The 56,408-nt window shown below is 59.8% G+C and carries 56 protein-coding genes and 1 pseudogene (1 of these 57 running past the window's edge); 22 read left to right on the forward strand and 35 right to left on the reverse strand.

What is annotated here, in order from left to right:
• Positions 1–148: 148 nt before the first annotated feature.
• The gene (locus GH784_RS19120) at positions 149–1,219 is read left to right on the forward strand and encodes a hypothetical protein (RefSeq protein WP_065702638.1); all 1,071 of its coding nucleotides are present in this window, start codon (positions 149–151) and stop codon (positions 1,217–1,219) included.
• A 37-nt stretch (positions 1,220–1,256) separates the two neighbouring features.
• On the opposite strand, the gene uppG is transcribed toward GH784_RS19120, so the two are convergent.
• Both uppG and uppI read right to left on the reverse strand, forming a co-directional pair.
• Positions 1,257–2,336 (reverse strand): polysaccharide biosynthesis glycosyltransferase UppG, encoded by a 1,080-nt coding sequence (gene uppG, locus GH784_RS19125; RefSeq protein WP_065702628.1) that lies wholly within the window; start codon positions 2,334–2,336, stop codon positions 1,257–1,259.
• Between the two features lie 2 nt (positions 2,337–2,338).
• On the reverse strand, positions 2,339–3,409 hold the full coding sequence (uppI, locus tag GH784_RS19130; protein WP_065702627.1) for a polysaccharide biosynthesis UDP-hexose transferase UppI: 1,071 nt from the start codon (positions 3,407–3,409) through the stop codon (positions 2,339–2,341).
• A gap of 280 nt (positions 3,410–3,689) precedes the next feature.
• Between uppI and uppH the strand changes: the two genes are divergently transcribed.
• Positions 3,690–4,601, forward strand: coding sequence for a polysaccharide biosynthesis endo-1,4-beta-xylanase UppH (uppH, locus tag GH784_RS19135; protein WP_013636689.1), 912 nt, complete (start codon positions 3,690–3,692; stop codon positions 4,599–4,601).
• Between the two features lie 8 nt (positions 4,602–4,609).
• Positions 4,610–5,554: a polysaccharide biosynthesis UDP-hexose transferase UppJ gene (gene uppJ / locus GH784_RS19140; RefSeq protein WP_065702626.1), complete on the forward strand. Its 945-nt coding sequence runs from the start codon at positions 4,610–4,612 to the stop codon at positions 5,552–5,554.
• 34 nt (positions 5,555–5,588) lie between these two features.
• Here the strand turns inward: uppJ and GH784_RS27490 are convergent, their stop codons facing one another.
• Together GH784_RS27490 and uppL are read right to left on the reverse strand one after the other, a co-directional pair.
• On the reverse strand, positions 5,589–6,014 hold the full coding sequence (locus GH784_RS27490; protein ID WP_323131483.1) for a hypothetical protein: 426 nt from the start codon (positions 6,012–6,014) through the stop codon (positions 5,589–5,591).
• Positions 6,015–6,085: 71 nt separating this feature from the next.
• On the reverse strand, positions 6,086–6,901 hold the full coding sequence (uppL, locus tag GH784_RS19150; protein ID WP_034502051.1) for a polysaccharide biosynthesis UDP-hexose transferase UppL: 816 nt from the start codon (positions 6,899–6,901) through the stop codon (positions 6,086–6,088).
• A 240-nt stretch (positions 6,902–7,141) separates the two neighbouring features.
• Between uppL and GH784_RS27200 the strand changes: the two genes are divergently transcribed.
• The gene (locus tag GH784_RS27200; protein ID WP_003513853.1) at positions 7,142–7,351 is read left to right on the forward strand and encodes a hypothetical protein; all 210 of its coding nucleotides are present in this window, start codon (positions 7,142–7,144) and stop codon (positions 7,349–7,351) included.
• Between the two features lie 16 nt (positions 7,352–7,367).
• Here GH784_RS27200 and uppM read toward each other — a convergent pair whose 3' ends face one another.
• A complete protein-coding gene (gene uppM / locus GH784_RS19160; RefSeq protein ID WP_025594305.1) occupies positions 7,368–8,987 on the reverse strand; it encodes a polysaccharide biosynthesis protein UppM in 1,620 nt (539 codons plus the stop codon).
• A 258-nt stretch (positions 8,988–9,245) separates the two neighbouring features.
• Here uppM and uppO point away from each other — a divergent pair, with 258 nt between their 5' ends.
• The 3 genes from uppO to GH784_RS19180 all read left to right on the forward strand — a co-directional run bounded on the left by uppO (position 9,246) and on the right by GH784_RS19180 (position 11,560).
• Entirely contained in the window at positions 9,246–10,661 is a 1,416-nt protein-coding gene (gene uppO / locus GH784_RS19170) for a polysaccharide biosynthesis phosphomannomutase UppO (protein ID WP_065702637.1), read from the forward strand.
• A 135-nt stretch (positions 10,662–10,796) separates the two neighbouring features.
• Positions 10,797–11,198, forward strand: coding sequence for a globin domain-containing protein (locus GH784_RS19175; protein WP_025594308.1), 402 nt, complete (start codon positions 10,797–10,799; stop codon positions 11,196–11,198).
• Positions 11,195–11,560 (forward strand): DUF423 domain-containing protein, encoded by a 366-nt coding sequence (locus tag GH784_RS19180; RefSeq protein WP_019565130.1) that lies wholly within the window; start codon positions 11,195–11,197, stop codon positions 11,558–11,560. Before GH784_RS19175 ends, GH784_RS19180 begins: the two co-directional genes overlap by 4 nt.
• 7 nt (positions 11,561–11,567) lie before the next feature.
• Here GH784_RS19180 and GH784_RS19185 read toward each other — a convergent pair whose 3' ends face one another.
• The 3 genes and pseudogenes from GH784_RS19185 to GH784_RS19195 all read right to left on the reverse strand — a co-directional run bounded on the left by GH784_RS19185 (position 11,568) and on the right by GH784_RS19195 (position 13,055).
• Positions 11,568–11,855 (reverse strand): hypothetical protein, encoded by a 288-nt coding sequence (locus GH784_RS19185; RefSeq protein WP_065702625.1) that lies wholly within the window; start codon positions 11,853–11,855, stop codon positions 11,568–11,570.
• Positions 11,836–12,159: pseudogene (locus tag GH784_RS19190) on the reverse strand (DUF2325 domain-containing protein); the annotation flags it as partial. The gene GH784_RS19185 and the pseudogene GH784_RS19190, both read right to left, overlap by 20 nt.
• Before the next feature lie 254 nt (positions 12,160–12,413).
• Entirely contained in the window at positions 12,414–13,055 is a 642-nt protein-coding gene (locus GH784_RS19195; RefSeq protein ID WP_003513869.1) for a TetR family transcriptional regulator C-terminal domain-containing protein, read from the reverse strand.
• A gap of 262 nt (positions 13,056–13,317) precedes the next feature.
• Here GH784_RS19195 and GH784_RS19200 point away from each other — a divergent pair, with 262 nt between their 5' ends.
• The 10 genes from GH784_RS19200 (at position 13,318) to GH784_RS19245 (ending at position 26,124) form a co-directional block, all read left to right on the forward strand.
• Positions 13,318–14,565 (forward strand): Zn-dependent hydrolase, encoded by a 1,248-nt coding sequence (locus GH784_RS19200; protein ID WP_025594310.1) that lies wholly within the window; start codon positions 13,318–13,320, stop codon positions 14,563–14,565.
• Positions 14,562–16,019 carry a dihydropyrimidinase gene (gene hydA / locus GH784_RS19205; protein ID WP_065702624.1) on the forward strand — a complete coding sequence of 486 codons (1,458 nt, stop codon included), beginning with the start codon at positions 14,562–14,564 and terminating at the stop codon, positions 16,017–16,019. Before GH784_RS19200 ends, hydA begins: the two co-directional genes overlap by 4 nt.
• Entirely contained in the window at positions 16,016–16,459 is a 444-nt protein-coding gene (locus GH784_RS19210) for an NUDIX hydrolase (protein ID WP_019565127.1), read from the forward strand. The genes hydA and GH784_RS19210 overlap by 4 nt, the downstream gene beginning before the upstream one ends.
• The gene (locus tag GH784_RS19215; RefSeq protein ID WP_003513873.1) at positions 16,456–17,250 is read left to right on the forward strand and encodes an ABC transporter ATP-binding protein; all 795 of its coding nucleotides are present in this window, start codon (positions 16,456–16,458) and stop codon (positions 17,248–17,250) included. Before GH784_RS19210 ends, GH784_RS19215 begins: the two co-directional genes overlap by 4 nt.
• A gap of 198 nt (positions 17,251–17,448) precedes the next feature.
• Positions 17,449–18,324: an ABC transporter permease gene (locus GH784_RS19220; RefSeq protein ID WP_003513875.1), complete on the forward strand. Its 876-nt coding sequence runs from the start codon at positions 17,449–17,451 to the stop codon at positions 18,322–18,324.
• Positions 18,321–19,193 (forward strand): ABC transporter permease, encoded by an 873-nt coding sequence (locus GH784_RS19225; protein ID WP_065702623.1) that lies wholly within the window; start codon positions 18,321–18,323, stop codon positions 19,191–19,193. Before GH784_RS19220 ends, GH784_RS19225 begins: the two co-directional genes overlap by 4 nt.
• A 21-nt stretch (positions 19,194–19,214) precedes the next feature.
• Complete coding sequence (locus GH784_RS19230) at positions 19,215–20,207, forward strand: ABC transporter substrate-binding protein (RefSeq protein ID WP_003513879.1); 993 nt, start codon at positions 19,215–19,217, stop codon at positions 20,205–20,207.
• Between the two features lie 365 nt (positions 20,208–20,572).
• Positions 20,573–21,766 (forward strand): efflux RND transporter periplasmic adaptor subunit, encoded by a 1,194-nt coding sequence (locus tag GH784_RS19235; protein ID WP_065702622.1) that lies wholly within the window; start codon positions 20,573–20,575, stop codon positions 21,764–21,766.
• A 13-nt stretch (positions 21,767–21,779) separates the two neighbouring features.
• A complete protein-coding gene (locus GH784_RS19240) occupies positions 21,780–25,100 on the forward strand; it encodes an efflux RND transporter permease subunit (RefSeq protein WP_025594318.1) in 3,321 nt (1,106 codons plus the stop codon).
• A gap of 334 nt (positions 25,101–25,434) precedes the next feature.
• A complete protein-coding gene (locus GH784_RS19245) occupies positions 25,435–26,124 on the forward strand; it encodes a Crp/Fnr family transcriptional regulator (protein WP_019565122.1) in 690 nt (229 codons plus the stop codon).
• Positions 26,125–26,198: 74 nt separating this feature from the next.
• On the opposite strand, the gene aidB is transcribed toward GH784_RS19245, so the two are convergent.
• The 21 genes from aidB to GH784_RS19350 form a co-directional block, all read right to left on the reverse strand.
• Positions 26,199–27,023, reverse strand: coding sequence for an AidB family quorum-quenching N-acyl homoserine lactonase (gene aidB, locus GH784_RS19250; RefSeq protein ID WP_065702621.1), 825 nt, complete (start codon positions 27,021–27,023; stop codon positions 26,199–26,201).
• Positions 27,024–27,026: 3 nt separating this feature from the next.
• Complete coding sequence (ureG, locus tag GH784_RS19255; protein ID WP_003513889.1) at positions 27,027–27,638, reverse strand: urease accessory protein UreG; 612 nt, start codon at positions 27,636–27,638, stop codon at positions 27,027–27,029.
• Between the two features lie 106 nt (positions 27,639–27,744).
• Positions 27,745–28,416: an urease accessory protein UreF gene (locus tag GH784_RS19260; protein WP_065702620.1), complete on the reverse strand. Its 672-nt coding sequence runs from the start codon at positions 28,414–28,416 to the stop codon at positions 27,745–27,747.
• Positions 28,417–28,419: 3 nt separating this feature from the next.
• Positions 28,420–28,914, reverse strand: a complete 495-nt coding sequence (ureE, locus tag GH784_RS19265; RefSeq protein WP_038492924.1) for an urease accessory protein UreE — start codon at positions 28,912–28,914, stop codon at positions 28,420–28,422.
• A gap of 150 nt (positions 28,915–29,064) precedes the next feature.
• Entirely contained in the window at positions 29,065–29,601 is a 537-nt protein-coding gene (locus GH784_RS19270) for a peroxiredoxin (protein ID WP_013636710.1), read from the reverse strand.
• Between the two features lie 168 nt (positions 29,602–29,769).
• Positions 29,770–30,438: a TIGR02117 family protein gene (locus GH784_RS19275; protein WP_065702619.1), complete on the reverse strand. Its 669-nt coding sequence runs from the start codon at positions 30,436–30,438 to the stop codon at positions 29,770–29,772.
• 9 nt (positions 30,439–30,447) lie between these two features.
• Positions 30,448–32,157, reverse strand: a complete 1,710-nt coding sequence (ureC, locus tag GH784_RS19280; RefSeq protein ID WP_013636712.1) for an urease subunit alpha — start codon at positions 32,155–32,157, stop codon at positions 30,448–30,450.
• A 4-nt stretch (positions 32,158–32,161) separates the two neighbouring features.
• Positions 32,162–32,806 (reverse strand): Urease operon accessory protein, encoded by a 645-nt coding sequence (locus GH784_RS19285; RefSeq protein WP_065702618.1) that lies wholly within the window; start codon positions 32,804–32,806, stop codon positions 32,162–32,164.
• A gap of 5 nt (positions 32,807–32,811) precedes the next feature.
• Positions 32,812–33,222 carry a lysozyme inhibitor LprI family protein gene (locus tag GH784_RS19290; RefSeq protein WP_003513903.1) on the reverse strand — a complete coding sequence of 137 codons (411 nt, stop codon included), beginning with the start codon at positions 33,220–33,222 and terminating at the stop codon, positions 32,812–32,814.
• Positions 33,223–33,231: 9 nt separating this feature from the next.
• On the reverse strand, positions 33,232–33,588 hold the full coding sequence (locus GH784_RS19295) for a GFA family protein (RefSeq protein ID WP_038492016.1): 357 nt from the start codon (positions 33,586–33,588) through the stop codon (positions 33,232–33,234).
• Position 33,589: 1 nt separating this feature from the next.
• Positions 33,590–33,895: an urease subunit beta gene (locus tag GH784_RS19300; protein WP_003491734.1), complete on the reverse strand. Its 306-nt coding sequence runs from the start codon at positions 33,893–33,895 to the stop codon at positions 33,590–33,592.
• A 20-nt stretch (positions 33,896–33,915) separates the two neighbouring features.
• Complete coding sequence (locus GH784_RS19305) at positions 33,916–34,173, reverse strand: DUF1272 domain-containing protein (protein ID WP_003513907.1); 258 nt, start codon at positions 34,171–34,173, stop codon at positions 33,916–33,918.
• 10 nt (positions 34,174–34,183) lie between these two features.
• On the reverse strand, positions 34,184–34,486 hold the full coding sequence (locus tag GH784_RS19310; RefSeq protein ID WP_003513909.1) for an urease subunit gamma: 303 nt from the start codon (positions 34,484–34,486) through the stop codon (positions 34,184–34,186).
• 109 nt (positions 34,487–34,595) lie between these two features.
• Complete coding sequence (locus GH784_RS19315; protein WP_003513912.1) at positions 34,596–35,447, reverse strand: urease accessory protein UreD; 852 nt, start codon at positions 35,445–35,447, stop codon at positions 34,596–34,598.
• The gene (locus GH784_RS19320) at positions 35,354–36,607 is read right to left on the reverse strand and encodes a CE1 family esterase (protein ID WP_065702617.1); all 1,254 of its coding nucleotides are present in this window, start codon (positions 36,605–36,607) and stop codon (positions 35,354–35,356) included. Before GH784_RS19320 ends, GH784_RS19315 begins: the two co-directional genes overlap by 94 nt.
• A gap of 255 nt (positions 36,608–36,862) precedes the next feature.
• Positions 36,863–37,558: an urea ABC transporter ATP-binding subunit UrtE gene (gene urtE / locus GH784_RS19325; protein WP_003513916.1), complete on the reverse strand. Its 696-nt coding sequence runs from the start codon at positions 37,556–37,558 to the stop codon at positions 36,863–36,865.
• A gap of 207 nt (positions 37,559–37,765) precedes the next feature.
• Positions 37,766–38,527 (reverse strand): urea ABC transporter ATP-binding protein UrtD, encoded by a 762-nt coding sequence (urtD, locus tag GH784_RS19330; protein ID WP_003513917.1) that lies wholly within the window; start codon positions 38,525–38,527, stop codon positions 37,766–37,768.
• A gap of 7 nt (positions 38,528–38,534) precedes the next feature.
• The gene (gene urtC, locus GH784_RS19335) at positions 38,535–39,713 is read right to left on the reverse strand and encodes an urea ABC transporter permease subunit UrtC (protein ID WP_003513919.1); all 1,179 of its coding nucleotides are present in this window, start codon (positions 39,711–39,713) and stop codon (positions 38,535–38,537) included.
• Positions 39,710–41,323, reverse strand: a complete 1,614-nt coding sequence (gene urtB / locus GH784_RS19340; RefSeq protein ID WP_025594332.1) for an urea ABC transporter permease subunit UrtB — start codon at positions 41,321–41,323, stop codon at positions 39,710–39,712. The genes urtC and urtB overlap by 4 nt, the downstream gene beginning before the upstream one ends.
• 284 nt (positions 41,324–41,607) lie before the next feature.
• Entirely contained in the window at positions 41,608–42,897 is a 1,290-nt protein-coding gene (gene urtA / locus GH784_RS19345; RefSeq protein WP_003513924.1) for an urea ABC transporter substrate-binding protein, read from the reverse strand.
• A 343-nt stretch (positions 42,898–43,240) separates the two neighbouring features.
• Positions 43,241–43,447 (reverse strand): DUF2735 domain-containing protein, encoded by a 207-nt coding sequence (locus tag GH784_RS19350; protein WP_003513926.1) that lies wholly within the window; start codon positions 43,445–43,447, stop codon positions 43,241–43,243.
• Between the two features lie 482 nt (positions 43,448–43,929).
• On the opposite strand from GH784_RS19350, the gene GH784_RS19355 reads away from it, so the two are divergent.
• The 5 genes from GH784_RS19355 to GH784_RS19375 all read left to right on the forward strand — a co-directional run bounded on the left by GH784_RS19355 (position 43,930) and on the right by GH784_RS19375 (position 51,050).
• Entirely contained in the window at positions 43,930–44,964 is a 1,035-nt protein-coding gene (locus tag GH784_RS19355; RefSeq protein ID WP_003510168.1) for a glutamine synthetase beta-grasp domain-containing protein, read from the forward strand.
• 217 nt (positions 44,965–45,181) lie between these two features.
• Positions 45,182–45,952 (forward strand): SDR family oxidoreductase, encoded by a 771-nt coding sequence (locus GH784_RS19360; RefSeq protein ID WP_065702616.1) that lies wholly within the window; start codon positions 45,182–45,184, stop codon positions 45,950–45,952.
• A 43-nt stretch (positions 45,953–45,995) separates the two neighbouring features.
• Positions 45,996–49,391: a hybrid sensor histidine kinase/response regulator gene (locus GH784_RS19365; RefSeq protein ID WP_065658671.1), complete on the forward strand. Its 3,396-nt coding sequence runs from the start codon at positions 45,996–45,998 to the stop codon at positions 49,389–49,391.
• The gene (locus GH784_RS19370; RefSeq protein ID WP_013636721.1) at positions 49,388–50,317 is read left to right on the forward strand and encodes a response regulator; all 930 of its coding nucleotides are present in this window, start codon (positions 49,388–49,390) and stop codon (positions 50,315–50,317) included. The genes GH784_RS19365 and GH784_RS19370 overlap by 4 nt, the downstream gene beginning before the upstream one ends.
• A 196-nt stretch (positions 50,318–50,513) precedes the next feature.
• A complete protein-coding gene (locus GH784_RS19375; protein ID WP_065702615.1) occupies positions 50,514–51,050 on the forward strand; it encodes an AAA family ATPase in 537 nt (178 codons plus the stop codon).
• Positions 51,051–51,254: 204 nt separating this feature from the next.
• On the opposite strand, the gene GH784_RS19380 is transcribed toward GH784_RS19375, so the two are convergent.
• The 6 genes from GH784_RS19380 to GH784_RS19405 form a co-directional block, all read right to left on the reverse strand.
• Positions 51,255–52,373 (reverse strand): branched-chain amino acid ABC transporter substrate-binding protein, encoded by a 1,119-nt coding sequence (locus GH784_RS19380; RefSeq protein WP_003513936.1) that lies wholly within the window; start codon positions 52,371–52,373, stop codon positions 51,255–51,257.
• A gap of 118 nt (positions 52,374–52,491) precedes the next feature.
• Complete coding sequence (locus GH784_RS19385) at positions 52,492–52,845, reverse strand: DUF6867 family protein (protein WP_003513938.1); 354 nt, start codon at positions 52,843–52,845, stop codon at positions 52,492–52,494.
• A 171-nt stretch (positions 52,846–53,016) separates the two neighbouring features.
• A complete protein-coding gene (locus tag GH784_RS19390) occupies positions 53,017–53,745 on the reverse strand; it encodes an ABC transporter ATP-binding protein (protein ID WP_003513939.1) in 729 nt (242 codons plus the stop codon).
• Positions 53,745–54,623 (reverse strand): ABC transporter ATP-binding protein, encoded by an 879-nt coding sequence (locus GH784_RS19395; protein WP_038492032.1) that lies wholly within the window; start codon positions 54,621–54,623, stop codon positions 53,745–53,747. The genes GH784_RS19390 and GH784_RS19395 overlap by 1 nt, the downstream gene beginning before the upstream one ends.
• Complete coding sequence (livM, locus tag GH784_RS19400) at positions 54,623–55,975, reverse strand: high-affinity branched-chain amino acid ABC transporter permease LivM (protein ID WP_370647612.1); 1,353 nt, start codon at positions 55,973–55,975, stop codon at positions 54,623–54,625. Before livM ends, GH784_RS19395 begins: the two co-directional genes overlap by 1 nt.
• Positions 55,976–56,024: 49 nt before the next feature.
• Positions 56,025–56,408, reverse strand: the 3' portion of a protein-coding gene (locus GH784_RS19405; protein WP_003513958.1) for a branched-chain amino acid ABC transporter permease. Its footprint extends 519 nt past the window's final position; only the last 384 of its 903 coding nucleotides appear in the window; the start codon falls outside the window, past its right edge; its stop codon occupies positions 56,025–56,027.

The following is a 56,408-nucleotide window of genomic DNA, read 5'->3' on the forward strand; positions in this document are numbered from 1 at the left end:
AATCTACACTGCCTATGGTTGATTTCATAAACGCGTAAATAGCTGGAAACCGACGGTGGACGTTCCGATACACACCAATATGGACGATAGCAACAACGAAGGGGCGACACAACGCCCGGTTCAGCCAGCTGCGCCCGGCGTTCGACCCATGCGCAGGGACGATCTTCCGGCTGTCGAGGTTGTGCTCAACAGCGCGTTCAAAAAGACCGGGCTTGATAGAAACTTCGACTTCGGCGCTTACGTCGAAACATTGTTTTTCAGCAGTCCTGTGTTTGATCCCGAATATGGCAGCGTTGTCTACGATGCTGGAGAGAGCGGCGTTACAAGCGTTATCCTTGCCGTCCCCATGCGGTTTGTCGCGAACGGAAAACCCATTACCGCAAGGTTGTTATGTGCTTTCGCGTCGAAAGGAAAACTCGGCGCACTCGGCGCCGCGCGCCTGTCCCGCGGCATGCGCGCGACGAAACACGATATGCTGTTTTCGGACACGGCCTCCCCCGTCAGCGCCGATCATTGGCTTGCGATCGGCGGCAGCATGTTGCCGATGGAAAGCCTGCAATGGCACAAGGCGCTCAAGCCTTTCAGCGCGATTGCCCTGCGCATGCCGCGCCGTTCGCAAGTAGTCAAATCCAGGCCCGGACTTATGGCGCTTGGATTTGTGGACCGTATCCTGCGATCGTGGAAAAAGGGCATAAGGCCTAATGAAGTTGCCGGCACCACGGTCAGACCGGTGGATTTCGAGACGTTCCGACGCAACGCGCTGAAAATGATCGAGCGTTTTTCCGTCCGCCCGGAATGGTCCCACGAGGAATTCCACTGGCTGATCGAAATGAGTAAAACCAACGGCACCCTTGGTGAATTGAGCAGCCTGGCGATCGAAAATGTCGAAGGCCGCATCATCGGCGCTGCCTTGTATTTCGGACAGGCGGGACGGACCGCCTATGTGCTGAACCTCGTCTGCGATGCCGGTCGCGAAAACGACGTGCTCGGTGCGCTGTTCCGCCATTTCGATGATGAGAACTATGCCCATGTCACCGGCATGTCGCAACCGTTTCTCATGAACGCGCTCTACCGTCAGAACCACGTGACCTTCCATCATCGCGGTTATTTCTGCATGGCCACCCGGGATGAAGCCCTCCGGGATCGGGCGCTTGCCGGCGACATCTATATTGGCGGGCTAAGCTCGGAAAGCTGGAGCAAGCTCATCACAGATTTCTAAGGCACTTGCGCCGGTTGTGAAGAAAATGCCGAGCCTTCTATGCCCCAGTGAAGCGCTGGACATTCGCTGAAATCAGGTGACGCAGCGCCTTCGCGTAACGTTTGGAGCGCGTCTTGGCCGCAAGGGCGCTCGACCAGTCCACCATCGATCCGTTGATATCGAAATCTCCGAGCTGGCCCTCGGGAACGTCACCCTTTTCGATGCGCTCGACGATGGAGCCCAGCGCCGCGTAAAACTCGGGCGAGCGATAGGGCGGATGCAGCGAATACATGCCCTTGCCCGTGCCGAGAAAATCAAGCCGGTATACGCCGATGCGCATCATATTGTCGCTCAGCACCTCTTCGGCAGGCATTGAGACCGGTTGCTGATTATAGGCATAGGAGCGGATGCGCCGTTTGACGTCGGGTCTCAGCAGTTCGAGCGAGCCGATACGCTTGGCGAAACGGTCCATGTCGATCATGAACAGGCGGGTGGAAACGGTCGCGAACCGCCATGTGGGAACGCGGCTCGGCAGCTTGCGCGGTTCGGGAATGTTTTTCACCCCCGGCATGCCGACATGGCGGGAGATATCGAGATCGCCGCGCACGGTGGGCGGCCCGGAAAACGGCGTGATGCAGAGCGCGTCCGGGTTGGCCTTCTGCAGCGCAATGGCTTCGTTGAACCAGCTCTGGCTGCCGCCGCCAAACATCATGTCGCTGTCCATATGCAGCACATAACGGGCGTTGGCACGTTTCAACCCGTGGAAATAAACATGGAAAGGCCCGCCGTCGAAAGCCTTGGCGGGATAAGGAACCGGCGAGCGCGAAAAGAACGTCTCCGCCACCGCACTGCGCGCCGCATCGCTATAGTCGGCAATATCCACATGCAGATGCGGATAGTTGGCCTGCATTTCCTCCAGCATGTCAAACAGGCGTTTGCTGGCGGCCTCGAAACCGTTGCCCTTGTAGCGGCCGGCTCCAACCTGGCCGGTATCCACCGTCAGGAGAATGCGGTCCACCTGCCCGCCCCAGACCCGCAGCTGATGCGGAACGGTCAGTGCCGCATGCGGTGCGTCGAAGGGATGCAGATTGATTTGCAGCGCCTTTTGTACGGGAGGAAGCGGCATTTCAGCAGTCATAATTACGCACCACGGTTCCGGAATTCATTGATGACAGCCATCATGGGTTTTTCGTTGAAGCTCCAGTCGAGCGGCAGCGGCCGGTTCGCGGTGCCATCCCGGCGGGGATAGGCCCAGCGGATCCAGGTATATTGGTCCGAAATGCCCCATGTGGTGATGGAGGAAAGCGGGCCGCCTTCGCACGCCGCTTCGAGAAAATCGCGGACCTGACCGTTTATCAGCATGTCGCGCTCGGCTTCCGGGGCGGGAAGCGTCTGGTCCATCGCATCCAGTTCCGTCACCAGAACGGCAAGACCATAACTGCGCATTTCCTTGGTAAAGGCGGCAAGCTCGTCTTTCGCAATGGGCCAGCCACCGCGCAGATGCCCCTGCAGGCCGATAGCGTTGATCGGAGCGCCTTTCTCTAGCAGCTCGAGAATGAGATTGCGGAAGGCCGCGCGCTTGGCCGGCGATTTCTCGACCGCAAATTCCACATCATATTCGTTGAGGACGAGCTGGGCCTTCGGATCGACGGAATGGGCGATGTCAAAGGCCTTTTTGATGGCGTCCGGGCCTGCGCCATAATACCAGGCGTCGCGGCGCGAGCGCACATTGCCGGGCACGTCGGGGATAGGCTCATTGACCACATCCCAGCTGTGTATCACGTCCTTGTACCGTTCCATCACCTTGACGATGTGGGTTTCCATCAACTTCTCGACCTTCGCGCCGCTGCCGATGCTGGCAAGCCAGGGCGCGTTGGAAGCGTACCAGATAAGCGGATGACCATGCATGGTGAGTTTGTTCTGGCGCGCGAAGTTCGCAAGCGCATCGGCAGCGGCAAAATCGAACACCTCTGCCGAAGGCCGCATCACCTCCCATTTCATTTCAGTAACGGGTGTGATGCGAGAGCAATATTTGACCACCGCTTCGCCGATGCGGCTATCGGCGGTAAGGTCCGGCAGATAGATGGCCGCACCGTAAGGGGCAATCTTTGTCGACGTTTTCCTGGTCGCGGCAACGCCTTGCCCGGCCATGGCATGCAACAGGCCCGCGCTTGCAGCACCACCCAGAAAATTCCGCCGCCCGATCTGCATTCGCCCGCCTCCACAACCCCGGCGCATCGGCCTGAAAATCGAAAGCGATTTTCGAAAGGGACGATGCGCATATCACAACTGTCAGAACGTCGCTGATGCGTCCCAATGGCCGCACGGCGCTCTAATTCTCAAAATATAACATCTTGATCATGCCAAAAGGATATTAAAGATTTGCAAGGTTAACTGACGCTATACCACGTCACAATTGGCGCAAGCCGGCTTAATCCGGTAGTAACTTCAGTGTGAGAATTATTGACCCGCCCCTGATGGAGTAAAAATATTGGTTTCCGTTTCGATTGTCATTCCCGTTCGCAACGGCGAGCGTTACATCGTGGAAGCGATCGAAAGCGTGTTGTCTCAGGGGAAAACCGTTTGCGAAGTGCTCGTCGTCGATGACGGCTCCACCGACACAACGGCGCAAAAGGTGCAAAGTTTCGCCGATCCCCGCGTAAAACTGCTGGCCCGGCCGCAGGGACGGCAGGGCGTTTCCGCCGTGCGCAATTTCGGCCTGTCGCAGGCGCGCGGTGAATGGACGATGTTTCTCGATGCCGACGACCGCGTGAAGCCGGGCGCGATCGCCGCCCTATGCGCCGGCATCTCCGGACCGGATGTCGTTGCTGTCTACGGCGATTATGAGCGCATTGACGAGAATGGCGCCAAGATCGGACGGCGCAACCTCATCAGACGGCGGGAAAAACCTGATGGTTTCATCCTCCAGCCGCTTTTGGGCGGAAACTTCATCGTCAATGGCGGCATCATGCTGGTTAAAACCCGCATCTTTCAGGATTTTGGCGGTTTCGACGAGACATTGCGTTATGCGGAAGACTGGTATGGCTGGTGCCGGCTGGCTGCCTCCGGCCGTTTCGCCTATCTGCCCGGCCGCCACGTGCTGGATTACCGGGTGCACCGGACAAGCGTGATGATGAACCGCCTTCTGACCTTCCGGGATTGCGAACCGGCGATCGAAGCGGTGTTTTCCGATCCCGCCATCGTCGCCGCCATTGCGCCGCAGGAATTGCGCCGGCTTCGCCGAAAATCCGAAAATCACATGAATGCCTATACCGTGGCGCAGGCCTTTCGCGCCCGGCGCTATCGCGAGGCCTTTTCGGCGCTTGCCGATACATTTGTCAATCGCCCGCGCCAAAGCCTGCGCGCCGTCGTGTTTTCCGCCGCAGCCCTTGCCGGAATTTAGGAGTGTCCATGTCCGAAATCATGCCGGAAGCGGTGGTGTGCATTCCGAGTTTCCGCAGGCCGGAAGGTTTGCAGAAAACGCTGAACTCGCTGGCAGCCCAGAAGGTCGATTTCCCCTTCGCCATCGTCGTCGTCGATAATGACGGGGTGGGCCAGGCGGGGCTGGCCGTCGCGCGTGCGTTTTTCTCCGAGAGCGGAATGATGGGCCAGACGCTGGTCGAGCCGACGCAGGGCAATTGTTACGCCATCAACACGGCATTCCGCACGGCGCGGCAGAGCTATCCATCCGCGCAGTGGTTTCTGATGATCGATGACGACGAAGCGGCCTCGCCCGTCTGGCTCGCTGAAATGGTCTCTGCCGCAAAATCCTTCGGCGTCGACATTGTCGGCGGGCCGGTCGATCGCGAATTCGATGCCCCCGCACCCAAGGCGGTTCTGGCACACCCGCTGTTCGGCTCCATCGAGGCGCCGACCGGCGTAGTCGATCAAATCCATGGGTCCGGCAATTGCCTGATCTCAAGGCGGGTTTTCGAAACGCTGGAAAAGCCGGAATTCGATGTACGGTTCAATTTCCTTGGCGGCGGCGACATGGATTTCTTCACCCGTTGCCGAAAGGCGGGTTTCAAATTCGCCTGGAACGCTCAAGCCCTCATCATCGAATATGTGCCGGAAAACCGCATGGCGCCGCGCTGGATCATGGAGCGCTCGCTCCGAACCGGCATCATCAATTACAGCATCGACCGCGCCCGACGCCCCGGCCTGAAGGGCGGGCTGCTGCTTGCCGCCAAAAACGTCGTCAGCCTGTGCCTGTCACTGGTCCGCGCCGTTTCCGCATTCCTGAAAACCGGTGCGCTGCTGCCCGCCACGCATCCACCGCTTATGTCCATCGGCCGCGTCATGGCGAGCCTCGGTATTACGCTCACGCCCTATAAGGCGCCGGCGAAAAAGGCCTGAACACGGGCTCGTTCCGGCAGTTAATATCAGCTTTTCAGCTCAGGGTTTTTTCCCTGCGCAAAGAGATCCCATTCACATGCCGTTTCTGGGAAGCGAATGACGAAAAAACGGCTGCAAGAATGAGAAGCGGCACAAGAACCGGCCAGAAGAAACAAAGGATGATACCGGTCACCCGGTAAAAGTCCCAATCCTTGTCGCGGCGGGCGCCTTCTATATAGGTCATGGCAAGAGAAGTAACGGTGCCAATCCCATATACGAAAAGAGAAATGGACGTAATTACCATCGCTGTCCTCAATATATTTCTGATTCGAATAAATATGTAATATCCGCTCAGTGTACCGCCGTTACGCCCACTTGCAACTTTTTTGCGCGGAAAGACACCTCCACCCCGATACGTTAGAGCGACCTCATATAGCGCGACTCCATATGATGATTGCATGCGCCGGCAGATGCCGCTCACATGATATCGATCCTGAACCGGTCAGACGGTCAGGGGCAATTCCGTAAAGAATCAATGAGAATGCGCGGATTTTAGACCTTGCCGGCCCCGAACCCGTAGCGATGCTTCAGCAGCGAATATATGGCGATGGGATTGGTCAGCAGGTAGCGCTTGCCGAGACGCCTTGGCTCAAGCATGGCCCTGTAGAGCCATTCGAGCCCCATATCCTGCATCCATTGTGGCGCCCTGCTGTTCTTGCCCGCGAGAAAATCGAACAGACCGCCGCAGGTCTTGATCACCGCAATGTCGGAAAGCCTGTCGAGATTGCGCGCGACGAAACGTTGCTCCAGCGGTATGCCGAAGCCCACCCAGAGAATATCGGTCTGCGATGCGACGATATCGGCAAGGATCGCCTCCTCGTCGCCGGGTCTGAAATAACCATTGCGCCGACCGGCAAAAACGAGCCGTGGATAGAGCTTCTGCATTTCCTCGACTGCCGCGCGGTTCACCTCTTCGGAACCGCCGAGAAAATAGAACCGCGTGCCGGTCGCCTCAGCCCTCCGGGCCACCGCATGAACGAGATCCGTCGTCGCCACACGTTCCCGCAGCGCTCTTACGCAGAACTGGCGGGAAAAGATCACCAGCGACATGCCGTCGGCATGAATCTGGTCCGCCTGCCGCAGCAGGGCTTCGAATTCCTTGTCTTGGTGACAGAGTGCGATGACCTGACCGTTCGCCGATGTCGAATAGAACGGCTTTGCGCCGGCCGCGCGTTCACGTTCCGCCCGCAGGATAAAATCCTGCGCCGTCTCTTCGATGGTCGCATCGGTGATGGGCAAAGCCGCAAGCGGAACAACCGGCCAGTGTGTGCCAGGCCCTTCCGCATGCGGGACATCTCTCCCTGTCATATTCTGTCCGGTGTCCAAGATAGGCATCGTTTCACTGTTATATTCACGCATAGGATTAAGGTATAAGGCTTCAAACACTACGAATAACTATCATTAATATTCTTATAAATCTGACGCTTGAATCAAACAATTATACGCCCGGGGGTTGAGTGACCACCCCAACCTCTCCTCCCCCTATTCCGGTTTTGCGGCTGATGGGTTAAGGGACGACGAAACCACACCACAGAAAAGGTCCCGGCCATGGAAACCATATCGATCGACAACCGCGGCGATTTCGGCCTTTGGGCCATCGAACGGGCAAAGGAAATCGTCGCCAACGAGGCGTCCGATCTTGCCGTTTCGGTCCGTGACGGCGACGAGACAGGCATTCGCGATGCGGGTAATGCGCTGGGTGCCGCCATTGCCGCCGCCCTGCTCGAGGTCTATGACGGCCTGATGTCCGAGGAGTAATCGGCGGTCGCAGCCCTCAGGCGTAGCGTTCCGCGTGATCTGTCCGGCGCAGAAAACCCAAAAGCCCAAGTGCGATGGCAATTCCGAGACCAAGGAACAGACCGCCCACGCCACCGGCGATCAGGAAGATCAGCTTGCCGGGCGGCCAGCTTCTGGAATTGGGCGCTACTGGCTGCGAAATCACCCGCACATTGGTGGAATCGATTGTCTGCTGCTCGGCGATCTGGCGTGATCGGTTGAGATAGGTCTCGTAGATCGCAGCAGCTGAGTTGGCGTCTCGCTCCAGATCGCGCAGCCGCACCTGCGCCTCATTGTCGGTGAAGACGTTGGCGCGTTCCGCAACCGCCTTCAGCCGCAGGGCATCAAGCGAGGAGCGGGCCTCGGCGACATTGGTCTTGGCCGCCAGCAAAATCCGCTGCGCCTCATCCGCAATGCCGCGTTCCAGCATGTCGCGTTCCGCCCCGGCAGTCGCCAGACGCGGATGGCGGGCGCCATAGGTCAGCGTCATCGCCCCAATCTGCTGCTGCAAGGTGCTGTATTGCGCACGGATGGTGTTCATGGTCTGGCTGTCGAAGATCGCGTCGCTCTGGGTGCGGTTCTGGGCAATCGCCGCCTGCATCTGCTTGAGGCGCGACTCCTCCTGAATGACGCGCTGCTGCGCGGCAAGAACCTGCGCATTCAGCTCTCCTGATGCCAGATTGCTGACCAGCTGGCCGTTATTCTCCTGCAGGCCGTTTTCGCGGCGGAAATCGGCGACGCGCTTTTCGGCAACCGTCACGTTCTGGCGCATTTCCTCAAGCCGCTTCTTTAGATCATCGACGATACGCAGGCTGCTGTCGGAGGTCGTCTGGAACAACTCGCTTTCGAACGCCTTCACCATCGCCTTCGAGACTGTCACGGATTTGTCCGGATCATTGGTCCAGACCGCAAGCGTCACCACGAAGGAACGCGGATCCCGTTCCGCCGCAACCCGTTCGCCCAGCGAACGAAGCGCGCCGACCTTGTTGTCACCATCTTCCGGCTTGGGTGAAAAAAATGCTTTCAGCCGCGCAAGAGGCGGTGGGGATATGAATTCCGGGTCCTCATCCAGTTTCAGCTCGTCCACCACACGCGCCAGCACGTTGCGCGACGTGACGGTGCGCAGCTTGCTCTCCACTTCGAGAATCTGGGTGTCGCGCTGCTGGTTGGGCGAAAACACCCCGTCATTGACGACATTCAGGTTGGAGGGATTGACGACGATATCCGTATAGGCGGTGTAACGCGGCGGCGTCATATAGGCATAGGCGAGTGCAGCGGCGACGCAGAGAATGATCGCAAGCACAATCCAGACGATCCCGGCACGCAGCCAGCCGAGTACCTCGTCCACACCGATCCGGTCGATATATTTCAGGCCCGGCAGCGTGGCCGCGAAACTGTTGCTTGGCGAGGCCGGCCTTGTGGGCTTTTCAGCCGGAGCGGGTTCGGCAACGGCAGCCGCCGGCTTCGGCTCAAGATGCTCTTTCAGCACCGTGCGCTCGAAAACCTCATCCTCATCCACCAGATCGTCCAGCAGGGAACCGTGGGGTCTGGCGGCGGGCGCCGCTTTTTCATCCAGCGGACGTGCCTGCTTATGTCCCGCCTTTTGAAGCCTGTACATCAGCCAATCCAACTTGAACGAACCACAAAAAAGGCCTGCAACAGATGGTTTTCATCGTCGCCAGAACCACTATTAACCGGCAAGTCTAGATATAACGGGTGAATTTTAGGTTACCCGCATCATCCCCGCCATCATCACCTATTCGCCGCGTCCATGAAAGAGATGATTGACTTGAATGGATCGATACGGTTCTTTCTGGCGTTATATTTTTGTATTATCCATTTGAACCTCAAAGATTTTATCGAAACGGAGTTTGGCATGAGCCTGAAATTTGGAACGAGCGGCCTTCGCGGCCTGTCTGTCGATCTGAAAGGAAAGGCCTCGGCCGTCTACGCAACGGCATTTGCAAGGCACCTTCTCACATCGGGTCAGGCAAAGGCGGGCGACCCCATTCTCGTGGCCCGCGATTTCCGCGATTCGAGCCCGGATGTTTCCGCAACCTGTATCGCCGCGCTGAAAAAAGCCGGCCTCACACCGCTCGATTGCGGCACCGTGCCGACACCGGCACTGGCGCTTTACGGACTTTCCCTCAAGGCCGGCGCGCTGATGATAACCGGTTCGCATATTCCGGCCGACCGCAACGGCATCAAGTTCTACCGCCCGGACGGCGAGATCGACAAACAGGACGAAACTGCGATCGCCGCACTCGCAGCCGAAGTCGAGGCTGAAGGGATTAACGACGAGGCCGCAGCGGCGGACGACCATTCCGCAATTGCAGCCGAGCTCTTTTATGAGCGCAATGCCGCACTCCTGCCGGAAAAGGCGCTGTCGGGCCTGAAGATCGGCGTTTACCAGCACAGCACGGTGGCGCGCGATCTCTTCGTCGATGTTCTCGCCCACTATGGCGCCGATGTCGTGTCGCTCGGCCGTTCCGAGACCTTCATTCCGGTCGATACCGAGGCGGTCTCCCCTGAAACGCTGGAGCTTCTCAAAAAATGGGCACCGGAACACGGCCTCGATGCCATCGTTTCCGCCGATGGTGACGGCGACCGGCCCCTGCTTGCCGATGAAAACGGCGTGCCGCTGCGCGGCGACCTGATCGGATTGATCACGGCGAATTTTCTCGATGCCGGCGTGGTCGTCACCCCCGTCACCTCCAATTCCGGCATTGAGGCGAGCGGTTCGTTCAAGGTCATCCGCACCAGGGTCGGTTCGCCTTTCGTGATCGCCGGCATGGTGCAGGCCCTTGCCGAAGGAAACAACGGCGTCATGGGTTTCGAGGCCAATGGCGGCCTTCTGACGGCCTCCACCTTCACATTGAACGGCAAACCGCTATCGCCCCTGCCGACGCGGGACAGCTTCCTGCCCATCCTCGCCGTATTGCTTCTCTCCGCCGAGCAGAAAAAGCCGCTATCGCAGATTGCCGCCGCCTATAACCTGCCGGTCGCGGCTGCGGATCGTCTGGAAAACTTCGCACAGGAAAAAAGCGCTGCCCTGATGACGCATCTGCGCGCCTCGCGGAATAATCTCGAAACCTTCCTCGCCCCCGTGGGCACGGTCAAGGCGCTGAGCGACATTGACGGCCTGCGCGTGGCGCTGACAGACGGCAGCACCATCCATTTCCGCCCTTCCGGCAATGCTCCGGAAATGCGCTGCTACGTCGAGGCCGCCAATCAGGACGAAGCCGAAACGCTGCTCAGCAAGGGCCTCGATCTTATCCGCAACTTTGGATGAGTGGATGGCGCCGAACGCTTGAAGCGGACGGCCACCATGAATGTCCCAGTGTCGCAAATGTCGCATCCCGTCTTTGCCTGTTGCTCTTCCCGCTCCGGAAAGCGATAAGGGCCGCAGGGTTCAAGGAGGCGGGATGTGAGCGGCGAGACCATTACCCTTTATGAAGCGATCGGCGGCGATGCCACAGTCAGAGCACTGACCCGGCGCTTCTACGAATTGATGGACACCCTGCCAGAGGCGGTGCATTGCCGCGCCATCCATCCAGCCGATCTTTCCGGCAGCGAAAGCAAGTTCTACGATTATCTGACCGGATATCTTGGCGGACCGCCGGTCTATGTCGAAAAACACGGCCACCCTATGTTGCGCAGGCGTCATTTCGTGGCCCCTATCGGACCCGCCGAGCGGGACGAATGGCTGCTCTGCTTTCGCCGCGCGATGGACGAGACCATCGAGAACGCAAAGCTCCGGGACATCATCTGGGGACCGGTGGAGCGGCTGGCCTTTCACATGCAAAATCAGGAAGCGAATAACCCATGACGACGGAAAGATTGCGCGCCTTGATTTTGCTGCTGGGCAGCCTTTTGGGTGCTGCCGGCGTCATGCTTGCCGCCGCCGCCACCCATACCGGCGAAACCTATATGCTTGGCAACGCCTCGACCATGGCGCTCGCCCATGCGCCAGTGCTTGTGGCACTGCATATCGGCGCGGACCGCATCAGAACCGCCATTCCGGCAGGGCTGATTCTTGGCTTCGGCACGGCGGTTTTTGTTGGTGATCTCGTCACCAGACATTTTTCCGGTCACAGCCTGTTTCCCTACGCGGCCCCCTTGGGTGGCCTCGGCATGATCGCGGGATGGCTGGTGCTTTGCGCCGGTGCATTTTTGAAGCCGAGGGGCTAAATCGGCATCAACGCCGTTTCCAGTGAAACGACAGGATGTTGCCGCCACGTTGAGCCGCGTCACCGATTTCGAAGAACGGCTTTTCGCCCGGCTGGCGGGTGCGCAGATAGGGAAAAGCCAGCACATTGCCGCCGTCAGCTGCGGCGCGGTTGCGCCGCTCGCGTTCGCCGACGACTTCATACATCTCCGTCAGGGCCGGATCGGCGCCCTGATCGGCCATCTTGTGCAGCTCCACGCGGCAGGCCTCAGCCACCGCCTGCTCTGCATCCTTGAAATTATTGCGCTCGTCGCTCATCGTTTAAGGTCCGTTCATTCATCGTCTGCAGCGCTCGCTCCAGACTGGATTTGCTGCCATTGCGCAGCGGAATGAACGTCTTGCCGAATTTCTTGCAACCGGACTTCACCCGCAGACACGCATCGTGGCTGATACAGTCGATCGGGCAGAAAACGCAGTCGACGGAGGGAAGAACAGTGTCGATACGCGAGACCGCCTCACGCAATCCGCCATCGTGATGGATAAGCTCGGCGCCGAAATTGCTGGCGATCTGGCGAAGATGGGCAACCTGACAGTCACGGCCGCCAACATAAAGAAAGCTCTTCGGACCGGAAAGCTGCTGTTCGGCCACATCCTTTTCAGGTTGAGGCGCGCCCTTGCCCTGCTTGCCGCCGCGTTCGGCTTTCTTCTTTTCCTTGCGTGCCATTCCCTCACCTGCCGGTTGATTTTTTCATGCCCCGACGTTCGGGATGCCGGCACCATAATAAAGATGAGTTTTGGAGTAAAGTATAAAGGTGATAATTTTCCTCATGTTTTGACATAAAGAATCGATCACATATTCGCGATAACCTCACCAGATCAGTTGTTGATCTTCAATCCACCCATGAAAAGCTGCTCCAGGTGCCGGGCTGCATCCTCAAACCGGCCTTCGCCACCGTTTTTGTCGCCCAGCACGGCCCGCACCTGCACGTCGAAATCCGCATAGTGCTGCGTGGTCGACCAGATAGAGAAAATCAGGTGATAGGGATCGCATTTCGCCATCCGTCCGGCCTTGATCCAGACACGGATTACCTCCGCCTTTTCATCCACCAGTTGCTTTAGCGGACCCTTCAGCTCATCCTCGATATGGGGCGCACCCTGGAGGATTTCATTGGCAAACAGGCGGCTCTCGCGCGGAAAATCGCGCGACATTTCCAGCTTGCGGCGAATATAGGAGCGGATTTCGCTTTCAGGATTGCCCTCGGCATCGAAAGCCCTGAGCGGATCCAGCCAGGTATCCAGCACCCGCTCGATCAACGCGCGATGCATCGCCTCCTTGGTGCGGAAATAATAAAGTACGTTCGGTTTCGACATGCCGGCCGCCTCGGCAATCTGGTCGATGGTGGAACCGCGAAAGCCGTTGGTGGAAAACACACTCAGCGCGGCCTCAAGAATCGCTTCCTGCTTTTCTTCCTGAATGCGGGTCCGCTTCTGTGTTTTCGCTGCGCGCGGTATGGCCATACTCTGCTCTCTGTGTTTCTTTTCGGTGCAATTGCCGCTACAGTATGCTTAAAAAATAATCGCCGCGTACAGTTTAGGCAAAATTAGTGCGATTCGTCACGAAAATCCCTTGCTGACGTCATGGCGAATTTGCAATGTTTACCAGCCGGTCAATTTATCCACCATCGCCATCACAAGGCAATGGCTGTTATCTTAACCGGCAAAAACGGGAACGGCACAAGCTTTGCTTCGATAAAAACAAAACAGGTGAGGACGACACTTCATGGCAGCGGGTAAGAACTTGACGGTCAATGGCGACCGTCTGTGGGACAGTCTGATGGACATGGCGAAAATCGGCCCCGGCATTGCCGGCGGCAATAATCGCCGCACGCTGACGGATGAAGATGCTGAAGGCCGCAGCCTGTTCAAGCGCTGGTGCGAAGCGGCCGGCCTCACGATGGGCGTCGACAAGATGGGCACGATGTTCGCCACCCGCCCCGGCGAGGACCCGGATGCACTGCCGGTCTATATCGGCAGCCATCTCGACACCCAGCCTACCGGCGGCAAGTTCGATGGCGTTCTCGGCGTGCTGGCTGGACTGGAAGTCGTGCGAAGCCTGAACGATCTCAACATAAAGACGAAACACCCTGTTGTCGTTACCAACTGGTCCAACGAGGAAGGGGCGCGCTTTGCCCCGGCCATGCTGGCTTCCGGCGTTTTCGCCGGCATTCACGATCTCGATTACGCCTATAGCCGCACCGATACCGACGGCAAGACCTATGGCGACGAGCTGAAGCGAATCGGCTGGCTGGGTGAGGAAGAGGTGGGCGCCCGCAAGATGCACGCCTATTTCGAATATCATATCGAACAGGGGCCTATCCTCGAGGCGGAAGGCAAGCAGATCGGCGTCGTTACCCATGGTCAGGGCCTGTGGTGGCTGGAAGTCACGCTGACAGGCAAGGAAGCGCATACCGGCTCGACGCCGATGGCCATGCGCGTCAATGCTGGCCTCGCCGCCGCCCGCATCCTCGAAAAGGTGCAGGAAGTGGCGATGGCCCACCAGCCGGGCGCCGTCGCCGGCGTCGGCCAGATGATCTTCACGCCCAATTCCCGCAATGTGCTGCCCGGCAAGGTGGTTTTCACCATCGACCTCAGAACCCCCTCGCAGGCGAAACTCGACAACATGCGCGCCATCTTCGAACGCGAGGTGCCCGTTATCGCCGAAGAACTCGGCGTCGGCTGCTCAATCGAGGCCATCGGCCATTTCGATCCCGTCACCTTCGATCCGGTGCTGGTGGGCCGCGTGCGCGCTGCTGCCGAAAAGCTGGGCTACAGCCATATGGACATCATTTCCGGCGCCGGCCATGATGCCTGCTGGACGGCAAGGGTTGCACCCTCCACCATGATCTTCTGCCCTTGCGTGGACGGTCTTTCCCACAACGAGGCGGAAGAGATTTCGCTGGAATGGGCGGCGGCCGGCTGCGATGTGCTGCTGCATGCGGTGCTGGAAACTGCGGAGATCGTGCAATGACCGCCACCATTATCAAGAACGGCACCATCGTCACCGCCGACCTGACCTACAAGGCCGATGTTAAAATCGAAGGCGGCAAGATCACAGAGATCGGACCCGATCTGACCGGCGGCACAGTGCTCGATGCCACGGGATGTTACGTCATGCCCGGCGGCATCGATCCGCATGTGCATCTGGAAATGCCCTTCATGGGCACATATTCCGCCGATGATTTCGAGAGTGGCACGCGTGCCGCCCTTGCCGGCGGCACGACCATGGTGGTGGATTTTTGTCTGCCCGATCCCGGCCAGTCGCTGCTCGATGCCCTGCAAAGATGGGACAACAAGGCAACGCGCGCCAACTGCGATTATTCCTTCCACATGGCCGTTACCTGGTGGGGCGAGCAGGTCTTCAACGAGATGAAGACTGTGGTTCAGGAAAAGGGCATCAATTCGTTCAAGCACTTCATGGCCTACAAGGGCGCGTTGATGGTGAATGACGACGAGATGTTCGCCTCCTTCTCGCGTTGCGCCGAGCTTGGCGCCATTCCCTTCGTTCATGCGGAAAACGGCGATATCGTCGCGCAGATGCAGGAAAAGCTGATGGCGGAAGGCAATGTCGGGCCGGAAGCGCATGCCTATTCCCGGCCGCCCTCCGTCGAAGGTGAGGCCACCAACCGCGCCATCATCATCGCCGATATGGCCGGTGCGCCGCTTTATGTCGTTCATACATCCTGCGAGCAGGCACATGAAGCCATCCGCCGTGCGCGTCAGAACGGCATGCGCGTTTATGGCGAACCGCTGATCCAGCACCTGATCCTCGACGAAAGCGAATATGCCAATGCCGACTGGGACCATGCTGCCCGCCGGGTCATGTCGCCACCCTTCCGCAACCGCCAGCATCAGGATAGCCTCTGGGCGGGTCTCGCCTCCGGCTCGCTGCAATGCGTGGCGACCGACCATTGCGCCTTCACCACCGACCAGAAACGCTTCGGCCTCGGTGATTTCCGCAAGATCCCCAATGGCACCGGCGGGCTGGAAGATCGCATGCCGCTGCTCTGGACCCATGGCGTGGCGACCGGTCGGCTGACGATGAACGAATTCGTCGCCGTCACCTCCACCAACATTGCGAAAATCCTCAACATCTATCCGAAAAAGGGCGCGATCCTCGTCGGCAGCGATGCCGATCTCGTCGTCTGGGATCCGGCGCGGGAAAAGACCATCCGCGCGGAAAAACAGCAATCGGCCATCGATTACAACGTGTTCGAAGGACAGAAGGTGAAGGGCCTGCCGCGCTTCACCCTGTCGCGCGGCATCGTCAGCATCGAGGAAAGCACGGTGAAGACGCAGGAAGGTCACGGCACGTTCGTCGCCCGTGATCCCTTTCCCGCCGTCAGCAAGGCGCTGTCCACATGGAAAGAGCTCGTCGCGCCACGCAAGGTGGAACGCAGCGGCATCCCGGCATCGGGTGTATGACCTTGAGCACCGATCCGAAACGCGAAATCGTCATCGCTGCCGCCGTTCTCCTGAATGCGCGGCGGCAAATGCTTGTCGTGCGCAAGCGCGGCACCACGCAATTCATGCAGCCGGGCGGCAAGATCGATCCGGGTGAAACGCCGGAGCAGGCGCTTCACCGTGAACTTGCCGAGGAAATCGGCCTCACGCTTCCTGAAAATGCCGCGCGATATGAGGGCATCTTTCGGGAGGAGGCCGCCAATGAGACAGGGGCGGAGGTCGTGGCCCATGCTTTCGTCGCCCAACTGAATATCGACGTTACCCCGCAGGCCGAGATAGAGGAGGTGCGCTGGCTCGATCTGGATGCGGCCTCCAATCTGCCGATCGCCAAACTCACGGAAACACGTATGCTGCCGCTGGCACGCGCAGCCCTGACGGAAAGTGGAAACAAGCCACGATGAACCAAGCCTCGTCCTATTCCGTCGTTTCCGCCAGAAATCTCGGCCTCACCTTCGAAACCGGCGATGGCCCGGTGCACGCGCTTTCCAATGTCGATCTGGAAGTGGGCAAGGGCGAGTTCGTCTCCTTCATCGGCCCTTCCGGCTGCGGTAAGACCACGTTCCTGCGGGTGATTGCCGATCTAGAAAAGCACACATCCGGCGATATCACCGTCAATGGCACCACGCCGGAAAACGCCCGCAAGGACCGGTCGTACGGCTATGTCTTTCAGGCCGCCGCACTCTATCCGTGGCGGACCATCGAAAAGAACATTGCACTGCCGCTCGAAATCATGGGCTATACGAAGGCCGAACAGAGGGAGCGCATCGACCGCACGCTCGATCTCGTCAATCTCAGCGGTTTCAGCAAGAAATACCCATGGCAGCTTTCCGGCGGCATGCAGCAGCGCGCCTCCATCGCCCGAGCGCTGGCCTTCGATGCCGACCTGCTGTTGATGGACGAACCCTTCGGCGCGCTGGACGAGATCGTCCGCGACCATCTGAACGAACAGCTGCTGAAACTGTGGGATACGACCGGCAAGACCATCTGCTTCGTCACCCACTCCATCCCGGAAGCCGTTTATCTCTCGACCAAGATCGTCGTGATGTCACCACGGCCCGGCCGCGTGACGGATATCATCGAATCCACGCTGCCAAGGGAAAGGCCGCTTGAGATCAGGGAGACGCCGGAATTTCTGGCAATTGCGCATCGCGTGCGTGAGGGATTGAAGGCGGGGCATAGCTATGAGGGGTGAGGTCAGCGCCAGCACTACCCCCCTCTGCCCTGCCGGGCATCTCCCCCACAAGGGGGGAGATCGGCAAGGGGCGCACTCTCCTCTCAATTTTCGAGCCTGGAGATTGCCGAGATCTATCCACGAGTCGATCTCCCCCCTTGTGGGGGAGATGTCCGGCAGGACAGAGGCGGGTAACTCCCATCAACCGAGGGCGCCGCAATGACCCTCCTCCGCCACCGCGTCCTCCCCATCCTCACCGTCCTCCTCGCCATCCTCATCGTCTGGCACCTTTGCGTCATCTACCTCAACATGCCCTTCGTCCGCGATCAGGCAAACCGCGCCGGCCAGACGCCGAGCTTCATGGAGCTTCTGCCGCAAACCTTCGCACAGGAGCGCCCGGTTCTCCCCGCCCCGCACCAGATCATCGCGGAACTGTGGGACACCACCGTCAACAAGGCGATCACCTCGAAGCGCAGCCTCGTTTATCACGCGGGCGTCACGCTTTCGGCCACGCTCCTCGGTTTCGCCATCGGCGCGGTGCTCGGCATCCTGCTCGCCGTCGCCATCATCCACAACCGCGCCATGGACCGCTCGGTCATGCCGTGGATCATCGCCAGCCAGACCATTCCCATCCTTGCTGTCGCGCCGATGATCATCGTCGTCCTGAATTCCATCGGCATTTCCGGGCTGTTGCCCAAGGCGCTGATTTCCACGTATCTCTCGTTCTTCCCGATTGTCGTCGGCATGGTGAAGGGCCTCAGAAGCCCCGAAACCATCCAGCTGGACCTGATGCACACCTATAATGCCTCGCCCGCACAAATCTTCTGGAAGCTGCGCTGGCCGTCTGCCCTGCCCTATCTCTTCACCTCGCTGAAGATCGCCATCGCGATTGCGCTGGTCGGGGCCATCGTCGGCGAATTGCCGACGGGCGCCGTCGCAGGCCTCGGTGCGCGTCTGCTCTCCGGCTCCTATTACGGCCAGACCGTGCAGATATGGGCAGCGCTGTTCATGGCCGCCGGTGTGGCCGCCATTCTGGTCTCGATCATCGGCATCGCTCACGCAGCCGTCCTCAAGAGAATGGGAGCGCGGCCATGACAAATCCCGTCTGGTTTATTGGCGCAATCCTGTTCTGGCTTGCCGCCTGGGCCTGCAACGAATGGCTGGTGCGCCACACCTTCGCATCACAGTCGGCAAAGCGAATGAGCCGCATGGCCGTACCGCTTCTCTTCGGGCTGGCCATTCTCGCGCTTTGGGAAGGTGTGGTGCGCGGCTTCTCCGTCCCACCCATCCTGTTGCCTGCCCCGAGCGCCATCCTCGCCCGCCTTCTCGGCTCGCTACCGATCCTCTGGGCGGATTTCCGCCAGACCTTCCTCAAATCGGTGCTGACAGGTTATGTGCTCGGCTGCGGCCTCGGTTTCATCGTCGCCATCCTCATCGACCGCTCGCCTTTCCTGCAACGCGGGCTTCTGCCCATCGGCAATTTCGTCTCCGCCCTGCCGGTCGTCGGCATCGCTCCCATCATGGTCATGTGGTTCGGTTTCGACTGGCAGTCGAAAGTGGCTGTCGTCGTCATCATGACGTTTTTCCCGATGCTGGTGAACACGGTTCAAGGGCTTGCCGCCTCCAGCCACATGGAACGCGACCTGATGCGCACCTATGCCGCAGGCTGGGGGCAGACATTGCTGAAACTGCGCCTGCCCGCCGCCTGGCCCTTCATCTTCAACGCCCTGAAGATCAATTCCACACTGGCGCTGATCGGCGCCATCGTCGCGGAATTCTTCGGCACGCCCATCGTCGGCATGGGTTTTCGCATCTCGGCGGAAATGGGCCGCAGCAATGTCGATATGGTCTGGGCAGAAATCGCCGTGGCGGCGCTCGCAGGCTCAGGATTTTACGGTCTGGTGGCGCTCATCGAGCGCGCCGTCACCTTCTGGCATCCGTCCGTCCGTGGGGGACGGACGTAAATAACGAAAAAGGGAACAGCGATGAAAATGAAACTTGCCTCCATGCTTCTTGCCGGCGCGTCACTTCTGAGCGCATTTGAGGCTCAGGCCGCCGACAAGATCACCCTGCAGCTAAAATGGGTCACCCAGGCGCAGTTCGCCGGTTATTACGTCGCCAAGGACAAGGGCTTTTATGAAGCCGAAGGTCTCGATGTCGATATCAAGCCGGGCGGACCGGATATTGCGCCTGCGCAGGTTCTGGCAGGCGGTGGCGCGGATGTGATCGTCGACTGGATGCCATCGGCACTCGCCACCCGCGAAAAGGGCGTGCCGCTCGTCAACATCGCCCAGCCGTTCAAAACGTCAGGCATGATGCTGACCTGCCTCAAGGAAACCGGCATTACCAAGCCGGAAGATTTCAAGGGCAAGACGCTCGGCGTCTGGTTCTTCGGCAATGAATATCCGTTCCTGTCGTGGATGGCGCACCTGAAAATCCCGACCACCGGCGGCGCGGATGGCGTCACCGTCCTCAAGCAGGGTTTCAACGTCGATCCGCTGCTGCAAAAGCAGGCCGCCTGCATTTCCACCATGACCTATAATGAATACTGGCAGGTCATTGATGCCGGCATCAAGCCGGAGGAACTCGTCACCTTCAAATATGAGGACGAAGGCGTGGCAACGCTGGAGGACGGGCTCTACGTTCTCGAAGACAAGCTGAAGGACGCCAAGTTCAAGCAAGACATGGTCAAATTCGTCCGCGCTTCCATGAAGGGCTGGAAGTGGGCGGAAGAACACCCTGACGATGCAGCAGGTATCGTTCTTGAAAATGACGCCTCCGGCGCCCAGACCGAAAAGCACCAGAAGCGCATGATGGGCGAAGTCGCCAAGCTGACCGCCGGCTCGAAGGGCGCGCTGGACAAGGCGGATTACGAGCGCACCGTCAAGACGCTGCTCGGCGGCGGTTCCGATCCCGTTATCACCAAGGAGCCGACAGGCGCCTACACCACTGAAATCACCGATGCGGCGCTGAAATAGTCACGTCGAAGCCGAAAACATGGAAACGCGCGGCCATCGCCGCGCGTTTTTTTGCGCGCTGGTGACCCGTTTGATGAATTACAACACTCGGCCATATACAAAAATGTATATCAACCCTCGAGGCTATGCGGATTGATTTGTATAGCAACAACAATTAGAGTCCCCGCCAACAAGACTGCCGAATTTGATCTTGTAAAAAAGCACGAAGCAAAGGTGCTTAAGATTCGCGTTGAGGGGCGTTTGAATCGGGAGGATCGAGAAGGAAGTATTGTGATCCCTTGTTTCACATTCGTTGCCGCATGACCTTTTAAAACACGCCTTCAGGCTGAAGGACATGCGATCGAATATTGCGCGAGCCAAGACACATGCAGCATAAAGTCACGTTTAACCGCTTTGTTTTCCTTTTTCTTTCCGCAACGGCCCTGCCATTTTCGGCTGTGGCCGAGGGAGAATTGCCGGAACCGGTCAAACAGCAGAACCTGCCTTCCATCATCGTCGCGCACGCCGCAACACGCGATCTCGTGGACCGCATCATCGCCACCGGCACCATCAGGCCCGTGGACGAAATTTATGTACAGCCGCTGGTCGACGGCCTGTCGATCGACGAACTGAACGTCGATATCGGCGACAGGGTCGAGGCGAATGCGGTTCTGGCCGTGCTTTCCTCGGACAGTCTTCTCCTGCAAAAAAGCCAGCTTGAGGCCAACAGGGCCAAGGCGCAGGCCGCCGTTGCGCAATCCAAGGCGCAGGTTTTGGAGGCTGAGGCCAACAAGGCGGATGCCCTTCGCCAGCGCGACCGCGCCGCCAAGCTCGGCCAGAGCGGTTCCGGTTCCGTCTCCGAGACGGAAAAAACCGAGGCCGCTGCCCAGGTTGCGCAGGCACGCCTTGATGCCGCCAAGCAGACCGTTTCCGCCGGAGAGGCAGACATCAAGGTCGTCGACGCGCAGATTGACGACATCAATCTGAAACTGACGCGCACGGGTGTGAAAACCCCCGTCACCGGCATCGTTTCCGCCAAGAATGCCAAGGTCGGCGCCATCGCCAGCGGCGCCGGAAACCCGCTTTTCACGATCATCAAGGACGGCGCGATCGAGCTTGTCGCCGATCTTTCCGAGACCGACATCCAGCGGGTGAAGGCCGGCCAGAAAGCTTTCTTGACGGTTGCCGGCGGAGCCCAAAAAATTGAGGGCAAGGTGCGTCTCGTTTCGCCGACCGTCGATCCGGCAACGCGCCTTGGTTCCGTGCATGTTGTGCTGCCGACGGACAGCCCGGCACGGTCGGGCATGTATGCCAGCGCGGAGATCATCGTGAAAGAGACGAACGCGCTTGCCCTGCCGCTTTCGGCCGTCACCTCCGGGCGTGAAGGCTCGACCACCCGCAAGGTGGAAGGCGACATCGTCAAGCAGGTGAAGATCGAGACCGGCATTGAAGACAGCGGTTTCATCGAGATTGTCAGCGGACTTGCCGCTGGTGACAAGGTTGTCGAGAAAGCTGGAGCATTCGTGCGTGATGGTGACCGGATAAGACCGGTGGAAGCCCAGACGGCTGCGTCCAACTGACTGAGGGAATGAAATGAACTTCTCCGCATGGTCAATCCGTAACCCGATTGCGCCGCTTCTCGGCTTCGCGCTTTTGATGTTCCTCGGCATCCAGGCCTTCAACGCCCTGCCGATCACCCGTTTTCCGAATATCGACGTTCCCGTCGTTGCCGTCACCGTGACCCAGAGCGGCGCTTCGCCGTCCGAGCTGGAAATGCAGGTGACGAAGGAGATCGAAGACGCTGTCGCCGCCATTAGCGGCGTCGACGAAATCCAGTCGACCGTCACCGACGGACAATCCCTGACAACCGTCGTCTTCCGCATCGAAAAGCCGACGGAAGAGGCGGTTCAGGACGTCAAGGACGCTATCGACAAGATCCGCAGCGATCTGCCATCCGACATCGAAGTGCCTGTTGTCAGCAAGATCGACGTGGAAGGCCAGGCAATCCAGACCTTTGCCGTCTCCTCGCCGAACATGACGCTGGAAGAACTGTCCTGGTTCGTTGATGACACCATCAAGCGTTCGCTGCAGGGCAAGTCCGGCATCGGCAAGGTCGACCGTTATGGCGGCGCCGACCGCGAAGTGCGCGTTTCGCTCAGCCCCGAAAAGCTCGACGCCTACGGCATCACCGCAAGCGAAGTGAACGGCCAGCTGCGCGGCACCAATATCGACCTTGGCTCCGGCCGCGGCCAGGTTGGCGGTAACGAACAGACGATCCGCACGCTCGGCGACACCCGCGATGTCACCCAGCTTGCCAACACCACCATCGCGCTCTCCAATGGCCGTTTCGTAAAGCTCGCCGAACTCGGCACCGTCACGGACACCTATGAGGAGCAGAAGTCCTTCTCGCGCTTCAACGGCAACCCCGCCGTTACCTTTGCGGTGTTCCGCTCCAAGGGCGCCAGCGAGGTTTCGGTCGCCAAAACCGTGGCCGAAAGCCTCGATCAGGTCCGCAAGGACCATCCCGACGTCGCGATCCAGATGGTCGATGACGCCGTCTACTTCACCTACGGCAACTATACGGCAGCGCTCGATACGCTGATCGAAGGCGCGGTCCTCGCCGTCATCGTGGTTCTGCTGTTCCTCAGGAACTGGCGCGCTACCCTGATTGCCGCCGTGGCCCTGCCGCTCTCCGCGATCCCGACATTCTGGATCATGGACATCATGGGCTTCTCGCTCAACCTCGTCAGCTTCCTCGCATTGACGCTCGCCACGGGTATTCTCGTGGACGACGCCATCGTGGAAATCGAGAACATCGCCCGCCACATCAAGATGGGCAAGACGCCGTATCGCGCCTCGCTGGAAGCCGCAGACGAAATCGGCCTTGCCGTCATCGCCACCAGCTTCACCATCATCGCCGTCTTCGTGCCCGTGTCGTTCATGCCCGGCATTCCCGGCCAGTACTTCATCCAGTTCGGTCTGACGGTCGCCTTCTCGGTGTTCTTCTCGCTGGCGGTCGCCCGTCTCATCACGCCCTTGATGGCCGCCTATCTCATGCGCGCCGAAGACGCGATGGATGACCATGCCGACAATGACGGCTGGCTGATGAAAGCCTATACGCGCATGGTTTCCGCCACCACCTCCAAATGGTGGGCGCGTTACCTGACGCTGGTCGGCGCCATCGGCTTCCTCATTGCTTCCGTCATGCTTCTTAGCCAGGTGCCGGGCAGCTTCCTGCCGCCGGACGACGCCTCGCGCGTAACGCTTTCGGTGGAACTGCCGCCCAATGCGACGCTGGACGAGACAGACCGGACGACGACCGAAATCTTCCACGCCATCCGCGATATCAACGGTGTGGAAAGCGTCTTCATCCTCGGCGGCGCCTCGCCCAAGGGCGATCTGGAGCTTCGCCGCGCCACCGTCAACGTCATTCTCCAGCATATCGACCATTCGCTGCTGAAAACCCTTGTCAACAAGGGTCTCGGCTCGCTTCCGCTTGTCGGCCAATATCTTCCGAAGATCGAGGAAAAGGGCCGTGTCCGTCCGCAGTGGGATGTGGAGCGGGATATCTTCGCCAAGGTCCGCAGCATTCCGGATGTGCGCATCATCAAGCTTAACGACCGCGCGGAACGCGAACTGAGCTTCAACTTCCTCTCGTCCAACGAGAAGGATCTGAACGATGCCGTCGGCATTCTCGAAAGCCGCCTGCGCGCCTCGCCCATCCTTGCCAATGTCAGCTCCGAGGGAGCGCTTCCCCGTCCTGAACTGCAGATCCGCCCGCGCAAGGACGAGATCGCCCGCCTCGGAATCACGCCGCAGCAGATTTCGCAGACGGTGCGTGTCGCCACCATCGGTGACATCGACGCACAGTTGACGAAAATCTCGCTGGACGACCGGCAGATCCCGATCCGCGTGCAGGCATCTATCGATACCCGCCGTGACCTCGCCACCATCCGCGCGCTGAAGGTCAAGACCGCATCCGGTTCGCTGGTGCCGCTCTACAGTGTTGCCGATATCGACTATTCGGAAGGTCCAAGCTCGATCAAGCGCAACGACCGCAACCGCGTCGTCTCCATCGGCTCCGATGTACCGTTCGGCACAGCGCTCGATACGTCTACGGCGGAGTTCAAGCGGATCGTTTCGGAAACCGAACTGCCGGCAAGCGTTCGCCTTGCCGAAAGCGGTGATGCCAAGGTGCAGGGCGAAATGCAGCAGGGCTTCGTCAACGCCATGCTGCTCGGCCTGCTTCTGGTGCTGGTGGTGCTTATCCTCCTGTTCAAGGATATCATCCAGCCCTTCACCATCCTGTTCTCATTGCCACTCGCCATTGGCGGCGTGGCCGTGGCGCTCATCATCACGCAGAACGCGCTTTCGATGCCCGTTCTCATCGGCATTCTGATGCTGATGGGTATCGTGACGAAAAACGCCATCCTTCTGGTGGACTTCGCCATTGAAATGCGCCGGCACGGCATGGAACGGGTGCATGCCATGGTCGAGGCCGGCCGCAAGCGCGCCCGACCGATCATCATGACCTCCATCGCCATGTCGGCGGGCATGTTGCCCTCGGCACTTGGCGTCGGCGAAGGCGGCTCCTTCCGCGCGCCGATGGCGATTGCGGTGATCGGTGGCATCATCGTCTCCACGGTGCTGTCTCTGATCGTGGTCCCCGCCTTCTTCCTGATCATGGATGACCTGTCGCGCCTGCTCGCCCACCTCTTCGGCCGCTTCGTCGGCAAGAAGGAAGAGGAGGAAGAGTCGCTCTCCAACGAAAAACTCTCGGAGATCGCCCGCGAAAACAGCCTGGCGCTCTCCTCGCTGGAAGCGCGCGTCGCCGGCATGGAAAAAGGCTCCGGTGAAAAATCCGGTGACAAGGGCAGCAATATATTGCGGTTGCCGCCGCTCGCTGCCGAGTGAAAGTTGAGACGCCGGGTCCAGTGCCCGGCGTTTCCTTTTGTGGTGCGTTTGCTTGGTCGCGACTGCGTTGCGGCTGGCTTCTTCTGCACGCCGAGGAGAAGAGATAGGCCGCACCCGCTCGCTCCACATTTCCCTGCTCCCCGCACAACAACGCCAAACCCATTTGATCGAAATCAATTCGCTTTTCAGGTGAACTGCTAATCTCCCTCGCATCGGGAATTGCCGGTCGAAGGATAATGCGATGAGCTCTTTTCAGATAGGCGTGAGGGAAAAGGAACATCCCCGGTTTCGTATCGCTTCGGACAACCCGGCAAAAGGTTTGAGCGGGAGCCGGATGGACGTGAACAAGACCGTAAAGCTGAGCAACAGGGACAGGAACATTCTGCTGCGCGTGCCCCTGATAGGGATTGCGGATGAAGCGGCGGCGTTGAAACTGATGGAGGCGGCAACCGTCACCAATCTCAATGCCCGCCATGTACTCTTCAAGGAGGGCGAGGCAGCGCAATATTTCTACTGTGTACTGTCGGGCTATGTCCGCCTTTACCGGCTGGACAGGCACGGGCGCGAGGCGGATGTGCGTGTCAGCGGTCCGGGCGATACCTTCAACGAATGCCTGATCTTCGGCAGCGACAGCTATCGTTACAGCGCGCAGGCGGCGGAAAGCTGCACCGTGGCGCGTTTCGAACTGGCAAGAATCCGCAGCCTTGTGGATCAGGAACCGGCAATCGCCAAGGCCGTGATGCGCTGCCTCTCCAACAGCCTGCTCGGCACCATGGATTGCATTGCCAACGACCGGCTGCAAACCGCGCCGCAACGCGTTGCCCATTACCTGATCAATCAGGGGCCGCGCGACGCTACGTCCTTTTCGCTGCGTCTGCCGTTCCAGAAAAGCCTGCTCGCCGGCAAGCTCGGCCTTGCGCCGGAAGCGCTGTCGCGCGCTTTCTCCGCACTGAAAAAGGCGGGCGTCACCGTTCGCGGCCGCATCGTGCAGGTCAATGATGTCGCGGCGCTGAAACAGATTTGAAGAAGTACCGGGGAGAGGAAGAGGACGGGACGCCTACGGGTATCCCGTCCTCTAATCTTTTGTCGAGCAGGACATCAGACCGGCTGCGGCACGAAGCGGAAGCGATCGCCCTCTCGCTCGACGCGGAAAAACCCGCCAAGATGGCCGCCGGAAACCAGCCAGCCGTGATCGGCAACCTGGGTCAGCGCATCGAGACGTGTCGAATAGGCAGTTTCGGAATCGATATCATAGACGAAACCGATACCCGGATCGTCCGCCTGCAACGCGCTCACATGCAGCACATCGCCCCACAATAACAGCCGGTCATCGCCGTTACCGATGAGATAGCCGGTATGGCCAGGCGTATGGCCGGGCATGGCGATGGCCTCCATACCCTCGGCAATCCTGCCCGTGGGGATTGGCCGCAGCATGGCACCACAAATGTCGAGCAGCCGGTCGGCAATATCGAAGGCGCCCTGCCTCGCAGGCGGCAATCTCTTGCGTGCATCCTCGCTGGTGAAAAAGGCAAGATCGGCCTCGGGCACCCATATGTCCGCATTGGGAAAATAAGGCTGGTCGCCTTCGATAAGTCCCAGCGCATGGTCGCCGTGAATATGGGTGAGGATAACACGGCTGACATCATCAGGCTGGATCCCAGCGGCAATCATCCCCGCACGGGCATGGCCGTAGGTCGGCCCCCAGGCCGTGCCGCAACCGGTGTCTATCAGCGAAATACCATCAGGCCCTGACAGCACAAAACAGTTGACGTCCATATCCACCGTTTCGCCCTCATGCCCGGCAAGCGCCGCCGCCAGCGCATCCGCGCCCTGCCGGTGGATGAGGTGGCCGACAGGCGCCTTGTAGACACCATCGACAAAGCGGGAAACGTCACAGGAACCAAAACGGAGGGGCGTGGTCATATCTCAGAGACCGCCCTGCTCTTTCAGGAAACCGACGATGCGATCGACACCCTCGCCGCGCTTCATGTCGGTAAAGACGAAAGGCATGGCATTGCGCATGCGGGTGGCGTCACTGTCCATCACCATCAGATCAGCGCCGACGTAAGGGGCAAGGTCTTTCTTGTTGATGACCAGCAGGTCCGAGCGGGTGATGCCCGGCCCGCCCTTGCGCGGAATTTCCTCGCCCTGACAGACGGAGATCACATAGATGGTGATATCGGCAAGATCGGGCGAGAAAGTCGCCGCAAGATTGTCGCCACCGGATTCGATGAAGACAACATCGAGATCGGGAAAGCGCGCATTGAGACCGGCAATCGCCTGCAGATTGATCGTCGCATCCTCACGGATGGCGGTATGCGGACATCCGCCCGTCTCCACTCCAACGATACGCTCGGACGGCAGCGCCTGCATGCGCACCAGCGCTTCCGCATCCTCCTTGGTGTAGATATCGTTGGTAACGACGGCGACGGAGTAATCGGCGCTCATCGCCTTGCAAAGCTTTTCCGTCAGCGCGGTCTTGCCGGAACCGACCGGCCCGCCAATGCCGACGCGCAGTGGACCGTTGCCCGATTTCATGCCCGATGTCACAACCATGTTCCCTTCAATATGCTTTGATGTTGTCCCACCATAACGCTTCGCACGACCGCTTCAAGGGCGGCAATGCTGCATCGCGGCGAGATATTCAGGAGCGGAAAAGCCGCGTTCCCTGCATCTCGTGCCGCATGGTCGCGGTGTCGGCGATAACAGTGGCGCTGCCGAGATCGTTGAGCGTGGATTGCACGGCCCGTGCCGCCATTTCGCCGATCGACGCCTCGCTTTCGGCGAGAATGGCAACGCCATCCTTCTGCCCCGCGACGCCGAGGCGGATACCGGCGGAGACGATCTGCGAGACACCGGCATGCAGGAATGCGGCAACCGTTTCCCGAAGCGGCACGCCATGCCCTGCCGCCACCGCACCTATGGCAACAGGATAAGGAACCTCTTTCGGCAACAGCTCAAGAACCGCGTGCGGCCAGGCGCCGGCGGCGGCAACGAAGGCATCGCCGAGGAGCACCGTCTCGCGGTAGCGCTCCGCAGAACCGGCGAGCGCGCGAGCCAGATCCGCCGCTTCGCTCAGGGCGACGGCGTCCTTTCGATTACGCCAGGCATCAGCCAGAAATACCGCATCGTTCCACAGACTGCCGGAACGCAGAAGCACCTCCACCCAGCCGTAAAGGCCGGCGGCATCACTGACGCGCCGGTCCTCCACCGCCTTTTCAAGGCCGCCAGAATAGGAAAAGCCGCCGACAGGAAAGGCCGGCGACATCCAGGCCATGAGCCGCAGCAGCGCGGCAACGCCGCGATCTTCGCTCATGTTTCAGCCATGGTCGTGATGGTGACCATGGTCATGCCCGTGCCCGTGACCGTGGGAATGGCCGCCATGGGCGTGGTAAGCACCGCGCGCCGGCTGGAAAGGTTCTTCCACATCACGCACTGTTGCGCCAAGACCTTCCAGCATGGCGCGGATCACGTGGTCACGCAGGATGAGAATACGCTCCTCCTCGATCTGCGCCGAAAGGTGCCGGTTGCCCAGATGCCAGGCAAGCTCGATCAGGTGAAGACGGTCCTTCGCCTTGATTTCGAACAGCTTTTCGTCCGCAGCGCGAACCTCCACCAGATCACCGTTCTCCACCACCAGCAGGTCGCCATGGGCAAACAGTACAGCTTCCTTCAAATCCAACATCACCATCTCGTCATTCTGCAAATGCAGAAGTTTGCGGCGCAGATGTCGCTGGTCATGCGCGAGAGTGACATAACCGGAAGGTTCGTCGGCTGGAGTTCCGGCGGGGTGATAGGACGTGACGCGCAGCATGGGATGATCCATTTCAGAAACAGTCTTGGGGTTCCGATTGTTGACGGATAGCCCGGCCGATTTCAAGGCGTGTTTTCAGGTCGAACGCGTCTCGGAAAACGAAAAAGCCCGGCATCGCTGCCGGGCCTTGTCAAAAAAAGCAAACCGCAATCAGGCCGCAGCGCGGCTTTTCAGGTTTTCCAGAATGTTCTGCGGCGAGGAAACGCCGTAAGGGTCGGTATCGCTATTATCGCAATAGCCCTCTTCCTCGAACCACTGCTCCACCAGACCGTCATTGATGACGGCGGCGTAACGCCAGGAGCGCATGCCGAAACCGAGATTGTCCTTGGCGACCAGCATGCCCATCTTGCGGGTGAACTCGCCCGAACCGTCAGGAATGACCTTGACGTTTTCGAGGTTCTGGCCCTTTGCCCAGGCATTCATCACGAAGGCGTCGTTGACCGACAGGCAATAGATTTCATCGACGCCGAGCGCGCGGAATTCGCCCGCGAGCTTTTCGAAATCGGGAAGCTGGTAGGTCGAGCAAGTCGGCGTGAAAGCGCCGGGCAACGAGAAGAGAACGACCTTTTTGCCCTTGAAGTAATCGTCGGAGGTCATGTCCTGCCAACGGAAAGGGTTGGGGCCACCAACGGCCTCGTCGCGAACACGCGTGCGGAAGGTAACGGCGGGCACTTTTTTGCCGAGCATGTCTTGTCTCCTGATCTGTCTTCAATTTTCTGGCGTTTTGCACGGATCGCTTGGGACCGATCCGCACGGAATTCTTTTGCCGTTTCTTTAGCGCAAGATGCGCTGCGGTGCAGCATAAAAATCGGATTACCAGACGTCAAATCAACGAAACGTCGCACCGCGGTAAGATCAATTGTGCAGCGCTACCGACCAGCGCAACAGTGGCGGCAACGGTGTCCACCAGCCGGTGCGAATGCCGGCTTGCCGCAGCATGGCGGCAGACCACGTGTTGCAGCCGGCCAGCGCATTGAACCAGCCATTCGCCTCGAAAAATCCATCCGTCAGGCTGTAGGAAGCACCGGGTATAAGCTGAACTTTGCCATTGTCCCGCAGGAAGCTCGCACGAACGCCCGCCACAAGTCGCTGATATCCCGCTTCGGAAATGCGAAGGCGCTTCACCCCGGCAAAGTCGGCGGGAAAATCCCCAGTCACATCCACATGCATCACCGACTGGTCGAGTGTCAGAGAGCGCACGACCGGCATCGGCTTCAGGTCGGCCCATGTCGGCGTCTGTATGTAAAACGACCGGCCACCCCAGCCGAACACCAGATAGGCAGCAGCCGGATGGTTGACCGCGATACCGCCCTCCTGCAATTCGGAAAAGGCCCGCCGCAGATCGTCATCAACAGGCAGGGCGATATCGGTATGGATCGGATTGGATAACAGCAATATCGCGCGATCACTCACGCCGCTTGTTTCATCGGCAAAAAAGGGTCGCGGCACGACGGTGCCGAGCACAAGAAGCAGGATGATCAGCAGCAGGCCACCGCCGATCCACCTTGTGATAAATCTCACCACGAAACGCCGTTAAAACAGGAAATAACGCTGCGCCATCGGCAGCACCGTCGCCGGTTCACAGGTCAGAAGCTCGCCATCGGCGCGCACCTCATACGTTTCCGGGTCAACCTCGATATGCGGGGTCAGCGAATTGTGGATCATCGAGGCCTTGGAAATGCCGCCGCGCACGTTCTTCACCGCCATCAGCTTCTTGGCAACACCAAGACGCCCTGCAAGGCCGGCATCCAGCGACGCCTGACTGACAAATGTAACCGAGGAATTGGTGCGCAGCTTGCCATAGGCGGCAAACATCGGGCGGTAATGCATCGGCTGCGGCGTGGGAATGGAGGCATTCGGATCGCCCATCGGTGCCGCGGCGATGGAACCGCCGAGCAACACCATTTCCGGCTTCACGCCGAAGAATGCCGGGTTCCACAATACCAGATCGGCACGCTTGCCGACTTCGATAGAGCCGATCTCATGGCTGACGCCCTGCGCGATGGCCGGGTTGATGGTATATTTGGCGATGTAACGGCGGACGCGGAAATTGTCGTTTTCGCCGGTCTCTTCCTTCAGGCGGCCGCGCTGGCGCTTCATCTTGTCAGCTGTCTGCCAGGTGCGGATCGCCACTTCACCGACACGGCCCATGGCCTGGCTGTCGGAGGAAATGATCGAGAACGCGCCGATATCGTGGAGAATATCCTCCGCCGCGATGGTTTCCTTGCGGATGCGGCTTTCGGCGAACGCGATATCCTCAGGGATGGACGACGACAGATGGTGGCACACCATCAGCATATCCAGATGTTCGGCCAGTGTATTGATGGTGTAGGGCCGCGTCGGGTTGGTGGAAGACGGGATGACGTTCGGATTGCCGCAGACCTTGATGATATCAGGCGCATGGCCACCGCCTGCCCCTTCGGTGTGGAAGGCATGGATGGTGCGGCCCTTGATGGCGGCAACCGTGTCCTCCACGAAACCGCTCTCGTTCAGCGTATCGGTGTGGATCATCACCTGCACGTCATATTCGTCAGCCACCGTCAGGCAATTGTCGATGGCGGCGGGCGTCGTGCCCCAGTCCTCGTGCAACTTCAGCGATGAGGCACCGGCAAGGATCATCTCTTCCAGCGGCGCGGGCAACGAAGCATTGCCCTTGCCCGCCAATGCGAGGTTCATCGGGAAAGCATCGAAGCTCTCGATCATCCGCTCGATGTGCCACGCGCCGGTGCAGGTGGTGGCAAGCGTGCCATGCGCGGGGCCGGAACCGCCGCCCAGCATGCAGGTAACGCCGCTCATCAGCGCTTCTTCGATCTGCTGCGGGCAGATGAAGTGGATATGTGCATCCATGCCACCGGCAGTCAGAATCTTGCCTTCGCCGGCAATCGCCTCTGTCGAAGGGCCGACAATGATTGTCACGCCCGGCTGCGTATCGGGGTTGCCCGCCTTGCCGATGGCGTGGATGCGCCCGTTCTTCAGGCCCACATCCGCTTTGTAGATGCCGCTATGGTCGACGATGACGACGTTGGTGATGACGGTATCGACAGCGCCCTCGGCCCGCGTCGCCTGGCTCTGGCCCATGCCGTCGCGAATGACCTTGCCACCGCCGAATTTCACTTCCTCGCCATAGGTCGTGTAGTCCTTCTCGATCTCGATGAAGAGTTCGGTATCGGCAAGACGCACCTTGTCGCCGACGGTCGGGCCGAACATGCCGGCATAGGCGGCGCGGGAAATCTTGTAAGGCATGGGTTCAGGCTCCTTCGGACGCGGAGAAAATCGATATGGGAGAAATTCGTGTCAGCCGGCCCTCGTGTGTGAGGGCATCTACAAGCTGTTTTTCGGCGGCAAACGGATGCCCGTTCCAGCCGTGATGACCAAAGCCCGCAATCGCCACCTCGTCATCACCGCCGCTCACGGTCTCCAGAACATGGGCGATGGCCAAAAGCCCGGTGCTCGGGCAGACGTAAGGGGCCGGCGCATAGACCTGCAATGCGTGATCAAGCCGCTCATGCACCCCGCGCGGAATGACGAGGTGGCTCTTGCCGGTCTCTTCGGCTAATGCTGCGAAACCGGCGGTATAATCGGCACAAAAATCGGTCAGTTCGGGCCAGCGAGCGCGGATATCCGGCTCCATCTGCGAAAATTTCGCGGGATCGCGCACCGACCAGATAGCGGAAGCCTGCTGCACCCCCTCATTGTCGCGCCACGCGGCCCCTGCGCTCATCTCGCGGCCAGGCCGGCCGGTGTTACAAACGGCCACCACATCCGTGCGGCTGCCGCCAGCGCCCAGCGAACGGCAATCGTTGAAGCGGATGACAATGTCGGAAAGGTCGATGAGATCAGCCACGCCCTGCGGCATTTCTCCGTTTCCGACAATCATGATCCGCCGCCCCATACCGTTCAGAAACCTTCGGACAACTGGCGCAATTCATCAGCGCGCTTGTTGCTCATATCGGCCAGGCATGAGGAAACCAGCATCGGCTCCATCGTGCCGCCACGCGCCTGAAACCCGAAGGCATCACAATTGGCATCGCGAAACGCCACCCAGGCACGCTGGGCGGCAACCAATGCATCCACGGCACCCTTGCCGCTCTCGTCTGCCGTCTTGTCACGCTCCGCAAGCTGCTTGCGGACCTTCTGGTAGGCGGCGTTCAACTGCTTGTCGGCCTTTTCGTAATCCTTGCCGGCGCAGATTGTCATATCGGCCTGCGTTTGCGGCGAGGTGCAATCGGGCGCGTCATCGGCAAATGCGGAAGACGCCGCAAGAGACAGCAGGACAGCCGCACCGAAACAGAATTTTTTCAAAGTCATGGCCATCACTCAGGCAGCCGCGCCATCGAAAGCCTGCGGCTTCAGCGCACGCGGATCGACACCATCAAGGCAATTGGTATTCACCGCCACCATCGGCGTCCCATCCGGCCCATCGGCATAGGCAAAACTCTCAATGCCGCAGGTGGCGCAGAACAGATGATGGATCTTGTGCTTGTTGAAGAGATATTCCGTCAGCTTGTCGTCGCCGGAAAGCAGGGTGAATTTTTCGCGCGGCGCAAAGGCAAGCGTCGAGCCCAAGCGCTTGCAGCGCGAGCAATTGCACACAACCGTGTGGTCGAGATCGGCATCGACCTCGAAGCTCACGTCGCCGCACTGGCAACTTCCGTGATAATGTGCCGTCGCCATCTCATAACCTCCCCATGATCTGTTGACGAAACCCGTAAACCTCACGCTTGCCGGAAAGCGGCACCAGCGTCACTTCCCGTTTCTGGCCGGGTTCAAAACGAACCGCAGTACCAGCCGGAATGTCGAGACGCATGCCGCGCACCTTGTCGCGGTCGAAGACAAGACCCGCATTGGTCTCAAAGAAATGGTAGTGGCTGCCCACCTGCACCGGCCGGTCGCCGGTATTGGCCACCTCGATCGTCACCGTTGGCTGGCCGGCATTGAGTTCGATGGTGCCCTCTGCGGCAATGATTTCGCCTGGTTTCATGGTGCTCCCCTTTGTCTCTCTCAAGCAGCGGTGGCTGCCGCGCAGCCTTCAGCCTTCAGCACCCGTGTCGTCGATGCCGGATTGTTGACGAGTTTGGCCGCCGGGCGGATGGGCCTGCGAACCAGCTCGCCGCCGCAATTCGGGCAGGCGCCTTTGAGCACATCGGTCGCGCAATCGGCGCAAAAGGTGCATTCGAACGAGCAGATCATCGCAACCCGGCTGTCGGGGGCAAGATCACGGTCGCAGCATTCGCAATTGGGCCGAAGCTCCAGCGCCATATCGTCCCCCTCAGCGTATCGGTTCGTGAACGGTCACAAGCTTGGTGCCGTCGGGAAATGTTGCTTCCACCTGCACATCATGGATCATGTCGGCGATGCCTTCCATAACCTGATCGCGGGAAATGACATGCGCGCCGGCTTCCATCAGGTCGGCCACCGCGCGACCATCGCGGGCGCCCTCGACAACGAAATCGGTAATCAGCGCAATCGCTTCCGGGTAATTCAGCTTCACGCCACGCTCCAGCCGGCGGCGCGCCACCATGGCGGCCATGGAAATCAGCAGCTTGTCTTTTTCTCTCGGAGTAAGGTTCATCGTCGTCCCGCAGCTTTCGCACCTGTCCCGCAAAACACAGTGTTTCGGGGGCTGATCCGACTTGTTTGACAGACCCCGGAAGGTCGCATGTCGCGGGCGATCCGGAGCTTTACAGATTCCAGACTTTCGGCACTGGCGCGCCGTTTCGCAAGAGCGAAATGATCGGAAAAAGTATTTTTCTAAGGGAGAAGCCGTCCGCGGCGGACACGCGCACGACAAGCTTGCCCTGCCACTCGCTGGCGCCGCCGCTTTCCCCGGCAATAGCCCGGATTTTAGGCAAAAGCGCCTCGGCCAGAGGCCCGATATAAAGAAGCGTGGCAAAGGCCACCTGCCCGGCAAGCACCGCCGGTTTTGCAGTCAGCTCCGCCACTTCTCCCGCAAGCAGCAGCTCTTCGGCATGTACCAGCCGGCCGCCATGGCGAATGCGCCAGCGATCCCGGAACAGGCCATGCTGCATCGCTTCGCCCATGGCCTGACGCCCGAGCAGCACGGCTTCGACGGCGATGAATTCGGAGGTTGCGTCGAGATCGGCTTCCAGCCTGCGGGTCAGCGACGCCCGGTCGAAAAGAATGGTTTCCTGCGGCAGCCAGTGCAACCGGGCGCCCGGCCCTGCGGAAACGCGGGCGGTGACGGTGGCGGTTCCGGAGGATGCCTTGTAGACCTTCTCGCAGGCCTGCGTCGTCACCACCAGCGAGGTGCCGGCTCCGGCAACAGCCTGCCATTCCATTTCATCTCCGCCGGTCAATCCGCCGGAGGAGTTGATGAGGATGGCCTCAATCTCGTTGGAAAACGTATCCGGCAGGCGGATCTTGGCGCAACCTTCCTGGAACAATTGGTCCAGCCGGCTGCGACCTTCGACAGCCTTGGTTACAATGCGTCCTCTGCCACGGGCGCGCTGCTGCCGGGCAGGTTCGCCGTCTTCGAGACCGGAAGGGCGGATGGCTTGCTGTTCTGGCTGCACGCGGTCTCCGAAACGGTTGCGGAAGCGGACCCGGCCTTGGCGCCGCAATCTTTTTTGACGACGGCATCCACTACCATCTGTCCTTCCGTGTTGCGGAAGAAATCCCACATTCTTTCCGCCGCATCAACCGTGCGCGTCACTTCGCCTGTGGGCATCTTGCGCTCCACGGCAGGTTCCGCCTTCGGCGTCTGCTCGCCACCCGGCTTGCGGGTAAGGACCGCCGACGCTGCCAGCACTTCCGCCTTCATGGTGGCGCGCGGCCAGGCATGGTCCCAATTGTCAATGACATAGGACTGGATACGTGCCCCGCCCTTGCAGACGTCATAGGAATTAACGGTGAAGCTCTCGCCCGGTCTGGTTTTCGCGCCGCCCTTGCAGCCGTCCATTTCCGCCCAGCGTTTCAGCGCCGTCTCGCCGCCATATTGCCAGTAGGACTTGCCACCACCCTGATAGGGATTGGCCGGATCCTTCAGACCCGCAAAGGCGATGATCGACATCGGCCGCGCCGGCTTGCAGCTTGCCGCATCCGGTCCCCATTTGCCCTCGGTCTCCAGCGGATAACCCGCGCGCAACGATGCAACGAAGCCGGCAGCGGTGAAATCCGCGCTGCCATTGCAGATGAATTGCGACAGCATGCGCCCGCCGCCGGAATACCCGGAACCGTAAAAGCGCTCCTCATCCACGCAGAACTTGCCTTTCACCATGGCAATTGCATCGCGAATGAAGCTCACCTCATCCAGCCCGTCGGGACGGGTGGTAACACCAGGAACATTCCAGGCATGGGTGCCGGGCAATTCGCCATTGAGGCTGCCCGCCAGCGCCACCACCATCAGGCCGTCGCGCTCGGCAAGCTTGTCCCAGCCGCTGCGGTTCAGCTGTCCGTGCGGATTGCTGTTGGAGCCGTGGAAATCGAACACCACAGGCACCGGTTTTTTTCCGTCATAGGCGGATGGAACGAAATAAACGCCTTCGCGTTTCTGACCACTGGAAAGAATGGAAAAATCATGCCTGCCCGGTTCCACGCCGGGTTGAGCAAGCTGACCGCAGGTCGAGGCCGACGCTGCGACACTCGCGCTCGCGCAGATCGCAAGACCCAGAAACAGGGTACGGGCGGAGCGGAACAGCCGGGCAGCCCGGCCAAGGGCAAAGTCTTGATGCATTGACACGCCTTTATTGGGCACGGTTTCCCCGACGATACGTCGGACGCGCGTGGAATGTAAGGGATCAACTGTCGCGGCGTGCGAATAGACTTCGTCTGTGTCTCGCATGCAGCATTTTCGCTGCCAATATCACAGGCGTTTATTCAATGAAATGCTAAAATTGCGCATAAAAGCCATGCAGACACGCATAGACTTTCAAAATATTAATCGGCCGTTTGCACACCGTGATCGGCGTGCGTGGCTTCTAGTCTCGATTTATACTGTCAGATGGCGACGCGCCTCGGGCGTATCCAGCGTTTCGGCAAGCCCCTCATGCACAATTTCGCCCCGGTCCATGATGTAGACATAGTCGGCAAGCTCACGGCAGAAATCCAGATATTGCTCGACCAGCAGGATCGCCATACCGGTTGAATCCCTGAGATATTTGATTGCGCGGCCAATATCCTTGATGATCGACGGCTGAATGCCTTCGGTCGGCTCATCGAGAACGAGGATTTTCGGCCTCGTCACCAGCGCCCGGCCGATGGCGAGCTGCTGCTGCTGGCCACCGGACAGGTCGCCGCCGCGTCTGCCCAGCATGGATTGCAGCACAGGAAACAGGCTGAAAATATCGTCGGGAATGAAACGCTCCTTGCGCGGGAGCGGCGCATAACCGCTTTCAAGGTTTTCCTGCACGCTGAGCAGCGGAAAGATTTCACGCCCCTGTGGCACGTAGCCGACACCGCGCTTGGCCCGGTGGTAAGGTGCCAGCCCATCCAGTGCTGCCCCTTCAAAGCTGATCGACCCGCCACTGATGGCATGCTGGCCGGTGACCGCGCGCAACAACGAGCTTTTGCCTACGCCGTTTCGGCCGAGAACACAGGTGATCTTGCCCATCTCCGCTTTCAGAGACACGCCCCGCAGGGCTTGGGCTGCGCCATAGTGGAGGTTGATGTTTTCGACGTTCAGCATGGTGCAACTCCATTGATGCTTTGGTGGGCGGCGCTACCCCCTCTGCCCTGCCGGGCATCTCCCCCACACGGAGGGAAATCAGATGCCGTTCCCGCTCGTCCCATCGCCTACTGGTCTTGGGGCAGGGTGTTAGCCGCTTGCCGATCTCCCCCCTTGTGGGGGAGATGCCCGGCAGGGCAGAGGGGGGTGAAGCCGCAGACGCTTCCATCACCGCCCCAGATAATTCTCGATCACCTTCGGATCGCTGGACACAAAATCGATCGACCCTTCGGCCAGCACCGAGCCCTCGGCAAGACACGTCACCTTCACGCCCAGCTCGCGGATGAAGCCCATGTCGTGCTCCACCACCACGACCGAGCGGGTCTTGGCGATTTCCTTCAGGAGTACGGCAGTTTCCGCCGTCTCCGCATCCGTCATGCCCGCCACCGGCTCGTCCACCAGAAGCAGCTTCGGCTCCTGCGCGAGCAGCATGCCGATTTCCAGCCACTGTTTCTGGCCGTGCGAGAGGTTGGCCGCGAGATCGCCGCGGCGGTGGCTGAGACGCACGGTGGCGAGGATTTCCTCGATACGCGCCTTGTCCTCCGCTGTCAGCCTGTAGAACAGCGTGGCGAAGACGCCGCGTTTGCGGTTCAACGCCAGTTCCAGATTGTCCCAGACGGTATGGCTTTCAAACACCGTTGGCTTCTGGAATTTACGCCCGATGCCCAGCTGGGCAATGTCCGCCTCGTCCTTTTTCGTGAGGTCGATGCTGTCTTCGAACAGCACCGTGCCCGTATCCGGCCGGGTCTTGCCGGTGATGATATCCATCATCGTCGTCTTGCCGGCGCCATTCGGACCGATGATGGCCCGCAGCTCGCCCGGCTCCACCACGAAGGACAGGGAATTCAGCGCCCTGAACCCGTCGAAGGAAACGGAAACACCGTCGAGATAAAGCAGGCTTTTGGTTCTGTTTTCGGAAACCGTGTTCATATCAGCCTCACTCCGCCGCCTGTTGCGCCGCTGTTGCAGCACTGTCATTGCCCGGTTGTCCGGCCGCACTTGCCGCCCGCGCAACACGCTTTTCGCGCCGGCCGACCAGATAATGCTGCACGGTGCCAACGATGCCCTTGGGGAAGAACAGCGTCACCGCGATGAACAGCCCACCCAGCGCAAACAGCCAGAATTCGGGGAAAGCGCCAGTGAAATAGCTCTTGCCGCCATTGACCAGCAGCGCGCCGATGATCGGCCCGATCAGCGTGCCGCGCCCGCCGACTGCGGTCCAAACCACCACCTCGATGGAGTTGGCGGGGGAGAATTCGCCGGGATTGATGATGCCCACCTGCGGCACGAACAGCGCACCGGCAATGCCCGCCATCATGGCCGAGACGACGAAGGTAAAGAGCTTGATGTTTTCCACCCGGAAACCGAGGAAGCGCACCCGGCTTTCGGCATCGCGCACGCCCACCAGCACCTTGCCGAATTTGGAATTGACGATGCCAGATGCAATCAGCAGCGAAAGCGCCAGCATCACGGCCGTCATCGCAAACAGCACGGCACGGGTGCCATCCGCCTGCACGGAAAAGCCGAGAATATCCTTGAAATCGGTGAGACCATTATTGCCGCCGAAACCCATGTCGTTGCGGAAGAAGGCAAGCAGCAGGGCGTAGGTCATAGCCTGCGTGATGATGGAGAGGTAAACGCCGTTGACGCGCGAGCGGAAGGCGAACCAGCCGAACACGAAGGCGAGCAGGCCGGGCACCACCAGCACCATCAGTGCTGCAAACCAGAACATGTCGAAGCCATGCCAGAACCACGGCAGTTCCTTCCAGTTGAGGAACACCATGAAGTCAGGCAGCACGGGATGGCCGTAAACACCGCGCGTGCCGATCTGCCGCATCAGATACATGCCCATGGCATAACCGCCGAGCGCGAAGAAGGCGGCGTGGCCGAGCGAGAGAATGCCGCAATATCCCCAGACCAGATCAAGCGCCAGCGCCAGCAGCGCATAGGCCAGATATTTGCCGAGCATCGACATGATGTAGGTCGGGATGCGGAACGCGCTGTCAGCCGGCAACAGCAGATTGGAGGCGGGCACCAGCACGGCGATGGCCAGGATGATGCCGATGGCGATGGAAATGCGGCGATCGAGCGCGCGCAGGAGGAAGCCGGTAATCATGCTTCGATCGCCCTTCCCTTGAGTGCGAAGAGACCACGCGGCCGCTTCTGGATGAACAGGATGATGAGAACGAGCACGAGGATCTTGCCGAGCACGGCGCCCACCGTCGGCTCAAGGAACTTGTTGAGCACGCCGAGCGACAGCGCACCCACGAGCGTTCCCCAGAGATTGCCGACCCCGCCGAATACCACCACCATGAAACTGTCGATGATGTAGCTCTGGCCGAGATTGGGCGAGACATTGTCGATCTGCGACAGCGCTACCCCGGCAAGGCCGGCAACGCCGGAACCGAGCGCGAAGGTGAAGGCATCCACCCAGGGCGTGCGGATGCCCATGGAAGAGGCCATGCGGCGGTTCTGGGTCACAGCGCGCATCTGCAAGCCGAAGGCGGAGCGCTTCAAAAGCACCAGCAGCGCGAAGAAGACGGAAAGCGAGAAACAGACGATCCACACCCGGTTCCAGGTGAAATTGAGGTAACCGACGCTGAACGAGCCGGACATCCAGCTCGGGCTGCCGACCTCACGGTTGGTCGGGCCGAAGATGGAACGCACGCCCTGTTGCAGGATCAGCGAGATACCCCAGGTGGCGAGCAGCGTTTCCAGCGGTCGCCCGTAGAGATAGCGGATGACGCCGCGCTCCATGATGAGGCCGACGCAGGCTGTGACCAGAAAGGCGGCCGGCAGGGCAATCGCCAGTGACCAGTCGAACAGGCCGGGGAAATGGCTGCGGATCAACTCCTGCACCATGAAGGTGGAGTAAGCGCCGATCATCACCATCTCGCCATGCGCCATATTGATGATGCCCATGACGCCGAAGGTGATGGCAAGACCGATGGCGGCGAGCAGCAGCACCGAGCCGAGCGACAGGCCGTACCAGACATTCTGTGCGTAATCCCAGAAGGCAAGGGAACTCTCGATGCTCGAAATCGCCTCGTCCACATCCGGCTTCAGGCTCGGATCAACCGTGGGCGTCGCCGCCATCAGAATGCTGATCGCATCGCGCCCGCCAAGCGCCTTGATGGTGGCGATCGCTTCTTTCTTCACCTCAAGGGGGCGGTCGGAGGAAAGCAGCGAGACAGCCCGCGCCTCCTCCATCCGCGTCCGCACCTCTTTGTCGGTTTCCTTGGATATGGCCGCTTCCAGCAATTCCAGATTTTCGGCACTGGGGGCTTTCAGAACCGCATCGGCGGCGGAAAGCCGCACCGAGCGTTCCGGACTGAGCAACGTCAGGCCGCCCATCGCGGCGCGGATGACGCGACGCAGATTGTTGTTGACCCTGATCTTGGTAACCGCCGCCTTCGGGGCTTCGCCAGCACTTTCGCCGGTCAGCGGATCGATGAGTGTGAAATTGGAACCCGACGGCTTGGTCATGAACACCAGATTGTCGGCCTTGCGCACGTAAAGATCGCCTGATGCAAAAGCCTCAAGCGCCGGCACCACCCGCGCGTCGCCGGTGGCAGCAATCTGGCCGATCAATGTTTCGGCCTGCTTGAAGTCAGCCGTGCCGAGCTGGTCGATCAGCGCCTTCGGATCGCTCTGCGCGAGGGACTGGGCGGCGATCCCCAGGGTGAGCCAGAGGAAGATGGCTCCGAGAAAAGATCGGATCGTCATGTCGGGTTCCTTGGAGCGGTTTGCGACTCTGCGGTTGCGTGTGGCACGACCTGAATATGCGGCTTCACCCCCCCTCTGCCCTGCCGGGCATCTCCCCCTCAAGGGGTGAGATCGACCCGTGGCAAGGTCCCGTCCATCTCGACGTTCAAGGATGAAATGGCGGGAGAGCATCTTGCCGATCTCCCCCCTTGAGGGGGAGATGTCCGGCAGGACAGAGGGGGGTAATTCTGGCTCAGTTTGTAAACAATCCGCCCCTCCAAAGAGGGGCGGCGTTCGTTTCCTTATCAGCTGCCCTTGCCGCCGCACTTGCCGGTTGCAACGTTGAAGTTGCCGCAGGACATCGGCTTGCGCCAATCCGAAATCAGATCCTTCGAGTCAGGCAGGTAATCCGACCATTCGTCACCCACGACCTGTGGCGTCTGCTGCACGATTTCGAACTGCCCATCGGCCTGGATTTCACCGATCAGCACCGGCTTGGTGATGTGGTGGTTCGGCATGACGGTGGAGTAACCGCCAGAAAGGTTCGGCACGGAAACGCCGATGATGCTGTCAAGAACTGCGTCCGTATCGGTCGTACCTGCGGTTTCGACGGCCTTAACCCAGGCGTTGAAACCGATATAGGCGGCTTCCATCGGGTCGTTCGTCACGCGCTTGTCGTTCTTGGTAAACGCATGCCAGGTTTTGATGAATTCGGCGTTGACCTCGGTATCGACAGACTGGAAGTAGTTCCAGGCGGCAAGGTGGCCGACCAGCGGCGCGGTATCGAGACCGGCAAGCTCTTCTTCACCGACCGAGAAGGCGACGACCGGAATGTCCTCGGCCTTGATGCCCTGGTTCGCAAGCTCCTTGTAGAAGGGCACGTTGGCGTCACCATTGATGGTGGAGACAACGGCGGTCTTCTTGCCGGCCGAGCCGAACTTCTTGATGTCGGACACGATCGTCTGCCAGTCGGACTGGCCGAACGGGGTGTAGTTGATCATGATGTCCTCTTCCTTGACGCCTTTCGACATCAGGTAGGCCTTCAGGATCTTGTTTGTGGTCTGCGGGTAGACATAGTCGGTACCTGCCAGAACCCAGCGCTCGACGCCTTCGGTCTTGGCGAGATAATCGACGGCCGGAATGGCCTGCTGGTTGGGCGCTGCACCCGTGTAGACGATGTTGCGGGAGGATTCTTCACCCTCATACTGCACCGGGTAGAACAGCAGGGAATTCAGCTCTTCGAAAACCGGCAGCACGGATTTGCGCGACGAAGATGTCCAGCAACCGAAAACGGCGGCGACCTTGTCCTGCGAAATCAGCTGGCGGGCCTTTTCGGCAAACAGCGGCCAGTCGGAGGCCGGGTCGACCACGACGGCTTCGAGCTTCTTGCCGAGAACGCCGCCCTTCTTGTTCTGCTCGTCGATGAGCATCAGCATGGCGTCCTTCAGCGTCGTCTCTGAAATCGCCATGGTGCCGGAAAGAGAATGCAGCACGCCTACCTTGATCGTATCGTCGGCGGCAAATGCGCCATGGAAGGCGGTGGTGGACATGATTGCGCCGAGCAGCGCGGCGCTAAGCGTCTTGCGGAATGTCATCGGAAGAACCCCTCTCCTTGTTTAGCCCTCATGGGGCTTCAGCGGCATCGTTGACCGCTGCTGGAAGGGACTATCGATCTCGCGGGCGAGAAACCGTATACGTCAATTGACGTAGGCGGGGTGGCGAAAGCTGCAGGGGGTGTTGGGGAGAGGGAAATCCTGGCCGGGGCAACCGATGTGAAACCTGGCGTTTCAACATGCTTCTTCTCCGGCAGGGAAGACTCGAGCGGCAGCGGGTCGAGGGTGCGAGGTCGGAGACAGACTGAGAAGTCGTCCCTTCATCCGGCGCTTCGCGCCATCTTCTCCCCGGCAGGGGAGAAGAAACGATCAGCGACGCTTCACATCAGGCGTGCGGCTTGTCGTCCCGCTCTTCGTCACGGATCGCATCGTCATGATACCAGGAGCCGAAATCGACATGCGGCTGACGTGCCTCGCGCTCCAGATCGCTCAGCCCGATGTTACGGAACTTTGAGAGCCCCGCGCGTCCGCCGACCGGAAATTGAAAGATCGTTGCCGTTTCACGATGAAAGCCAGTTGCCATATCGAACATCTCACTTTGTTTGCATCGAAGCACTTTGGTTGTGAAGCAAACCCGTTAGCTCTGGTTTAGCTCCATTTGATTAAAAAAAAATCACGTTGCGAAAAATATAGGCATTAAATGGTCATTCAGCAAGAAAAACCATTCCGGAAGCGCCGGTTTTTGGGGCAAATGCCGATCCGTCGTTCGCAATCGAAAACATTGCACCGCAACAGGGCATTTTGAGCGATGCCACCCGCTATCTGTTAGGAATCACTGACGAAACATTAGGGTTCGATTTACCTGCCGCAGTGCAGCATGAGCGGTTAATGGCCATATCGGCCCCCTCGGCCCTGAGCATGCCTGAAAGATTTTTCGAAGAATTCGCAAAACATCGCCAATCTGGCACGCGGCATGCATCTATATGGCCAGCCCTTGAACGCGAATGTTGCTTCCGGTGGCGAAAGCCACGGCAAGCCTCAAGGCTTCGCATTGTTACCTATGAGAGGTTCGTAATGACTAAGTTCAAACTCGAGTACATCTGGCTTGACGGTTATAAGCCGGTCCCCAACCTGCGCGGCAAGACACAGGTCAAGGAATTCGATGAATTCCCGACGCTCGAGCAGCTGCCGCTTTGGGGTTTTGATGGCTCGTCCACGCAGCAGGCCGAAGGCCACTCTTCGGATTGCGTTCTGAAGCCCGTCGCGATCTACCCCGATCCGGCCCGCACCAACGGCGTGCTGGTCATGTGCGAAGTCATGATGCCTGACGGCGTCACCCCGCATGCATCGAACAGCCGCGCGACCATCCTCGACGACGAGGACGCATGGTTCGGCTTCGAACAGGAATATTTCTTCTACCAGGACGGCCGCCCGCTCGGCTTCCCCGAGCAGGGTTACCCGGCTCCGCAGGGTCCGTATTACACCGGCGTCGGCTTCAAGAACGTCGGCTCGGTTGCCCGCGAAATCGTTGAAGAACATCTAGACCTCTGCCTCGAAGCCGGCATCAACCACGAAGGCATCAATGCCGAAGTGGCCAAGGGTCAGTGGGAATTCCAGGTATTCGGCAAGGGCTCCAAGCGCGCCGCCGACCAGATCTGGATCGCCCGTTACCTGCTGCTGCGTCTTTGCGAACAGTACGGCATCGACGTCGAATTCCATTGCAAGCCGCTCGGCGATACCGACTGGAACGGTTCGGGCATGCATTGCAACTTCTCCACCAAGTTCATGCGTGAAGTTGGCGGCAAGGAGTATTTCGAAGCCCTCATGGCCGCTTTCGCCAAGAACTGGCAGGAGCACATCGACGTTTACGGTCCGGACAACCACCTGCGCCTGACCGGCAAGCACGAAACCGCTCCGTGGAACAAGTTCTCCTACGGCGTTGCCGACCGTGGCGCCTCGATCCGCGTTCCGCACTCCTTCGTCAACAACGGTTACCGTGGTTACCTCGAAGACCGTCGTCCGAACTCGCAGGGCTGCCCTTACCAGATCGCTTCCGTCGTTCTGAAGACGATTGCAGAAGTGCCGCTCGCAAAGTCGGCTGCTGCCTGATAACCCAAGACATGGCGTCGCCCGCAACCGGGCGACGCCATTTTTATGTCCACCGAACGGCCGGACCAGACAGGCGACCTTTCGCCCTCTGCCCTGCGTGGAATATTCTTGCCTATGCGCAAACTCGAAGACGTTGCGTGGCTTTGACCAACCGCATCGGCTTTTCCGAACCGCGACACGGTTTTCGGTCCGATGCTCTAAAGCAAGAAGGTGAGCGATGGGCATTCTCAAAAAATTCTCTCTCGAAAACCGCATCGCCATCATCACCGGCAGCGGCCGCGGTCTCGGTTTCGAAATCGCCAGGGCCTTTGCCGAGGCTGGCGCCCACGTGTGGCTGACCGGCCGTAACGCCGAGGCGCTGGAAGAGGCAGCAGGCACACTTCGGCAAGCCGGCGGAAAAGCCGATTATGCCGCTTTCGACATTGCCGACACCGCCGCCGGAACTGCCCTCGTCCACCGCATCATGGACGAATTCGGCCATCTCGATATCCTCGTTAACAATGTTGGCGCACGCGACCGCCGCCCGCTTTCCGAATTCAGCGACGAGGACGTGCTGGAGCTTATCCGCACCGACCTCACCTCCTCCGTCTCGCTGTCGCGAGACGCCGCGCAAGCCATGAACACCAACGGTTACGGCCGCATCATCACCATCACCTCCATTCTCGGCCACATCGTCAGGCCGGGCGATGCGATCTATCCCGTTGCCAAGCAGGGGCTAACCGGGCTGATGCGCGCAATCGCTGTCGAATATGGCGCGCGCGGCATCACCAGCAACGCCATTGCACCCGGCATGTTCGCCACGGAAACCAATGCGGCCCTTGCCGAAAACCCTGACATGGTCGCCTTTGCCAAGCTGCGCGTGCCGCTTGAACGCTGGGGCAGGCCGGATGAAATCGCCGGTGCCGCCCTGTTTCTGGCCAGCGACGCCTCCTCCTTCGTCAACGGCCATGTGCTGACGGTGGATGGCGGCATGTCGGTGCGGCTGTGAGAATGGCAAAACACCTTTTGCGGGAAGGGGCTGGATCCTAGGCATGGCCGCACGGCAACGCATCATCCCCGTCAGGCGCGAATATAACCGCTGGGTCGCCAACCAGACGCTGGAAGATTATGCGCTGCGCTTCACCGCCAAAAGCGCCCGGCAATTTTCGTCCAACCGCATCTCCCACACCGCCATCGGCGCTATTTCCTTTCTGGCACTGGAAGCCATCGGCGGCGCGATCACGCTGTCATACGGCACCACCAACGCCTTTTACGCCATCATCGTCGCGGCCATTGCCATGCTTGCCGTCGGCCTGCCGATCAGCCGTTACGCCATCCGCCACGGCGTCGATATCGACCTCCTGACACGCGGCGCGAGCTTCGGTTACATCGGCTCCACCATCACCTCGCTGATCTACGCCGCCTTCACCTTCATGCTCTTCGCCATCGAGGCGTCGATCATGTCCGGCGCGCTGGAGCTGGCGCTCGGCATTCCCCTGTGGATCGGCTACATCATCTCCGCCGTCATGGTCATTCCGCTCGTCACCCACGGCGTGCGCCTCATCAGCCGTTTCCAGATCATCACCCAGCCCTTCTGGATCGTGCTGAACGTATTGCCCTTCATCTTCATCGCTTTGATGGACTGGGAAAAATACGATCTGTGGCGGGCCTTTTCCGGCATTCATCACGCCTCCGGTCCGCCGGGCACCGTGGCCCATTTCAATCTGGTGGAATTCGGCGCGGCGTCTGCCGTCATCCTCGCGCTGATGTCGCAGATCGGCGAACAGGTGGATTTCCTGCGCTTCCTGCCCGCCGAGGGACAGAGCCGCCTGCGCCATCGCATCGCGGTCTTTCTGGCCGGTGCTGGCTGGGTCGTCGTCGGCGTGCCGAAGCTGCTGGCCGGTTCCTTCCTCGTGGTCTTGACCTTCAGTTCCGGCGTCTCGGTAGACCGCGCCGCCGATCCGGCCCAGATGTACCTGACCGCCTTCGGCTACATGATCCCCAACCATACGGCGGCCATGCTGCTGATGGTCGCCTTCGTGGTGGTCTCGCAGCTGAAAATCAACGTCATGAACGCCTATGCGGGCTCGCTCGCCTGGTCCAACTTCTTCTCCCGCCTCACCCACAGCCATCCCGGCCGCGTGGTCTGGCTGGTCTTCAACGTGGTGATCGCGCTGCTGTTGATGGAACTCGGCATCTATCGCCTGCTGGAAGAAACGCTCGGCATTTTTTCCATCGTCGCCATGGCCTGGCTCTGCACCATCTCGGCCGATCTGTTCATCAACAAGCCGCTCGGCCTTGCCCCACCGGGCATCGAGTTCAAGCGCGCCCATCTCTACGATATCAATCCCGTCGGCGTTGGCTCCATGGCGCTTTCGGCCACCATTGCGCTGATGGCGCATTTCGGCACCTTCGGCGCACTCGCTGCCTCGCTTGCGCCCTATCTCACCCTCATCGTCGCCTTCATCGCCTCGCCGCTGATCGCGTGGGGCACGAAGGGCAAATTCTATCTGGCCCGCAAGCCGCGCCAGAAATGGCGCGAGCTAAGCGCCATCACCTGCTCCATCTGCGAACACCCGTTCGAGCCGGAAGACATGGCATGGTGTCCAGCCTATGCGGCGCCGATCTGTTCGCTCTGCTGCTCGCTGGACAGCCGCTGCCATGACATGTGCAAGCCGAAGGCCAAGCTCAACTATCAGGTCGCGACGGTCGCAAAATCTTTCCTGCCCCACCAACTGGTGGCAAAACTCGCCACACGGCTCGGACGTTATGGCATGGCGGCGGCCATCGCCGTCACCGCCATTGGCGGCATATTGGCGCTCATCGCCCATCAGGTCGGCACCGCCTCGCCGGCAACGGCTGACGTGGTCAACCGCACCATCCTCATCGTGTTTTTCGTCTTTGCCGTCATTGCCGGCATCGTCTGCTGGTTTCTGGTTCTTGCCCATGACAGCCGGGTGGTTGCGGAAGAGGAATCCTCACGCCAGAACACGCTGCTGTTGAAGGAAATCGCCGCACACAAGAAGACTGACGCCGCCCTTCAGGACGCCAAGGAAACGGCTGAGGCCGCCAACCGCGCCAAGAGCCGCTACGTGGTCGGCCTCAGCCACGAATTGCGCACGCCGCTCAACGCTGTTTTGGGCTACGCCCAGATCCTCGAACGCGATGAGACCATTCCCGCGCCGCGGCAATCGGCCATCAAGGTCATTCGCCGTTCCGCCGACCATCTCTCCGGCCTGATCGACGGGCTTCTGGATATTTCCAAGATCGAGGCTGGCCGCCTGCAGGTCTATTCCAACGAGATCAATATTCAGGATTTCCTCGACCAGATCGTCGATATGTTCCGCCCGCAGGCGCAGGCCAAGGGTCTGGAATTCCGGCATGAACGCGCCCATTCCCTGCCGCAATATGTCCGCACGGATGAAAAGCGTCTGCGCCAGATCCTCGTCAACCTGCTCTCCAACGCCATCAAGTTCACCGACGAGGGCAGCGTCACCTTCGATGTCGCCTATCGCAGCCAGGTGGCAAGCTTCACGGTGTCGGATACCGGGCGCGGCATTGCCGAAAAAGACCTCGCCCGCATCTACGAGCCTTTCCAGCGCGGCGAGGCCGAAAGCGTGCGCCCCATGCCGGGCCTTGGCCTCGGCCTCACCATCACGAGGCTTCTGACCAACACGCTGGGCGGCGAGATTTCCGTCTCCAGCGAAAAGGACAACGGCTCCACCTTCCGCGTCCGTCTCATGCTGTCGGCCGTGCACCGGCCAAGTACCGCACCTGCGCCGGAAAAAACCATTCGCTCCTATTCCGGCCCACGCCGCACCATCGTGGTGGTTGATGATAACGAGGATCACCGCGAGCTGATGCGGCAGGTGCTTTCGCCGCTCGATTTCGTGGTGCTGACCGCCCAGAGCGGACCGGAATGCCTGACACTCATCGAAGGCGTGCAGCCCGACCTCTTTCTCATCGATATCTCCATGCCCGGAATGTCCGGCTGGCAGCTTGTGACAAAGTTGCGTGAAGCAGGGCAGACGGCTCCGCTCATCATGCTCTCGGCCAATATCGGTGACGGCACCGTAGCGGGTGCTGGAGAAGACAATCACAACGACGCCATCGCCAAGCCGGTCGATATCCGCCACCTGTGCGACAGGCTTGCGGTGCATCTCGGCCTGAAATGGATTTACGATACCGACCTTCCCCCGGCACCCATCCCCCAGCCGCCGGCGCAGATCGTTCATCCCGGCGCAATTCATATCAAGGATTTGCAGAGGCTCGGCGAAATAGGCTACATACGCGGCATAGAGGCAAAACTCGCAGATCTCGCCCGCAACACCAACAACCTGCCCTTCACGCAAGAGCTTGGCACCTATGTGCAGGCCTTCGATCTGGCCGGTTACGCCCATTTTCTAAAGCGGTTTGAAGAGAGCGACAGGGGAGACGGCAAGGCATGAGCGGGCAAGGCGCAGCACTGCCGAGAGACATTGTATTGCTGGTGGATGACAGCCCGGAAGCGCTGGGGTTCCTCACCGATGCGCTGGAACAGTCAGGCTTTTCGGCGCTGATCGCCACATCCGGTCAGGCCGCGCTCAACATTGCCGAACGCATCACGCCCGATATCATCCTGCTCGATGCGGTCATGCCGGCCATGGACGGTTTCGAAACCTGCCGCCGCCTGAAGGCCAACGCCGCCGTGGCCCAGGTGCCTGTCATCTTCATGACCGGGCTGACGGAAACCGAACATGTGGTGCGGGCGCTCGAATCCGGCGGTGTCGACTATCTGACCAAGCCGATCAACATCGATGAGCTGCGCGCCCGTATCCGTGTGCATCTCTCCAATGCCCGCTCGGCGCAGAGCGCCCGCGTGGCGCTTGATGCCGCCGGACGCCACCTGCTTGCCGTGCGCGCCAACGGCGCGATCCACTGGTCCACACCACAGGCAACCCGGCTGGTCAACGCCGCCACCGGCCGTGATGATGGGCTGGAGATTGTCGTTGCACATATTTCCGGCTGGCTGGCCGACAGGACAACGGTGGATTCCGCCCGCGATGCACCGCTGACGATCACCGAGGCCGGGCGGCCCGCTTTGCAGCTCTCCTTCCTCGGCGCAATGGGACCGGACGAATATCTCTTCCGTCTGACAGCCGCCAACGAGAAATCCGACGACCACCTGCTGAAGGACCACTTTGCCCTGACAACGCGCGAATCGGAAGTTCTGCTGTGGATTGCCAAAGGCAAATCCAACCGCGATATCGGCGATATTCTCGGCCTTTCCGCCAGAACCGTAAACAAACATCTGGAACAGATTTACGTCAAACTCGGTGTCGAAAACCGCGCCTCCGCCGCCGTCAAGGCCGCGCATATTTTGCATCAGGGGTGACGGCTGCAACTAATGTGATACGGTTGGAAAAACATATATTTTCCGCTTAAGCGTAGAGCATCGACTTATTCGCCGAGCGAGTGCAGCATATTTCTTCTCCGCTCGAGGAAAAGAAACAAGCGGCAACGCCGCAATCCAAGTCCCTCCAAAAAACATCACCTTCCATCCAACCCAAACCCCGCGCAGGGAGGTTCCCATGCACCATTTCATTATTCTTTCCGGCTGCTCCGGCGGCGGCAAATCAACCCTGCTTGCCGAGCTTGCTCACCGTGGTTTCGCGACCGTCGAGGAACCGGGGCGGCGCATCGTGATTGAGGAAACGAGAAATAACGGCACCGCCCTCCCCTGGATCGACCTGGAAGCCTTTGCCCGCCGGGCGATCGCCATGGCGCTGGAGGACCGGCAAAAGGCGCCAGCGGAAGACTTCGTCTTCTTCGACCGCGGCCTGATCGACGCCGCCTCAGCACTTCACCATATAAGCGGCGATGGCTTCATCGAAACGCTGCGGCACGCGCACCGCTATAACCCGCTGGTTTTCCTCACCCCGCCCTGGCCGGAGATCTACCGAGGCGACAGCGAGCGCAAGCATGGTTTCGAGGTGGCAGTGGAGGAATATCAACGCCTGCTGCACGACTATGCCCGTCTGGGTTATGAGACGATTGTGCTGCCGAAAGCCCCCGTCACGGAACGTGCCGATATTGTGCTGGAGAGGCTGGCGGCTGAAGCTGGCTGAAGGCGCGATCATAGCCGAGTTGTCTCGAGCCTTTCCCACCACCCTCATTTCGTCTTTGAGACGGAATCCGTCTGACGCACGGCTCGTAAACTGTTTTAGCCCAAGGACTTGGGCTGGCTGGGTGCTGACGCCGGAAATGCCCCGCACCAGAAAGCAGAAAGCCCGGTCTTGCGACCGGGCCTCCATATTGCAGTCCAGTAGGACTTACGTCCCCTGCTGGATGTAGGTGAACTTGCCGTCCGGGCCCTTCTTCCACTCGTACATGACGTAACCGGGAAGCTTCGGGTCGCCCTTCTCGTCGAAGGAGATATCGCCGAGTGCGGTCGGGAAGGTGCCCTTCTTCAGAGCTTCGGCAACCTTTTCCGGCTCAACGGAACCGGCAGCCTTGGCAGCACCGGCAATCGCCTGCAGGGCGGCGTAGGAGTAGAGCGTGTAGGCTTCCGGGTTGAAGCCGGCGGCCTTGAACTTCTCTACCAGTTCCTTGTTTTCAGGACGCAGCGTCGGATCGGGACCGAAGGTGTTCAGCGTGCCTTCGACGGCGTCGCCGGCGATGGAGGCAAGTTCGTTCGAGACGATACCGTCGCCCGAGATGAGCTTCGCCTTCAGACCCTGGTCAGCCGACTGGCGGATGATCAGACCGGCTTCGGTGTGCAGGCCACCCCAGTAGATAACGGAAACGCCGGCTTCCTTCATCTTGGAGATCAGTGCGGAGAAGTCCTTGTCGCCGACATTGACGCCTTCATACATGGCTTCCGTCAGGCCGGCCGCATTGGCTGCCTTCTTGGTTTCGTCGGCAAGGCCCTGACCATAGGGGGTCTTGTCGTGAATGATGGCGATCTTGGCGTCCTTGTAGTGGTCGGCCAGATATTTGCCGGCAATGCCACCCTGCTGGTCGTCACGACCGCAGGTGCGGAAGGTGTTCCACAGGCCACGCTCGGTGAAAACGGGGTTGGTCGCAGCAGGCGTTACTTCGAGAATGCCGTTTTCGGCATAAACTTCGGAAGCCGGAATGGAGACGCCGGAGTTGAAGTGACCGACGACGAACTTCACGCCATCAGCAACGAATTTGTTGGCAACCGAGATACCCTGCTTCGGGTCGGAAACGTCATCGCCGAGAACGATCTTGATCTGCTCGCCGTTGATGCCGCCTGCAGCATTGATATCCTTCGCAGCCTGTTCAGCACCCTTCTGAAGCTGAGCGCCAAATGCGGCGTTCGGGCCTGTCAGCGGGCCGCCGACAGCGATCACGATATCGGCCCAGGCCGAACCGCTGAAGGCGACCATGGCGGTCAGCGCAACGGCGGAAAGAAGAGACTTCTTCATTACTATACTCCCAGTTCCTTTGGATGGGTTGACTACCAGGACCTGTTCAGTACCCACCTTAACCGAACAGGAAACGTTCCACTCACGCGAGTATCGTGCAGCCGGAGGAATCCGGCTGTCAATCTTTCTTTTTATATGAAAATGCCGACGTCCGATCGTAGAGCCAATAGTAGTTATTGACCATCTGGCTCGTCCTGCGCATGCGGAAACCGATGCTGGAAAAAGCCAGAAGAAGAACGACGTCAAACACGTAGTAGAAGCCGTTGATGAACGGCCCGTTGAAAAGCGCGAAATGCAGAAACCGCATCACGAGCCCCAAAGCCAGCGTATAGATCACCACACGCGGGAAATCGCCCCAGCCATCGGCGACGGATCTGCCCGTGCGCCACGCCGTCCAGAAACCAAGAAGAACAACCAGTGCGCGCAGAATATAACGCACGCCGCTATCGGTCTCGAATAAAAGGCCCTGCATCTTCTTTCCCCATCAGCGCCGGGATGCAAATGTCCGGCCCTGCCTTGTTTGTCGTCCCGCCGTTTTTCCGGCAGGCATTTTATTGTTTGCCACCGGCCATTTCCCCTTCGAAAACGGCCGGGCGCGGTTCGTTATCTTGCGCCGCAAAATTTCCGGCGCAAGTAAAATCTTTCAGTGCCGGCCGCCTTCGAGATAGGCCGCGCGTACCTGCGGATCAGCCAGCAATTCCCTGCCCGAACCGCTCATCGTCACCTTGCCGTTGACCATCACATAGGCGCGGTCGGAAAGCTTCAGTGCCGCAAAGGCGTTCTGCTCCACGAGGAAGACGGTCAGGCCCTCTTCCTGGTTGAGCTTCTTGATGGCCTCGAAGATGCCCTTGACGATCAGCGGGGCAAGGCCCAGCGACGGTTCGTCCAGAAGCAGCAGTTTCGGCCGTGCCATCAGCGCGCGGCCGATGGAGAGCATCTGCTGCTCGCCGCCGGAAAGCGTACCGCCACGCTGGCTCTGACGTTCTTTCAGCCGCGGGAACATGACGAAAATCTTCTCGACGTCCTCTTTGAAATATTTGAGGTTGTCGAGATTGGCGCCCATCTGCAGGTTTTCCAGCACCGTCATGCGCGGGAAAATCCGGCGGCCCTCGGGTGACTGGGCAATACGCTTGCGGGCGATGAGGTGCGTCGGCAGGCGGGTAATGTCTTCGCCGTCGAACGTCACCTGGCCAGTGCGCGCCTGCGGGCTGCCGCAGATGGTCATCATCAGTGTCGATTTGCCGGCGCCGTTGGCGCCGATAAGGCTGACGATCTCGCCCTTGTTGACCTCGACATCGACACCGGCCAATGCCCGGATGTTACCGTAATAGGTTTCGACACCCTGTACTTTGAGAAGCGGTTCACCGGACATCAGGCCACTCCTCCGTCGAGTTCTTCCGCAATCACGTCTTCCACTTCATCATCCTCGACACCCAGATAGGCGGCGATGACCTTCGGGTCGTTCTTCACATGGTCCGGCGAACCGTCGGAAATCTTCTGGCCGTATTCGAGAACCACGACGTGATCGGAAATCTGCATAACCACCGACATGTCGTGCTCGATCAGAAGCAGCGACGTGCCTTCGTCGCGGATACCGCGCAGCAGCGCATTGAGCGCCAGCGATTCCTTCGGGTTGAGACCGGCCGCCGGTTCATCGAGGCAGAGAAGTTCCGGCCCCGTGCACATGGCGCGGGCAATTTCCAGACGGCGCTGCGCGCCATAGGGCAGATCGCCGGCCGGGTCGTCGGCGCGGTCGGTCAGATCGGCCTTGTCCAGCCAGTATTTGGCCTTATCGATCGAACTGTTGACCGCCTTCTTGTAGGCGGGCAGGCCGAGAAGACCGAGAATGGTGTAGCCCGATGCCTTCATAAGCGCATTGTGCTGCGCCACCAGCAGGTTTTCCAGAACCGTCAGACCCGAAAACAGGCGGATGTTCTGGAAGGTACGCGCCACCTTCGCCTTCTTGGTGATCTCGAAATCCGGCAGGCGCTCCAGAAGATGCGCCTCGCCGTTTTGCTGACGCATGGTGATCATGCCCATCGTCGGCTTGTAGAAGCCGGTGATGCAGTTGAAAACCGTGGTCTTTCCAGCACCGTTCGGGCCGATCAGCGCCGTGATCTCGCCACGCTTCGCCTCAAAGGAGAAGTCATTGATGGCCATCAGGCCGCCAAACCGCATCGAGAGATGTTCGACCTTGAGGATCGTGTCGCCAGTTAGATTGGGTGTCATGTTTGTCGTTCCGGAAGCCATCAACCGTGACCTTCCTTGGTAAAGCTGCCCGAGACGGCCTTGCGTTCCCTGAGGAAGGCCGTCGGTTCTCGTGAGCCGACAAAGCCGCGCGGCTTGAACAGCATGACGATGACCATGGCGAGACCGAACAGCAGCATGCGGTAGAGTTCCGGCGTGAAATCAGGCCCGAAGACATGCTTCAGGAATTCCATTTCGCGCAGCAGCTCCGTGCCGCCGACCATGACGAGCGCGGCAATGGCGATGCCCGTGAGCGAACCCATGCCGCCGAGAACGACAATGGCAAGGATGACGGCCGATTCCAGGAAGACGAAGCTTTCCGGCGATACGAAACCCTGACGGGCGGCGAAGAACGAACCGGCGAAACCGCCAAACATCGCGCCTGTCGCAAAAGCGGTAAGCTTGGTGATGACAGTATCGATGCCGAGCGAGCGGCAGGCGATTTCGTCTTCACGCAGAGCTTCCCACGCCCGGCCGATCGGCATGCGGCGCAGCTTGATGGTGACGTAAGCCGTCAGCATGCACAGAAGCAGGATCACGTAGAACAGGAAGATCTTGTAATAGGCCGACGACATCGTCAGGCCGAAGGCCTTGGCGAAATTGTTCGGCGCGCCGACATCGAAGGACCAGATGCCGAAGATAGACGCCTTGGCGATGCCGGAAATGCCGAAGGTGCCCTTGGTCACATCCGTCCAGTTCAACAGCACGAGACGGATGATTTCACCGAAGGCGAGCGTGACGATGGCAAGATAGTCGCCACGAAGTCTGAGCACCGGGAAGCCGAGAATGATGCCCCAGAAGCCCGCGAGAATGCCGGCCACCGGCAGAAGCACCCAGAAGGACAGGCCGAGATGGCTTGACAGCAGCGCGTAGGAATAGGCGCCCACCGCATAGAAGGCCACATAACCGAGATCGAGCAGGCCCGCGAGGCCAACGACGATGTTGAGGCCCCACGCCAGCATCACATAGATCAGGATCTGGATGCCGAAATTGTCGACGAATTTCAGCGAACCCTGAAAACCGAACAGCTGCACGGCGACGACGGGATAAAGCAGCAGCAGGACAAGCGCGAGCTTCAGGAAGTGCTTGTGGAAAAAGCCTTTTTCCTCGGAGATTTCCAGAATGCCGCTTTTGGCCTTGGCAAGCTTGCGGCGATCCATCGACGGCCGGATGAAGCCGACCATCAGGAAACGGCCGATGGCGGCGACGCCGACGAAGATCGACAGAAGACCCCAGCGGGTGCCCCAGATAAGCTGGTTGTTGATATCCTGATAGGTGACGATACCGACGTAAAGAATGAACATGCCGAGCGAGACGATGCCCGCAAAGATGCCTTCCTTCACCGCCGTTGCCATCAGGCTCGGGCTGGAAGTGTCGTTTTCGGAAGCGATATTGGTCATGGGATCACACCTTCTCGACTTCCGGACGACCGAGAATACCGGTCGGCTTGAAGATCAGCACGAAAGCCAGGATGCCGAATGCCGCGACATCCTTGTAGGCAATGGAGAAATAGGCGGACCAGAGAGATTCGATGAGGCCGATCAGGAGACCACCGAGAACGGCGCCCGGAAGCGAACCGATACCGCCGAGAACCGCTGCGGTAAACGCCTTGACGCCCGGAATGAAGCCATCGTTGAACGATGCGACACCGTAATACATCAGATACATCGTACCGGCGACCGCCGCGAGTGCGGCACCCATGATGAAGGTGATCGAGATCGTCTTGTCGACATCCACACCCAGAAGGGCCGCCATCTTGCGGTCCTGTTCCGTGGCGCGCTGCGCCCG

This window comes from Agrobacterium tumefaciens (assembly GCF_009649785.1).
Lineage (GTDB): Bacteria > Pseudomonadota > Alphaproteobacteria > Rhizobiales > Rhizobiaceae > Agrobacterium > Agrobacterium tumefaciens.

Excerpts from the sequence above, each read along its gene's own strand:
- GH784_RS27200 (WP_003513853.1), top strand. The coding sequence starts at position 7,142 with ATGGAAACCATATCGATCGACAACCGCGGCGATTTCGGCCTTTGGGCC.
- GH784_RS19320 (WP_065702617.1), bottom strand. The coding sequence starts at position 36,607 with ATGCATCAAGACTTTGCCCTTGGCCGGGCTGCCCGGCTGTTCCGCTCC.
- aidB (WP_065702621.1), bottom strand. The coding sequence starts at position 27,023 with ATGACCACGCCCCTCCGTTTTGGTTCCTGTGACGTTTCCCGCTTTGTC.
- ureG (WP_003513889.1), bottom strand. The coding sequence starts at position 27,638 with ATGAAATCGGGCAACGGTCCACTGCGCGTCGGCATTGGCGGGCCGGTC.
- GH784_RS19290 (WP_003513903.1), bottom strand. The coding sequence starts at position 33,222 with ATGACTTTGAAAAAATTCTGTTTCGGTGCGGCTGTCCTGCTGTCTCTT.
- GH784_RS19200 (WP_025594310.1), top strand. The coding sequence starts at position 13,318 with ATGGCAGCGGGTAAGAACTTGACGGTCAATGGCGACCGTCTGTGGGAC.
- GH784_RS19375 (WP_065702615.1), top strand. The coding sequence starts at position 50,514 with ATGCACCATTTCATTATTCTTTCCGGCTGCTCCGGCGGCGGCAAATCA.
- GH784_RS19230 (WP_003513879.1), top strand. The coding sequence starts at position 19,215 with ATGAAAATGAAACTTGCCTCCATGCTTCTTGCCGGCGCGTCACTTCTG.
- uppJ (WP_065702626.1), top strand. The coding sequence starts at position 4,610 with ATGTCCGAAATCATGCCGGAAGCGGTGGTGTGCATTCCGAGTTTCCGC.
- uppI (WP_065702627.1), bottom strand. The coding sequence starts at position 3,409 with ATGCAGATCGGGCGGCGGAATTTTCTGGGTGGTGCTGCAAGCGCGGGC.
- GH784_RS19350 (WP_003513926.1), bottom strand. The coding sequence starts at position 43,447 with ATGTTCGATATGGCAACTGGCTTTCATCGTGAAACGGCAACGATCTTT.
- ureE (WP_038492924.1), bottom strand. The coding sequence starts at position 28,914 with ATGCTGCGCGTCACGTCCTATCACCCCGCCGGAACTCCAGCCGACGAA.
- GH784_RS19355 (WP_003510168.1), top strand. The coding sequence starts at position 43,930 with ATGACTAAGTTCAAACTCGAGTACATCTGGCTTGACGGTTATAAGCCG.
- urtA (WP_003513924.1), bottom strand. The coding sequence starts at position 42,897 with ATGACATTCCGCAAGACGCTTAGCGCCGCGCTGCTCGGCGCAATCATG.
- GH784_RS19385 (WP_003513938.1), bottom strand. The coding sequence starts at position 52,845 with ATGCAGGGCCTTTTATTCGAGACCGATAGCGGCGTGCGTTATATTCTG.
- GH784_RS19270 (WP_013636710.1), bottom strand. The coding sequence starts at position 29,601 with ATGCTCGGCAAAAAAGTGCCCGCCGTTACCTTCCGCACGCGTGTTCGC.
- GH784_RS19220 (WP_003513875.1), top strand. The coding sequence starts at position 17,449 with ATGACCCTCCTCCGCCACCGCGTCCTCCCCATCCTCACCGTCCTCCTC.
- urtB (WP_025594332.1), bottom strand. The coding sequence starts at position 41,323 with ATGACGATCCGATCTTTTCTCGGAGCCATCTTCCTCTGGCTCACCCTG.
- ureC (WP_013636712.1), bottom strand. The coding sequence starts at position 32,157 with ATGCCTTACAAGATTTCCCGCGCCGCCTATGCCGGCATGTTCGGCCCG.
- urtD (WP_003513917.1), bottom strand. The coding sequence starts at position 38,527 with ATGAACACGGTTTCCGAAAACAGAACCAAAAGCCTGCTTTATCTCGAC.
- GH784_RS19180 (WP_019565130.1), top strand. The coding sequence starts at position 11,195 with ATGACGACGGAAAGATTGCGCGCCTTGATTTTGCTGCTGGGCAGCCTT.
- GH784_RS19215 (WP_003513873.1), top strand. The coding sequence starts at position 16,456 with ATGAACCAAGCCTCGTCCTATTCCGTCGTTTCCGCCAGAAATCTCGGC.
- GH784_RS19195 (WP_003513869.1), bottom strand. The coding sequence starts at position 13,055 with ATGGCCATACCGCGCGCAGCGAAAACACAGAAGCGGACCCGCATTCAG.
- GH784_RS19240 (WP_025594318.1), top strand. The coding sequence starts at position 21,780 with ATGAACTTCTCCGCATGGTCAATCCGTAACCCGATTGCGCCGCTTCTC.
- uppO (WP_065702637.1), top strand. The coding sequence starts at position 9,246 with ATGAGCCTGAAATTTGGAACGAGCGGCCTTCGCGGCCTGTCTGTCGAT.
- GH784_RS19305 (WP_003513907.1), bottom strand. The coding sequence starts at position 34,173 with ATGGCGCTGGAGCTTCGGCCCAATTGCGAATGCTGCGACCGTGATCTT.
- GH784_RS19370 (WP_013636721.1), top strand. The coding sequence starts at position 49,388 with ATGAGCGGGCAAGGCGCAGCACTGCCGAGAGACATTGTATTGCTGGTG.
- uppL (WP_034502051.1), bottom strand. The coding sequence starts at position 6,901 with ATGACAGGGAGAGATGTCCCGCATGCGGAAGGGCCTGGCACACACTGG.
- uppG (WP_065702628.1), bottom strand. The coding sequence starts at position 2,336 with ATGACTGCTGAAATGCCGCTTCCTCCCGTACAAAAGGCGCTGCAAATC.
- uppM (WP_025594305.1), bottom strand. The coding sequence starts at position 8,987 with ATGTACAGGCTTCAAAAGGCGGGACATAAGCAGGCACGTCCGCTGGAT.
- GH784_RS19310 (WP_003513909.1), bottom strand. The coding sequence starts at position 34,486 with ATGAACCTTACTCCGAGAGAAAAAGACAAGCTGCTGATTTCCATGGCC.
- GH784_RS19300 (WP_003491734.1), bottom strand. The coding sequence starts at position 33,895 with ATGAAACCAGGCGAAATCATTGCCGCAGAGGGCACCATCGAACTCAAT.
- GH784_RS19365 (WP_065658671.1), top strand. The coding sequence starts at position 45,996 with ATGGCCGCACGGCAACGCATCATCCCCGTCAGGCGCGAATATAACCGC.
- urtE (WP_003513916.1), bottom strand. The coding sequence starts at position 37,558 with ATGCTGAACGTCGAAAACATCAACCTCCACTATGGCGCAGCCCAAGCC.
- GH784_RS19360 (WP_065702616.1), top strand. The coding sequence starts at position 45,182 with ATGGGCATTCTCAAAAAATTCTCTCTCGAAAACCGCATCGCCATCATC.
- hydA (WP_065702624.1), top strand. The coding sequence starts at position 14,562 with ATGACCGCCACCATTATCAAGAACGGCACCATCGTCACCGCCGACCTG.
- GH784_RS19235 (WP_065702622.1), top strand. The coding sequence starts at position 20,573 with ATGCAGCATAAAGTCACGTTTAACCGCTTTGTTTTCCTTTTTCTTTCC.
- GH784_RS19395 (WP_038492032.1), bottom strand. The coding sequence starts at position 54,623 with ATGGCTTCCGGAACGACAAACATGACACCCAATCTAACTGGCGACACG.
- GH784_RS19285 (WP_065702618.1), bottom strand. The coding sequence starts at position 32,806 with ATGGGGCGGCGGATCATGATTGTCGGAAACGGAGAAATGCCGCAGGGC.
- GH784_RS19210 (WP_019565127.1), top strand. The coding sequence starts at position 16,016 with ATGACCTTGAGCACCGATCCGAAACGCGAAATCGTCATCGCTGCCGCC.
- GH784_RS19245 (WP_019565122.1), top strand. The coding sequence starts at position 25,435 with ATGGACGTGAACAAGACCGTAAAGCTGAGCAACAGGGACAGGAACATT.
- livM (WP_370647612.1), bottom strand. The coding sequence starts at position 55,975 with ATGGCAACGGCGGTGAAGGAAGGCATCTTTGCGGGCATCGTCTCGCTC.
- GH784_RS19185 (WP_065702625.1), bottom strand. The coding sequence starts at position 11,855 with ATGAGCGACGAGCGCAATAATTTCAAGGATGCAGAGCAGGCGGTGGCT.
- GH784_RS19390 (WP_003513939.1), bottom strand. The coding sequence starts at position 53,745 with ATGTCCGGTGAACCGCTTCTCAAAGTACAGGGTGTCGAAACCTATTAC.
- GH784_RS19295 (WP_038492016.1), bottom strand. The coding sequence starts at position 33,588 with ATGGCGACGGCACATTATCACGGAAGTTGCCAGTGCGGCGACGTGAGC.
- GH784_RS19260 (WP_065702620.1), bottom strand. The coding sequence starts at position 28,416 with ATGAGCGAAGATCGCGGCGTTGCCGCGCTGCTGCGGCTCATGGCCTGG.
- GH784_RS19225 (WP_065702623.1), top strand. The coding sequence starts at position 18,321 with ATGACAAATCCCGTCTGGTTTATTGGCGCAATCCTGTTCTGGCTTGCC.
- GH784_RS19120 (WP_065702638.1), top strand. The coding sequence starts at position 149 with ATGCGCAGGGACGATCTTCCGGCTGTCGAGGTTGTGCTCAACAGCGCG.
- urtC (WP_003513919.1), bottom strand. The coding sequence starts at position 39,713 with ATGATTACCGGCTTCCTCCTGCGCGCGCTCGATCGCCGCATTTCCATC.
- GH784_RS19380 (WP_003513936.1), bottom strand. The coding sequence starts at position 52,373 with ATGAAGAAGTCTCTTCTTTCCGCCGTTGCGCTGACCGCCATGGTCGCC.